Below are 57,671 nucleotides of genomic sequence, written 5' to 3'. Positions count from 1 at the left end.
CTGGAAGAGCCCGGCTACCGATGGTTGGAGCGATAAGGCGTATGATGTTACATTCTCTTTGAATACGCAGGGTGAATATACTCATAATTTAGTAATCAAATAAAAAGGAGGAATTATGAAAGCGATATTTATAAAACTGATGTTCATCACCTCTGCCGTATTGGCCTTCATGGGATGTAATGATAATATGGGTGACACGGATAACCGTTTGGCAAGTGTCAGTACATTACTTGAACCGGCGGATGGAAAATCCGTTGTTCTTGAACCGTCCGCATCATCCAGTGTTTATTTTGAATGGCAGACACCGAGTGTAGAGGAAACAGGTACTGCTCTTTACCAGATTGCTTTTGATAAGGTAGATGGTGATTTCTCAAAACCGGTGTATGTGATGTGTGCCAATAATAACGGATTTGGCAATTATGTATCCGTTACGCATAAACAGTTGAATCAGATTGCAGGTAAGGTCGGCATAAAACCGTCTGATACGGGTACATTCAAATGGACTATACTCTCTTCAAAAGGTCTGCAGAGCGTAAAAGCCGGCGTTGAAAATAAGATTACGGTAACCCGCCTGGCAGGTTTCGAAGATGTTCCGATCGATGTCTATGTGACCGGAGAGGCTTCTGAAGGTGGGGCTGACCTGGCAAAGGCACATAAAATGAAAGCTGTTGCCGGTGGTGAATTTGAAGTGTATACAAAACTGGCGGCAGGCAAACCATTCTATTTTACGGACGGAAAGACCGGTACTCCGAGAGAGTTCTATACAGCGGACGGCATGGTGAAAGAAAACGGAACGACAACGGTCGCTAAAGACGGTGTTTACCGTATTACATTAGACTTTAATACCGGAGCCTGTACCTATACGCTGGTAAACAAAATAACTTTCTATTTCTGTCCGGACGGAGAATCTCTGTTTGAACTACCTTATGTAGGTTATGGTGTATTCCAGGCGAAGGAAACGGTTACTTTCAAACAAGAGAGCTGGGGTAGGGATGAACGCTATAAGTTCAGAATGACTATCCGGGAAAATGGAGGTGCCGATGCAGAAAAGGAAGTCGAATGGGGAACATTGAACCAGACAGACTCCCGTCCGACGGCAAGCAGTCCGGAATCTTATTATTACCTGCAACTGTTTACCGAGGTATCCCAGTGGGATAATAAGTGGAAGCTGATGGGTGATTTTGATGGTGTTCCGGCTACTTATACCGTCTATCTGACGGCAGACCAGCCTTACACACATACAATCGTTAAATAGTTTATTACAAATATTTGGTAAGAAGGCCCCGGAATTGTATATTTCGAGAAAAATGGATCTTATTCCGGGTCCTTCTTTTTTAACAGCTAAAAATAATGTCATGAAGAATATACTCCTTTTCCTGTTTCTCCCTCTTTTCCTGGGGGCTTGTGGCGATGATGATAATACTCCGAACGGACCGGATGAAAATGATAATATTAATTGGTATGCCGCTGCCGACAGCAGTACGACAGCATTGGTAAATTCATTCTGGAATGCAGGAGGAAAATATTTTAATTATGATAGCAACGGAAATACGACGTTCCATTACTGGCCCCAGGCGCATGCGCTGGATGTTTTGACGGATGCTTATTTGCGTACGGAAGATGCAAAATATAAAACCTATTTCGACCAATGGTTTGAAGGCGTGAAGATCAAGAACGGCAATTCGTTCCGGAATGACTATTACGATGATATGGAATGGAATGCCCTCGCTATTCTTCGTGCTTACCAGGCAACCAAAGAACAGAAATATAAAGAGGCGGCATTGCAGATATGGGATTATATCAAAGTGGGTTGGAATGAGAATGCAGGTGGAGGTATCACCTGGGTAAAAGGGCAGGAGTATAGCAAAAATGCCTGTTCAAACGGTCCGGCTTGTATTCTGGCAGCCCGCCTGTATCGTGAGTTTGGAGATGAGACCTATAAAGAATGGGCACTCAAGATATATAACTGGGAGAAAAGTACATTATTCAATAGCAATAACGGAATGGTGTATGACAATATAAACAGTAATACCGGAGAAATACAGAAAGACTGGATATTTACCTACAATGAAGGAACATTTGTCGGATCGGCTGTTGAATTGTATAAGATATTGGGAGAAAAAGCCTATCTGAACGATGCCGTTTTGGCCGCTGATTATACCATCAGTACATTGGTCAACAATTCTATTCTGAAGGATGAAGGAACTGGAGACGGTGGATTATTCAAAGGTATTTTTATCCGTTATTTCACGGATCTGATCCAACAGGACCGCCTGGATGCAGGTGCTAAACGACGTTATGTGCAGTTCCTGAAAACCAATGCCGAGACATTATGGACGCAGGGAACCAATAAGTCGAATGTCTTATTCGGTACTTACTGGCGGAATGTCCCGGGAGCATCTACAGGACTGACCGAACAACTGAGCGGTTGCATGTTGATCGAAGCAGCTGCGTTGCTGGACGATTTGAATCTATTATAAGTTATACGTGTTTTTAATTTCAGACAGATATAGTTTTTAATTCTTGATCATTATCATATTCTAATAATTAATTTAGCATGAAAAACTCTTTTTTTGCAGGTTTGCTGTCATTAACCATAATGATAAGTTGCCAGCCGGATAAACAACTTACGAATTATGTGAATCCTCTTTTGGGGACAGCCACGCTATGGGAAACGAAAGATCTGGGTTATGAGCGTCATTTGAAGACAAGGACCTGGGGAGCAGAAGTCTTTCCCGGTTCTTCCGTCCCGAATGCGATGGTACAGCTGAGTCCGGTGACTCAGTTCCGGAGTGGGGCCGGTTATCAGTATGAAGATACGGTCATCTATGGTTTTTCGCATACCAACAAAGGACATTGGAATCTGCTGCATCTCCCTGTCCTTCCGGTGACAGGAAATGTTTCCTCCGGCGATTATGCTTCAACATATAGTCATTCGAACGAATCGGCCCGTCCGGGTTATTACCAGGTGTTTCTGGAAAGGTACGGGGTCAATGCCGAACTGACTTCCACGCTCCGCTGTGCTTATCATAAATATACTTTCCGGCCGGATGACGACAAGAAAGTATTAGTGGATATCACACGGACAAACAATGGAGTAAGAGACTGGAGTATTCAAAAAGTCGATGATTATACTTTTTCCGGTAATCAGGATGCGGAAGGAAATATCCGTTTCTATGCTGTTTCCAATTATAAGATTGAGGATATCAGACAGGTGAAAGATGGTGAACATGAAGTTTCGGTTGTCAGTTTTGCCGATAGCAAAGGAAGCAAACCACTGGAGTTAAAGATCGGTTTTTCTTTTGTAAGTATCGATAATGCAAAGATGAACCTGGAGCAGGAAATGAAGGATAAGAGTTTTGCGCAGGTTCGTAAGGAGGCTGATAAGACCTGGGAGAATTTGTTATCCAAAATAGAAGTAACCGGCGGAACGGAACGTGAAAAAGGTATTTTCTATTCCTGCCTGTACCGTTCGTTCTTATGGCCGGCGTTGCGTAGCGACGTGAACGGGGAATATACGGATGCCAAAGGCAATGTGGTAAATAATGGTTTCCGTTATTATACCGATCCGTCATTCTGGGACGATTATCGCAATAAGTTGATTTTATTGGGAATGATTTCTCCGGATGTAACGACCGATGTGATCAAGTCCATCACGGATAAAGGCGAAAAGCGAAATGGTTATATGCCAACCTTCTTCCATGGTGACCATGCCTCTGTATTTGTAGCCGGTAACTATTTACGCGGATTGAAGGACTTCGATCTGAACCGGGCTTATAAACTGTTGGTGAATAATGCCACTGTCCCGGGAAAAGGCGGCAGGCCATATCTGGATGAATATATCGAACAAGGATGGATTGCAGAAAAGGATACCACCAATGTCCCGACCTGGGATGAATACAAAGCCGCTGTAACAAAGACTGTGGAATATGCATACGATGATTATGCGACCGCCTTGTTGGCTAAGGAGTTGGGAGATGAAAGTATTTATAAAACATTGATGGAACGTTCCGGCAATTATAAGAATCTGTTTGACCCGGGTACGGGCTTTTGGCGCGGAAAGATTGCCGATGGCAGCTGGATCAAGGATTTCGATCCTTACTATCCTTATTATGCCTATATGTATCGTGAGGCTAATGCCTGGCAGTCATTGTTCTTTGCTCCCCATGATCCGGAAGGCATGATTGCCCTTTATCCCGGTGAAAAAGCGGTCGAACAGAAGTTGGATTCACTGTTCACTGAACCGTGGAGAAACTATGAAGCGCATAATATGACCGGTTTCATCGGAAATTATTGCCATGGTAATCAACCGGACCACAGTGTTCCCTATACTTATTATTTCATCGGTAAACAGGAGAAAACGCAATGTGTCCTGGATAGCATCATGAACCATTATTACGATATGGGTAAAGAGAAGCTCGCCTATTCGGGAATGGATGATGCCGGTGAAATGTCTGCCTGGTATGTATTCAATGCCATTGGTTTATATACCTATTCTCCGGCTGATCCGGAATATATTGTAACCGTTCCTTTGTTCGATCAGGTGAAATTCACTTTAGGCGATAATAATCAGTTCACGATCGTAAAGAACGGCAATGGGCGGAAGATTACGGATATCTTTTACGACGGTCAGAAAATCAATGGTTGGTTTATTTCACATGACCTGTTGAAACAAGGAAAACAACTGACGATTACTACTGAATAAATATATAAAACGTTTTTCTATTGGAATTAGGGGGTGTTTCAAAGCCCCCTAATATGTTTAGTACATGCCTATCGGATTGAAGGACTAAATAAGTCTCTTTATCTGATCGGAAGTCTGATCTTCTATGGTTGAATAGAGCCGTTTTTGAAGCATTTCGAACTGATCCTTGGAATAGCTGTGGTCGATTGTCCCGTGATCGATATGATGGATATAATCGCAACAGGAAGTCAGTGTCTCGAAAACATGTGAGGTGACCAGCACTGTTTTGCCCCCTTCCCGGAGTTGTTGCAGGATGAGGGTGAGGATATGGGCACTTTCCAGATCCAGGCCGTTGAACGGTTCATCCAGGACAACGATCGGTTTATCCAGCTTCAGAACGGCCAGCAGAGCGAGTTTCTTTCTCATCCCGGTTGAATAGTTCTCCGTTATATCGTCTAACGGAATATGGAAAAGTTGTTGCCAGTTGTCTGTTTTAAAGCCGTTTTTGCCGGCTGGGAAAAGATCCAGATATTCGCGCCCTGTCATATAAGGATAAAAGTAGTTCTCTGCTTCCAGATAGGCAATATCCAGCCTTTTCAGAGATCTGTCGTTATAGCTGACCGAGCCTGCGGATGGACGGATGAAGGAATACAGCGTATTCAGCAAAGTCGTTTTTCCGGCACCGTTCAGGCCGACCAGACCATGTATTTTCCCTGATTCCATCGATAAGTCGATCCCTTTCAGTACAGGAAATTCTTTTTTATATTCTACTTGTAGATTCCGGATTGTAAGCATATAAATAAGTTGTTAGATTCCGGCGGGCAGCCAGATAGTTTTTGACCAGGAAAAACAAGACTACCGGTAAAAGAACCGGAAAGAAAATGCTTATTACGGCTATTGTTATGGGGACCTGTCCTCCTGTTATTTTTGTATTCGGTAGATAATGGGCATATTTATTTATAATAAACAGTGTTATGTTCAGGGAAACCGCAGCCAGAAAGGTGAGGATGAACCACCAATGCTCCGGATATAAAAGTGTATATATCGCGAAAACAGGAGTTGTTGCACATAAGAATAACTTCAAATTTAAACGAAGCTTTCCGTGCAGGAACCTGTTGACCGGACGCTCCTGTGAGCAAAGTATCTGTACCGGTTCTGAAAATCTGAATATATCGGATACTATGACTGTGAAGAACCAGAGCGATGCCAAAGAAGCAAAAGGCAACAACAGGCCTATCCATGCACTCACATAAAGGATCAGTAATAAACCGCCGTATTGCCGTATCCCTGACCGCAGTTCAAAGGCTTCCGCCGGTATCCATTTAGGGGAGTTCATTCCTTTTTTTGTCCGGTGGAAAGGCTGTTTTATGAAACCAAGACTTATGCATCCGGCTATAATTGCCAGCGATACATACCAGTATGAATTTACCGATATGATGATAAGGACCGGTAGGGACAGTAAGAGATAATCCATACTGAATACTTTCCAGGCTTTCTCCTCTGCAAGATGGATAAAATGATAGTCTTTTCTCCGTAATTGAATCAATGAAAGGAAAACAAGCAGGATACCCGCTATAATCAGGCTCCCATGTAAATCTTTTGTAAACTGATACAGTGCAATCCCGGCTATCAGTAAAATACCTGTCAGTATAACCAGATAGATAACAGGTATTTCACGAATAAACTTTCCTGCCTGGCGGAGCCGGAAACGGAGGAATGCGCTGTTCATATTATACGTAATTTAGTGTTCTGGACAAATGTAGGTAATTTTATTTGTTCTGCTAAAAATAAAAGCGGATTCCAGCATCAAAACTCAGGCGGAAAATACCGCTTCTTTCGTCATCCGATTTCTGGTACCCGGCATTTTATTGTTTCTTTAAACGCCAAGTTCTGTTTTTTGTTGTATCCGACGGATATTATCCCTATCTTTCGGCTATCAAACCATACCTTTCATTATCAACGCTTATTCCATACTTCTCTTGCTGACATCCCATACATTTTAGCGGCCGATAATTGTGAGCCGCTTGGCTCATAATTATCAACCAAACGGCTCATAATTGTCGGCCAATCGGCTGATGGTTATCAACCGCTGATTTCCTGCCGGGGAAATTGGAGTTAGTACGTATGGTAATTATAAAAGGATAGGGAAGAAATAGAAGTTTGATCGGGAGCTAATTGTTAGTTTTCTATAAACATAAGTTTGTAACTATCTTTAAATTCATATTGGATATATAATCCCAGTGGTTTTAAGGTTATATTTAAACGCGAGATAGCCTGTTGAATTGTGTTCTCTTCTACTGTACATCCTTTCCAGACCAGATTGCATAAGTCATTTATTGAACAGGTATTTTCAGGTGCATTGCAAAACGCGACTAATAATTGTTGTTGCTGACGGGTTAGTTTTATAGTTTCTCCGTTGTACTTTAATGTCTTTGTGCTTTTTTCAAATAGCAGATGAGGAGAGAAGATATGGATATCAGGATCATTGCTCTGTTTTTCCAGTTGTTTGAGTATTTCTAGTTTCTCTTCCGTTTGGATCAACTCATTTTGCAGTGAATTTTCTCTTTCTGTAAAATCATTGATAAGGACCGGGATCTTTTTTTTTAGATTGTCCCAGGCATACCCCATAGACAATGTGAATAAAACCCAACCGACTAAGGCAACCCAATATGAGGTAGGCATACGGTATCCTAATGTAAATCCGGATATTTTTATATAAGCATTCAAAGTGATTCCCGTGGAACTAACTATATAAGGTTCCGTAAATAACGGGTCGAAAGAGGTTATATTAAAACGAGTACACTTTTGGCTCTTTTTATTGATCGTGTCGGTCATACATACAGCAGTAGTTATATGTATATTCTCTTTTTTCAATTTTTGTTGGAAAATCGTATCCAATTGATAAATGTTTATTGGATTTTTGAAAGATAATATAGATTGGAGGAAAGCGGTTAGTTTTTCGTCTAATGACTGATTAGATAAAGCAGGTACTTTTACCTCAATTGTTTCAGATTTGAAAATACAACTGTCGGGAGTGGTTATAGCTGACGGTACATCCATCAAAGATACTTTTTCTGTTAATCCCTGAGATCTGTTATGAAAATCTTCTTTGACCGATTCTTTAAACAGGGTGACAGACTTTTCCAGAATATGTCTTTTTTCTATTTGGAAGAATGATATCTCATAGATGGACAATTAGGAAAGGATACTATAGGGTTGAAACGATTTCAACTTTTTTCAAAAGGGAATATTGAGGCAGAATATAATCGTTTCCCTGTTTCGGAAACTGAAAAGAATCCGGTTTTTATAACAGCTTCAGTTTCAGTTTCTCCGGATAAAAGGAAAATGGCTGTGGGAACTTTATTTGGTGGTATATTGGAGTTTTTTCAATTATCTGATGATATAAATATATCTTCCACACGTTATTTTTATTCTCCTGAGGTTAATTTTAGTGGTGGTTCATTACTTCCTACAGATCAAACTGTATATGGTTTTTCTGCTTTGTGCGCAACAGATGCTTTATTATATAGTGTGTTGATTGCCGATAAAGATCCGAATCAGTTTAATAAGATTTGTTCTTTTGATTGGAAAGGTAATGAAATTGCTAAATATCAAACAGATTGCCTTGTTTTTAATCTTTGTGCATCTGATACCGACACAAATAGATTATATGCAATAGCTATTTCTCAGGAAAAAGGTTTTTATTTAGTCAGTTTTGATTTGGAATAACTAATTTGAAAATATAGTCAGCTATTTGAAAATCGGAAATAGCTGACGTAACAATTTTTGCTCTACTCTCATTTGGTCAGGAAAGATGTTTCTCTTATGTTATCAGAGGATAGGCTGTTGTGTCTTCGACTTGTTTGACTGCCCCTTTTCAAATATAGGAAAGGGGCTAATAATTAAGTCCGAATTGCCACAAAGGAATTACGTTCATATATCCCTGTTCAATGTTATCCTTTACAATAAAACCATTCTCAGAACCTTGTAATTGTTTTTGTTTTTTATTTTTGCCACCAACTTCAAAAATATAGTTAGCTATTTGAAAATCGGAAATAGCTGACGTGATAACTTTTTGTTCTACTCTCGTTTGGTTTAGAAAAAATGTTTCTCTTATGTTACCAATCTCTGAAGTATCCTGACCTAAACTATACATGAGAGTTGGATTATCTAAATAGACTTTATCCACTTTTCCAAGTCCTCTGATACCGCCTGTTCCGTCACGTAGTTGTGCTATTAACCCGGCTTCTTCCAGGTAAAGAAAATAGTCTGATAAATTGTTGCGACTTACTCCTAATATGGTAGCAATACTACTCATATTGGGTTTGAATGGTACACTTTGGGCTATGATTATAAGCAATTGTTTTAACTTTCGAGTTGTCGATATACTCATTTCTGCATATTGTGGAATGTCAACTTCCAGTGTTTTGTTTATCACTTGTTGCAAACGAATATTGAATTGATCTTCTTTAGAGAATGGATAATATCCTTGTTCTAAATAAGATTGAAAATAAGCGTAAGGGCGGAATTTATCAGGGAGTTCTGCACGATGTTGTATGATATCTGTCAATGAATAGGCGGGAATCTTTATATGATGAAACATCTCTAGATATTCACGGAATGAAAGTCCTTGCATGGAATAGACAATAGCGCGTCGGCTCAGATCTGTTGATCCTTTGTGGATATCAAGAATGGAAGAACCTGTAAAGAAAACTTTTAAGTCTGCATGATAGTCATATATTAGTTTTAATTCGCGTGCCCAGTCTTTGTATTTGTGGATTTCATCAATAATGAGATGTGTTCCGCCTCGCTTCACAAATTCATCGGCCAGATCAACGAGGTGATGCGCGGAAAAATATAAATCGTCAGCATTGACGAATAGTGTTGTATTTCGATTTAGTTTTTCTTTGGCATATTGTAACATCAATGTTGTTTTACCTATGCCACGTGGACCAACCAAGCCTAACAGACGATTATCCCAATTAATGCGGTTGAACATGTATCGATGAAACGTAGTGGATATACTACGTAACATTGCGTCAAAACTAGCTTGTAACTTTTCCATATGCTATGTGTTTTCTGCAAATATACTAATTTGCACTTCGGGAAGTGCAAATATGGCCTGTATTTGTGTTTTTTTTAGTGCAAATTGTGAATAAACTATCCGTAGATTGTTTCAGATAGCTCTTTCTGAGGATAGACCGCTACGTAAGTTATGAACGGGAGCCAGACGGTATAAAGCAAATATATTTACTATCTTTGCAAGTCAATGAGCAAAAATATGGAAGACGATTTTGATATAAGGGACACCCGTATGCCGGAAAGTGAACGAGAGTATGAGAATGCGCTCCGACCGCTTTCTTTTCATGATTTCAGCGGACAGGCCAAGGTGGTCGAGAACCTGAAAATATTCGTGATGGCTGCCCGTATGCGTAAAGAAGCATTGGATCATGTGTTGCTGCATGGCCCTCCCGGATTAGGTAAAACAACGTTGTCGAATATTATAGCCAATGAGCTGGGAGTTGGTTTTAAAGTAACTTCCGGGCCGGTTCTGGATAAGCCCGGTGATCTGGCGGGGGTACTTACTTCGCTGGAAAAGAATGATGTGCTTTTTATTGATGAAATCCATCGGTTGAGTCCGATCGTGGAAGAATATCTTTACTCGGCTATGGAAGATTACCGGATCGATATTATGATCGATAAAGGACCGAGCGCACGTTCCATTCAAATAGACCTGGCTCCTTTTACACTGGTTGGGGCGACAACCCGTAGTGGTTTGCTGACCAGTCCGCTGCGTGCCCGTTTCGGTATCAATATGCATCTGGAATATTACGAGATGGAGACATTGACGAAGATCGTGTTGCGTAGTGCCGATATTCTGAATGTAAAATGTGAACTGACAGCTGCCCGTGAGATCGCTTCCCGGAGCCGCGGTACGCCTCGTATTGCCAATGCGCTGTTGAGGCGTGTACGTGATTTTGCACAGGTAAAAGGTTCCGGTGAAATAGATAAGGCAATTTCCTGCTATGCGCTGGAGGCACTAAATATTGACCGATATGGCCTGGATCAGGTTGATAATAAGTTGCTGACTACAATTATAGATAAATTCGGCGGTGGTCCGGTCGGACTGACTACGATTGCTACGGCTTTGGGAGAAGACCCCGGAACGCTGGAAGAAGTGTATGAACCTTTCCTTATCAAAGAAGGATTTATCAAACGCACACCTCGGGGACGTGAGGTTACGGATCTGGCTTATACCCATCTGGGACGTAAAAGGGGCGAAGAACAAGGGTTTTTATTTGACTGAAAATAGTTATGGCTGGAGGAATGAAGCGGCTCGCAGGAGAGACTGCGATTTATGGTGTTAGTAGTATCGTAGGGAAGTTCCTGAACTGGATGTTGGTGCCGATGTATACGCGTGTGCTGGCGACGGAAAGCGATTATGGAATCGTGACCAATTTGTATGCCTGGACGGCATTGCTGATGGTTATTCTGACTTATGGGATGGAAACGGGATTTTTCCGTTTTATGAATAAGAAAGAAATTGCGCTTCCGATGCGGGTTTATGCTACTACATTATTTAGCATTGCTCTTACTTCTGTTCTGTTTGTGGTGTTGATATTCAGTGCGCTGACTCCAATTAGTAATTCTTTGGGGTATGGTTCGAATCCTGAGTTTGTCGGGATGATGTCGGGAATTGTGGCAGTCGATGCCTTTTGTTGTATACCGTTTGCATTTCTCCGGTATCAGGGGAAAGCGGTTCGTTTCGCTTCTATTAAGCTGTTTAATATTTTTCTGAATATTGTTTTAGTTCTTTTCTTCCTGATAGCTTGTCCATGGCTCTATGATCATACCCCAGTATTGGTCGATTGGTTTTATATTCCTGATTATCAGGTCGGATATATTTTTGTTGCGAATGTAATAACATCTCTTGTCACATTTGTGTTATTGTTTCCCGATATGATTCCGGGTTTACGGGAAAAAGCCAGTTTTGTTTTACTTAAACAGATGCTTGCTTATTCTTTTCCGATCCTGATTTTGGGGATTGCAGGTATTTTTAATCAGACAGCCGATAAAATACTATTTCCTTTCCTATTCGAAGATAAGGAAATGGCTAATACCCAATTGGGGATATATGGCGCTTGTTTTAAAATAGCAGTTGTGCTGGTAATGTTTACACAGGCATTTCGCTACGCTTACGAGCCATTTATTTTTGCAAAGAATAAGGATGATGACAGTAAAAAGTCATATTCGGAGGCGATGAAATATTTCATTATATTCGCTTTGCTTATTTTTCTGGCAGTGATGTTTTATATCGATATATTTAAACATATTGTCCCTGCTTCCTATTATCCGGGTTTGCGCGTTGTTCCTATTGTTATGTTGGGAGAATTGTTCTTCGGAATATATTTTAATCTCTCGTTTTGGTACAAACTGATTGATCAGACACAGTGGGGTGCTTATTTCTCGACGATAGGATGTGTTGCGACGATTCTGATCATTGTTTTATTTGCTCCGACATACGGATATATGGCTTGTGCCTGGGCTTCTTTTGTTAGTAACCTGGTTATGATGTTGTTATCCTATTTTATCGGACAAAAGAAATTTCCGATCCAATATGATCTTAAATCGGTGATCACTTATTCTGTATTGGCAACCGTATTTTATCTGGCCGGCATGTTGCCGACGATAGAGTCGGAAATCCTGCGTCTGGGTTACCGCACATTGCTGCTTTGCCTCTTTGTCGGTATCGTTGTAAAACGCGATCTGCCATTGGGAGAGTTACCTTATGTAGGGCGTTATTTCGTTAAAAAGAAATAATTTTATTCCGGTTTGATCGGGATGATCAGCGTAATGCGTAGTCCGGTTGTATAATCCGGGTCTACGTAGATCTGACCTTTCATACGTTCTGCGATCTGGCGGCAAAGATATAATCCCAATCCTGAACCGGGAACGAAATCATCCGCTTTGGTGAACCGTTCGAATATCCATTCACGTTTATCGGGCGAAATACCGCAACCGGTATCTGTGATGCTGACGATCATCCGGTTTTGTTCTTCTTCCGCTTTATAGGAAAGGACAATACTTCCCCGTTCGGTGAATTTGTTTGCATTGTTCAGCAAGTGGGCCAGGATCAGACTGAAATGGCTAGAGTTGGTAAAAGCAATATCCTTATTCCGGTCACCTTCTATTTGGTAATCGATCTCCGGTTTGCTGTTGAGTCTTTTGAGTTGTTCCATTTCACAGGAACAGAGCAGATGGATATTTACTGGTGATAAGGGCAAATCCTCCTTGTTGCTGTCCAGTTGGGCAATTTCGAGTACGCTGTTCATCATGGAAGTGATATGGTTGCAGTTCTCGAAAATGATCTTGCTGAATTCCTGCTTTTCTTCAGGCGTAATGTCTTCTGTCGTAATCAGGTCGGCAAACCCGTTGATCGCGTTCAGGGGTGTGCGGACTTCGTGACACATATTCTTAATGAAGGCATTCTTCATCTTTTCACTTTCCTGTGCTTTCTCGCTGGCGAGGATGACCAGGCGGTTCGAGTCCTGTAATTTCTTATACAATGAATTGATTTTCCATAAGCGGAACGCAACAAAGACTGCGAAATTGATAGCCAGGATAAACAAGGCCAGGAACATATATAGCTGGCTACGGCTTTTCTGTAAGTCCACTTCCAGTGCTTTCTTCTCAATAACCAGTTCGTCTACCCGTTTATTGATTTCCAGGTCTTCCAGTTTGTCTTTCATGTTTTTGAGTCGTGCCGAATCCACCAAAGCTGCGTATTCTTTGTGGGATTCATAAGCTTCCTTATATAGATGCAGGCTGTCGAGCATATCTATCTTTTCTTTGAGTGTCGAAACGACATGGTCTGATAAATCGATTTTAAAATCGGCATTGCGGAAATAATGAATAACGGAGTCGCAATATCGTATGGCCATCGGATAATCGTTGGTTGTACGGTAAAAATTCAGAGCTGTGAAGAAACGGTCATATTCGGCAGAGAAAGCAGCGTCTTCCGGATATTTCCTGTTCAGTTCCATAAAGTGCTGGAAATAAGAAGAGGCTAGGTCTTTTCCAAGCGTCTTTGCCGTAACGGCCAGAGAAGAATAGGCGTTCAGTAAATGCCGTTTGCTGATGTAAGGACGCTTTTTCATCTCTTTCGTTTCTGCATATTCTTTTTGCATTTCCAGATAGCGAAGCGCATAAGTCGCCTGGTCATTCATCGCGCCTGAATAATTCGATTCACCTGAATAGAGGGTCAGAATACTGAACGTATTTAAGCGGAATAAGTAAGAATATTGTAGCGGGATATTTTCCGACAAGTCGATGATCGCTTTAAAACGTGTGCATATACGCTTGTTCCATTCCTCTTCGTTACCCGGTTCGACCCGGTTGCCGTAAGCCATTCCGAGCACATAATTGATCGATATTTTTTCGAGGACCGAAAGATTTTTGTCTGTTTCCAGTTTAAGCCGGTATTGCTCGATCAGTTTCTTCCTGTCTTCTCCTTCGGTATAGAAAACCACGCGTACGTCGATGATTGTCTGCATATAAGTTACCAGAAAATCGCGTGCTTTGCCTTTCAGCTCGCGTTTTGCTTCTTCCATGTAAACGTTTGTGCTGTCTTTGATGTCGTTGTTGACATAAAAGCGGAGAATTTCGGTCAGGGCAGCTTCTTTATAATAATCGTTATCGTTGGCCAGTGCTTCCTTATACAGCTGTTTGGCATAGTCAACCTGTTCTTCCTGCCGGGAGATATCCATCAGGTTTGTCAATGTCTCCAGCTTTTCTTCCGGGGAGGATATTGATTTTAAAGCAACGCTTAAAGCCTCTTTGGTAGCCGTGTTGTCGGCAGCAGCAAAGAGTATATTGCCAAGCATGTATATCAGAATTAAGCAGCGTTTCATTATTTATATAAACATTTAGATGGACTCCTTTTCAAAATAATATTCTTCTTTGTGCAAAGTTAATTGAAAATCAATAAGACTTCGAATTTTATGCCGGTTATTCTTGTTCACACTTCTTATTTTTTATTTAGGGATACTATTTCTATCTTTGCACGATTAAGGTGTGGCTATTAGTCGGAGTATTTATCAATACAAGAGAGTGGGATGGAAAAAGGAGTGTTACACAAGCAAATAAGAGACTTCTTTGTTCGTAATTTTGACGTTCGCCAGGAGAAGGAAGATGAACTCGAAACGGTTGAGTCTATAAGAAAAGGTATTGAGTTTAAAGGTACTAATCTTTGGGTTTTGATCTTTGCAACATTTGTCGCTTCGTTGGGTTTGAATACAAACTCTACGGCGGTGATTATCGGTGCGATGTTAATCTCTCCGCTGATGGGACCTATCATGGGGTTCGGTCTCGGATTGGGCATCTATGATTATGACCTGATCAAGCGGTCTTTCCGTAATTTTGCGACGGCAACGGTGTTCAGTGTGATCACTTCAACCCTGTTCTTTTTGATCTCTCCGATCAGTGAGGCGCAAAGTGAATTGTTGGCGCGTACGCAACCGACCGTTTATGACGTCCTGATCGCTTTCTTCGGTGGATTGGCCGGTATTGTTGCCAGTTCAACCAAAAGTAAAGGAAATGTGATTCCGGGTGTGGCTATCGCTACGGCGTTGATGCCACCGCTCTGTACGGCCGGTTTCGGATTGGCAAGCGGGAATCTTTATTATTTCTTCGGTGCTTTTTATCTCTATTTTATCAATACGGTGTTTATCAGTCTGGCAACTTTCCTGGTGGTCCGTATACTGAAATATCCAAAGAAGATATTCCTGGATAAACAACGGGAAAAGGTGGTGACACGCTATGTCGGGGTGATTGTTTTTTTCACGATCGTACCGAGTCTTTTCCTGAGCTATAACCTGATCCGTACCAGTTATTTCAATGACCGGGTCGCTAATTTTGTGACGGAAGAACTGGCTTTTCCGAATACACAGATATTGAGTAAAACAGTGACGGATACGAGCGAGAAGAAAGAAGTGAAAGTCGTAATGATCGGTGAAAATGTGCCGGAACCCATGATCGAAATTGCCCGGACCCGGCTTCGCAAATATGGTTTGAAAGATGTCTCTCTGGTCGTCCAGCAAGGTTTCGGACAGGAAGCTACCGATATAAACGAACTGAAAAGCATGCTGATGCAGGATCTATATAAAAATAGTGAAGAAGTTCTTCGGGTACAATCCATACAGATCGATTCCTTGAAAAAGACGGTAGACCGGTATAAGAGTGCTTCGCGTATGACTTCGGAGTTGATCCCGGAGATGAAAGTTTTATTCCCGTCTGTTCTTGAAGCCTCTTGTTCGAATACCTATATTGTAAGTACTGACAGCATGAAACAGGACACAGTCATGTTGGTTTACCTAAAAAGCAAAGAGCGTATCAATGAAAAAGAACAGTTAAAGATCCGTGAGTGGCTCGGTGCACGCGTAGATGCGAAAAATATTAAATTACTAATAGAATAAAAAAGAATGAATTTTATGAAGAAGGTGTGGGCAGTTTTACTGCTTCTTGTTGCTGCAGGCCAGGTATATGCCGACGAGGGCATGTGGGTTCTGAAGGAACTTAACAAACAAAATCTGGCTCGAATCAAGGAATTGGGATTTGTCCCGTCCTATCAGCAACTTTACAGTGAAACCGACCCGTGTGTGGCCAATGCTGTTGTTATTTTCGGTGGCGGATGTACCGGTATTACCGTATCGGAAGAAGGATTGATCTTTACTAATCACCATTGTGGTTTCGGTTCTATCCAGCAGTTGAGTAGCGTTGAACATGATTATCTGAAAGACGGTTTCGTTTCTCAGAGTAAGGAAGAAGAGTTGCCCGTTCCGGGACTGAGCGTGCGCTACTTGCGTGAAACGGTTGACGTAAGCGACCGTATCAACGGTGAAATCGCCGGTATTGAAGAAGAATATCTGCGTTTGGCTGCTGCCGATTCTATCGGACAGGTCATCTGCGACTCGATCGGCAATACGGAATTCCAGGCTGCGGATGTAGTTCCTTTCTATAATAATAACAAGTATTTCCTGGTTGTTTACGATGTGTTCAACGACGTTCGTATGGTATTTGCTCCGCCCAGTTCAGTCGGAAAGTTCGGTGGTGACACGGATAACTGGATGTGGCCGCGTCATACAGGCGACTTTTCCGTATTTCGTGTGTATGCCGATGCTGATAACAAACCGGCGGAATACAGCAAAGACAACAAGCCTTACAGCCCTAAATATGTAGCAGAAGTTTCCCTTCAGGGATACCAGGATAAAGATTACGCGATGACAATTGGTTTCCCGGGCAGCACAGACCGTTATTTATCTTCCTGGGGTGTGAAACAGCGTATTGAAGACAGCAACAAGCCTCGTATCGAGGTACGCGGCATCAAACAAGCTATCTGGAAAGATGCTATGTCGGCAAGCGATGAAGTCCGTATCAAATATGCCTCCAAATATGCCGGTAGCTCTAACTACTGGAAGAATTCTATCGGTATGAACCGCGGTCTGGCTAATCTGAACGTGATAGAGCGTAAGAAGGAAGAGGAAGCTGCTTTTGCCGCCTGGGCCGGTCAGACACCTGAACGTAAAGCCAAATACGGCGAAGTGCTGAACCTGTTGGAAAAAGGATATACTTCGACGGATGAATACCGGAAAGTTTCCACTTATCTGTCAGAAGCATTTGTCAGCGGTACTGAAATTGTGCGCCTGGCGCGTATGGTACAGGGTGTGGATATAAACGGTTCTACTCCGGAAGAAATAGACATGGTCCTGAAAGACAAGATCCAGCCGTTCTTTAAAGATTACGATGCCTCCCTTGACCAAAAGGTATTGGCTGCCATGATGAAAGTGGTGAAAGAACGTGTTCCGGCTCAATATCTTCCGGATATCTATCAGAAAGTGGATAAGAAGTATAAAGGTGACTATGCAAAATATGCAGCAGACGTTTTTAAGAAGACTTCACTTTTGTCATACGACAAGATCGAGAAGATGCTGAAAGATCCGAAACTGTATGCAAAACTGAAAAAAGACCCGGCAGCCGAACTGAGTTTGTCCACGCTGATCTCTTTGTTCGAGTTGCAGCAGTTTATGGGCGATGCTCATTACGATATTGCCAAAGGCGAACGTCTGTATTTTGCCGGACTGAAGGAAATGTATCCGGAAAAGCCCCTTTCTTCGGATGCGAACTTCACGATGCGTTTAAGCTATGGTTCTATCGGAGGGTATCATCCGTATGATGCAGCCTGGTATGACTATTATTCAACGGAGAAAGGTATCTTGGAAAAAGAAAATCCGGAAGATGATGAGTTCTGGGTTCAACCGGAAATCCTGGACCTGATCCGTAGCAAGGACTTTGGTCAGTATGCCAATGAAAACGGACAGTTGCAGCTTTGCTTCCTGACAAATAATGATATTACCGGTGGTAACTCTGGTAGCCCTGTATTCGATAAGAACGCCCGTCTGATCGGTCTTGCTTTCGACGGAAACTGGGAAGCCATGAGCGGTGACATCGCTTTCGAACCCGACTTGCAGCGTTGTATTGCAGTGGATATCCGTTATGTACTTTATATGATCGACAAGTGGGGTAAATGTCCGCGACTGATCAAGGAATTGCAACTGGTCAGATAATATTGAAAGATCAACGTACTGAAAAAGCATGAAACTGTGCCAAAAGTCTTTGGCTGGTCTGTGATTGATAGGCCGGCTCCGGAAATAGACTTTTGGCACAGTTTTTTTTCTCTAATGCACTTCCAAAATGTTAAATAATGATTGTAATGACATAGTTTTTGAAGAACTATGGTATAAAATCGATGCAAATATAATGTAATTTTCTAATAAATTAATAATACACCCTTATTATTTTCACATATAGATTAAATTTTAACATAGAGATAGCCACTACCATAATGTCTGATTTACAATTACATACTATTAACAGAATACAATTAGATAACAAATGAAACAACCAAAAGTTTATTAACATTTATTTACCGTATTGAAAGTATAGAAATAAGCGACAACGCTATTCTCAAAAAATGCATATAATGTTGAAAACCAGTCGATTCAAAGCACCTTTCGCATTCAAATTCCCATCTGTTTTCGATGCTTGGAACGGAGTCAGAACGGACTCACAACGGAGTCAGAACGAAGGCAGAGTGGAGGGAAACCAGGGTCAAAACGGGTTCAGATAGGCTTTACACTGTTAAGGTATCAAAAAAAACAAGATCATCCATTGTTCATTTTATTTATGGTTATTTAGTATATATTCGCCGCAGAAGGGGATTGTTTAACACTTAGTTTGTATTTTATTCAAAAAGAAACATATGTAATCATTTCTGTCTTTTTGATAACTATTGTCACCATAGTTCTTCAAAGACAATGGTCTTTTTAATGAGTTTAAACAAACGAATGAAAAACCTACGAGTATTTCTCTATGCGATTAGCTGTGGTCGAAGTTGTTGATATTAAAAGAGCTTGCGCTCTTCTATATATTTTTAATATGAAAAAACAGAATTGTTTAACTTTTAAATTTATTTTATGTTGACAAATTCGAAACTGGTTAAAGCTTTGGTTCTGGCAACCGTATTCGGTATGGGCGGAACTATCCATGCAGCCGTAATCCCTTCCTCCGAAGGAACTATGATTACACAGCAGAAAAACAAAGTTACAGGTAGTGTTGTAGACGAAATGGGACCTGTAGCCGGTGCTTCCATTTCTGTGAAAGGTACTTCAAACGGTACGATTACCGACCAGGATGGTCGCTTTGTTTTAGATGGAGTACAAAAAGGAGCGGTATTGGTTATTTCGTTTGTCGGAATGGCTACACAGCAGATTACTTGGGATGGACATAGTGCCGTGAATGTAAAACTACTGAGCGATACGCAGGATTTGGACGAGGTGGTTGTCGTTGCCTATGGTACGGCAAAGAAATCGTCGTTTACCGGTTCTGCCTCAATAGTCAAATCCGACCAGTTGGAAAAGATTTCAGGGGCCGGTTTTGCGGAAGCTTTGCAAGGTATGTCGGCCGGTGTGAATGTCTCTAATAATGAGGGTAACCCGGGGGGCGAAACGCGTATTCAGATTCGCGGTATAGCTTCCATGTCCGGAAAGTCGACACCTTTGTATGTGGTAGACGGCATGCCTTATGATGGTAAGTTGACCTCTATTTCGCCTTCGGATATAGAGTCGATGACGGTATTGAAAGATGCCGCGGCAGCTTCGTTGTATGGTTCGCGTGCAGCGAATGGGGTAGTGGTAATTACGACAAAGAAAGGTAAATCGGGTAAGCCTGTTATCAATTTCAGAGGAGCGTGGGGTACTTCCGATAATGCGGTGGCTAACCCTAAAAAGGCAGATCCTTACCAGCAAATGACCAATTTGTGGCGTGCCTTATATAATGATAAGTATTACGTGGAAGGGATGAGTAAGCAGGATGCAGGCGATTATGCGTCGGCAAACTTGTTGTCGCGTGCTGTAAATCCACGTGTAAATTCAAAAGGCGAAACGGTTTATGTAACCCCGTTCAAATGGACCGGCGATGCTTCGAATTATGTATTGCATGATGGAAATGGCAACTGTTGGGCTAATCCTAATTTGGAAATGGTTTGGGATGAAAGCGATTATGACTGGTACGGGGCTGTTTTCTCACGTAAGTTGCGCCAGGATTACGGGCTGGATGTCAGTGGTTCGAGCGATAACGGGAAAACAAACTATTATACTTCTATTTCTTATTTGAACGATAAAGGGTATGCCAATAACCAGTATTACAAGCGTTACTCATTCCGTGCGAGTGTGACTTCGCAAGTGATGGATTGGCTGCAGATGGGAGGAAATTTGGCTTATAGCTATTCTCGCCAGAATGTTTCGGGGGCAAACCGTGCGTTGGTTTATTCAAACACGTTGAATTCGCCTTGGTTAAGAAATGAAGACAATACGGATTGGTATCGTTCGGAGAAGACCGGTATGCGTATGAACGATTACGGTGTGAACAGTCGTAATTTCTTCGGAATCCATGTCTTAAACGGGGCCGGCGATTATTGGAATAACCCCAATGATGATAATTTCAGCAATAAAGAGGGAGGTATGTTGACGGCCCATTATTTTGCCGAATTTTCTTTGCCGTTCGATATTAAGTTTAAGACGAATGTGAATCTTGACGATATCCAGGAGAATGGCTACGGGTATAGCTCGGCCGTGCATGGTTCGGGGCAACAGAAGCCTTTTGGCGTGACGGTTATGACCAATGGTGGAGATGCCACACGTGAAAACTGGAAAACAACTTCTGTTACATGGAATAACTTGCTGACTTGGAATCGGTCTTTCGGCGAACATAATTTGGATGTATTGTTGGGGCATGAGTTATATTCTTATAACCAGCAATATAATTATGGTTATGGTGAGGGCATCATGCAAATGGGACAGTATGAACTGGAATCAACGACTGCAAACTGGAGCGTAAGTTCTTACCGTAATCGTTATTCTTTGTTGTCTGTTTTTGGCAAGATAGACTATAATTTCCAAAACAAATATTATTTGTCCGGTTCTATTCGTCGCGACGGTTCTTCACGCTTCAGTAAAGACAGTCGTTGGGGTAACTTCTTCTCCGTAGGTGCTTCTTGGAGAATTTCGAAGGAGAATTTTATGGAAGATATCGATTGGGTTGATAATTTGGCGTTACGTGGTAGTTATGGTACTTCCGGTAACGATAAGCTGGTGCCTCGTAATACAAGTAGCGGTACTGCAGGAGATGAAATTTTATATGCTTATCAAGCCTATTATACTTCTGCTGATTTTTATGGTGCTGCCGGATATAAGCCGCGTACGATTGCTACACCTAATTTGAAGTGGGAACGCAACGAACAGTATAATATAGCGTTAGATTTCAGTGTCTTAAGTCGTTTGAGCGGAACGATTGAGTATTATTCCCGTAGTTCGAAAGATTTGTTGTATTACAGGAATTTGCCGTTATCCGCACAGGTAGGTGATGCTGCCGGTTATAACACCAATATGGGAAATGTGCGTAACAGTGGTTTGGAATTGACACTGAGTGCAGTAGCCGTCAAGACCAACGATTTTCAGTGGAACATTGATTTTAATATGTCTACCTTGAAGAACGAGGTGACATATCTGCCGGGTGGCTCTTATACGTATGCGAACCGTGGTGCAACATATAAATTGGAAGAAGGACGTTCTTTATATGAATTTTATATGCCGAAACATGCCGGGGTAAATCCGGATAATGGTAACAGAGTCTATCTGATTAAAGACGATAATGGTGGTTGGAAAACTACGGAAAATTATTCAGACGTCACGATGGACGATTATCAATGGTGCGGCTCTGCGATACCGAAGGCATTCGGTTCTTTGACCAATACGTTTACATATAAGGGATTTGATCTTTCTTTTATGTGGTATGCTTCTTTGGGGTCGAAAATGTACGATTATGTATGGTTGGAACGTACTGCCGGTTTGGATGGAGTAGGCATGATTATGGATCAGGTGGAAAGCAGATGGGAAAAGCCGGGTGATGTGGCAGAATTCCCTCGTTTGTCTTCTGCGAATGCCTCTTTGAACGTAAAAAGAACGGATTTCTTTATTCATAATAATGATTTCTTGCGTTTGAGAAACCTCAATTTAGGATATACCTTACCGAAGGCTTTGACCAAAAAAGTCGGGGTTTCAAATGCCCGCGTATATATTTCAGGCGATAACCTGTTGACGTTTGGTCCTGCCGCAAAACGTCATTCGGAACCGGAAACAGGTGTTATGGGTAACAACTATAATGGTAATACCGAAACAGACAACGGTATCCAGGGGTCAAGACGAGTTTATATGTGTGGTATTCAGGTTTCATTTTAATAAGAGTTTGATATGAAAAGAATATATAAAAATATGAAGTTTGTTGCTGTTGCTCTGTTGGCTTTTTCTTTGAGTAATTGCAATGATGAATTGACAACAAATTCATCGACTGATATAGATGAGAATACGATTTTGGGAAGCACTACGGGGCTGAACATGGCTTTGAATTCGGCTTATAAATATTTGTTGATGGGTGAACAAGGTGGAAGTAGCCAGAACGATGCTTGTTATGCTGGCGTAACCGGTCTGTGCATGTATTACGATTTGCCTGGTGCGGATATTATGAGTACGAAGAACTATGGCGGTTCGGTAGAGGATAGCTATCGCTTGACGGAAGGACGTACACAGGCCGCAGGAGATTATTCTAAACGTATTTGGACGAATATGTATAAGATTATCAACCAGGCGAATATTATTATCGATGCACTTCCGGAGGCTTCGGGTGATGAATCGGAAAAGCCGGTTATTAAAGGACAGTGTTTGGCCATGCGTGGAATTTCTTATTTTAACCTGTTGTTAAATTATCAGCAGACTTATGCGATAGCCAAGGATAAAAGAGGAGTTATCTTGCGGACTTCTTCCAGCGAGCCTGATTCCAAAGGGTTCTCGACTGTGGAAGAATGTTATAAGCAAGTGCTTGATGACTTGACGGCAGCCAAAAGCTTGCTTGCTTCATATGACCGGGAGGAACAATGGAAACTTAATGTGGATGTGGTTTCCGGTTATTTGGCTCGTGTTTATCAGGTAATGGGTGATTGGGATAAAGCTTTGGCTGAGGCTAAAAGTGTTTATGACAAGTATAATACGTTGATGAGCAAAGAGGAATGGTGCAGCGGATTCGATAATTTGTTATCGGATGGTTGTAAAGAAGTTATTTGGGGGCTGAATTTTACTAATTTGTCGAATATTAGTTCGAATACTGAATTCAATTACTGGTATAATCAGGATCCGAGTTATGGAGAAGGTATGACAGACGGTCCGATTTATAGTTTTATCAATTTGTTTGTAGACGATAAATTCGTTCAATTGTTTGATGAAACAGATTTTCGTGGTAGTAAATGTACAAAGACCGAAAGCGTAACGGACGATGATGTTAAGTCGGTAATGTTCTGGCACCGTACAGCTAATGGAGACAAAGAGATTGCTGCTAAATGGGCTTACAATAAATTTAAATATTATGGAGATGCCAATGGTGCTCCGCAGGGACATACTTATCCGGAGTTTTCATTAATGCGTTCTGCTGAAATGTTATTGATTATGGCAGAAGCGGAAGCGAATCTCAATAATACGGCAAATGCATTAACTTATTTGAATACACTGCAGAGTGCACGTAACGTTGCGAAGCCTACAACTACAACGGCTAAAACAGAGTTGTTGGAAAGTATATATGTAGAACGCCGTAAAGAATTGTTGGGCGAAGGGGTGACTGGTATGTATGATTTGTTGCGTTTACAAAAACCTTTGTATCGCTATGGTGCAACAGCTTCAAATCCGGCCGGGCATTTTTCTTTAGGTATGACTTATTTGGATAACTATAATGCAGCAGATGCTGAACCTTATGGATATCTGCCGTCAAATGATTATCGTTTTCTTTGTCAGATTCCTCAGTTAGAGTTTACTAATAATGACGCAATAGATGCTTCAAAGGATCAGAATCCTTTCCGTGGACAATAATAATGTTGGAGTATGTTTTAAAAAGGAAGATGGGATAAATTAAATAACGTTTTCTATAATGGGGCTGGTTTTCATTTGAGACAGCCCCGTTTTTGTTTTTCTTTCTTTGCATCCTGACATCTGACCTGCGAGTCCGAAATTACCCAAGAATACCAGATGTACATTTTCTGACGTAACATAAGATATTTTGATTGTGGATGGATACGCACGGCCATATGGCGATCGTCCTCCTCTGTCGTGATCAATTCCGGAACTATCGGGCGTAACCTGGATGATCTTGATTACGGAATCATTCGTTTGGTACGTACCGTCACGTTTCCTTTTAGACCGACGGCTTCGCCTGTCGTGCCGTTCAGCAGAACGCGCAGGTCACATCTCTCTTTTGCGGCAGGGAATTCAACGGTGAAGTCTTCTTGCTTATCTGTCGTTTTTGAACCGATCAGTTGACCGTTGAGCCAGATTTCGGCTTTTCCTGTCAGTTGTTTGAAGAGGATACTTCCGCCTTCTTCCCGATGAGCCTGGTAAGGATTGAATGTCGCACGTAAAATAACGAAATTGGCATTCTCCAGTTTGATCAGGTTGCCGCCTGAAACGGGTTGCCAACTGTTCATATCATTATCGGCTATCTGACGGGTGGCGTCGGGTTTCTCGGTGGAAAGGGGAGAAGCTACCCATCTATTCAGTAACATCGGTGGATTTTCTGCCGCAATGGAGGGGATAGGGGGTACCTGCTCAGCATTGATCGTGATCGTAGCCGGTTTTAATCCCGGAGTAGAGGCTGTCAGGGTGATTGGACCCGAACCTTCTTTGCTCTGTATGATGACCTGTGCCAGTCCGTAGAACAGACTACGTTTATTTCCCTTTTCCGGCTCGTGACAGTTCGGATTACCGTTTCCTACACCGATGATTTCGGCAGGGCCTGTCAGGGTGAATTCCATCATGTTATTGGCTGTCGGTACGTGACGACCTTTGGAGTCTACAACCTCCACGGTTATCGGCATAGCGTCCCGGCCATCACCTGCCAGGCTGTTACGGTCAGGCGTCAGGCGAACCTGGACGGGCTCTTTAGTTGTCTCTACTTTGGTACGTGAGACGATCTTTCCGTTCTTGTAGCCGATGGCTTCCAGCTTGCCAGGTTTATAAGGAACAGACCAAGTATTCATTTCGTACGGATCTACCACTTGTTCGGATATTACTTTGCCGTTCAGTAATAACTTTACTTTATCTGCGTTGCTCAATGCCATTACTTTGATAGGCTTTCCGATGGAGTCGGCAGGCCAGTTCCAGTGAGGCACCAGTTCCAAGACATCTTTATCCTTTACCCATTGTGCCTGATGCAGGTAATAAGCCATTTTGGGGAATCCGCATAAATCCATGATACCGAAGAAAGAGCTGACTGTAGGCCAGCGATGCGGAGTCGGTTCGCCATGATAATCGAATCCGGTCCAGTAGAAGCACCCTGCCATCCAGGGGCGTTCAGCCACGGCTTTCCAGGCTCTGCGGTGGGTAGCTCCCCAGTCCGCACATTGTGTATCGTATGAATCCATCAGGTTTTTCGACCTGTCTGTTACATATTCACCCCGGATCATAAAGGCGGAACCATCTTCTGAACTGGTCAGAGGCAGGTCCGGGTTTTCTTCGTGGAAACGGTCGTAACTTTCGATCTGATAATTGAATCCTCCGACATCTACCGCCTGCGATACATTATATTCAGAGAAGAATCCTCCGTTCATCGCAGCTGTTATAGGGCGTGTCGGGTCCATCTTCTTCACTACGTCGTACATGCGGCGAACCATTTCAACCCCGTTTTCCGTGCCCTGCATCGGTTCTTCGTTGAAAACGGACCAGAGGATTACGCTCGGACAGTTACGGTCGCGGCGTACTTGCCACTCCAGTTGACGAACATATTCGGGTGAAGTGTTGAACAATCTGTTTTCATCCAGTACCATGATACCTATGCTGTCGCAAGCAGCCATAAATTCTTTGGCAACCGGATTATGAGCAACACGATAGGCATTGACTCCCATCTCTTTTAGTTTGCGCAGGCGGAATTTCCACAAAGCATCCGGAACGGCGACACCCACACCGGCATGATCCTGATGGTTACAAACGCCTTTTATCTTGATATTCTCTCCGTTCAGCCAGAAACCGGTGTTATTATCGAAACGGATGGTCCGGAAACCACATTTGGTTTCGGCTTCGTCCGTTACAGTACCGTTTTGCTTTACAATGGTTTTGACTTTATAAAGTGCGGGACTGTCCGGTGACCAGAGTTGAGGGTCTGAAACTGTCATTGATAAGTTTGAGATCCCTTCTCCCAATGCTCCGACAGAGAGTTTCTGGGTTTGTGTCGTGATCGATTTGCCATCCGGGGCAAACAAAGAAACTTCTACTTCACTATTGGCAGGTAGTTTACCTGAGTTATATAAGGAAACCTCTACAGGTATTTCCCACTGGCTTTCGGTCTTCTTTACAGGATTGGCAAAGACACCATCTGTGATAATATGCAGCGGCGAGCGTTTTACCAGCCAGGTGTGGCGGTAAATTCCTGCTCCTTCATACCACCAGCCTTCTTGGGCTTCTGCATCTACGCGTACGGCAATGGTATTCACATCGTCACCATATGTTGCATACGGCGTGATGTCGATATACATGGATGTATAACCGCACCAGTTGCGATGCAGTACGGTTCCGTTAACCCAGATCGTGGCATGTGTGGCAATACCGTCGAACTGTAATTCCAGGTGCTTCCCTTTATCTTCGGGAGACAGTTTGAATTTACGGCGGTACCAGCCGAAACCGCGGTCGTAGTAACCCTGCGAAAGGTTGGCTTCCGGGTTTACCCGTCCTTCGATCGCCCAGTCATGGGGGATGTCTACGATACGCCAGGAGGAATCATCGTAGTTCGGGGAGGCGGCTCCACTCACGTATCCGGCTTTAGCGTTCCGGTAAGTCGCGTTATGTCCTTTAATAATCGGGTAGGGGATATCTCCCTTATGGAAACTCCATCCTTTGTCTAAAGACAGGACTTCGCGGGTGGTTACTTTTTCCTGTGCATAAGCCTGCAAAGAGAAGCCGATACACAAAAGAAGTAGAAAACTTTTGAGTGTTGTCATAGTTTTTGTTATAGAATTATTTGAATATTGTCTCTATCACCTCGCCTGTCCAGGATAAGGGTTGTTTTACTTTGAACAGGTGCAGGATGATGGCTGCTGTGTTTACTGTGTTATTAGCTTCCGTGATCTTGAATCCTCTCTTTATTCCCGGCCCGGTGATACCCCAGGGGACAATCATTTCGTCCGTATTTACTCCGCCATGCCCGTATTCGATACCGCCATGATCTGTCAGGAACATGAAATGGGTATCTTTGTATAATCCTTCCTGTTTCATCTTGTCGATGAATTTGCCGATTTCCACATCCGCCTCCTCGATGGATTGTATGTATTCCGGAGACATCCATTTATGTTTGTGCCCGGCATGGTCGGTATGTACGGAATAGAGGAATATCAGTGTCGGATTTTTCCGGTTCTCCATCAGAAAAGAAAGCGCTTTCTCGTAGTTCGGCACGTAGGCATCTTCTTCCAGGTAGCTGACTTCATCCAGATACTGTTTATTGTATGGGTAGAACAGGTTGATCCAGTTATAATAGAAAGCTGTTTTTGCCTGTGGAAGTGCCTCTTTTAATACTTTGAATACGGAAGGGTAATATCCTTTGCTATCTGTTTCAATCGCAGGTAATACGAATTTGGAGATTTCCCAGCTATTATCGACTACACCATGCTGTTCGGGGCCGCTTCCGCAAAGATGGCTGGTCCAGTTAGGCAATGTCACCGAAGGCATGACCACACGTGTATCCAGCGAGAGTGAACCTTCGGCCATCAAGGCATCCAGATTCGGAGTTTTTGCCTTCAGGTATCCGTCTACACAGATTCCGTCAAGTGATATTAAAACAATACGTTTTGCAGTAGGCGCATTTACTTTGGCAGTAACTGCCGATACAGGTTGGGTAATGGAGGCAGTGCCTAATGCGACAGCTCCCGCCAGTCCTTTTTTGAAGAAGTTTCTTCTTGAGTTTTTCATATTTTCCATGCTGTGTTTATAAGTATAAGTAAGAAGATCAGTCTTCAAAGGTAGTGGAAAATGTTATTTTGAAGACTGATTCTTTTCGTAAAAAGTACGCAAAGGTTTGCGCTTTCAATAACTATTTATTCCATTTCCAGATTACCCCTTTTTTCAAACCGTTTGCCTGCAAATAATTACCGTTATACCAGATACGGAATTTATTCCCCTGTAGCGATTTAACGGAAGCATCGACTATTTGTCCGTTTTCCCATTTCACCGCCACTTCAAATCCTCCCCGGGCTTTTAAGCCTGAGAATTCTCCTTTTTTCCAATCGGCAGGAAGGGAGGGAAGTAATTGAATGATATAACCTCCCTGATCGTACACATGACTCTGTAACAACATTTCGGCTATCCCTGCCGTTGTTCCGAAGTTAGCGTCGATCTGGAAAGGAGGACATATTGTGAAGAGGTTCGGGTTGATGCATTTCTTCATGACATCGTTCAGGTTCTCTTTCGCTTTTTCGGCCTGATGCAAGCGGGCATATTGGCTGATGGCCCATGCCGAACTCCAACCGACATAGCCTCTGCGATGCTGGATGCGGTAGTCCAGCGATTTGTTGGCAGCCTCGATCAGGTCGGGAGTTTGCAGCATATTGATCTGCGATCCCGGATGGATGGCGAACAGGTGGGAGATATGACGGTGACCAGGTTCAACTTCAGGGAACTCGTCGGCCCATTCCATGATGCGTCCGTCAGAACCAATTTTCGTATCGGCCAAACGATCTTTTGCATCAGCAACCTGGCGTGTAAAATCATCGTCGATGGATAATTCGCTGGATATCATGGCGAAGTCGTCAAACAGTTGCCAGATAGTTTGCTGGTCGTGTGCCGGTCCCATGCTGATCTGGCTATGGCTGCCATCGGGAGCGACAAACGTATTTTCCGGAGAAACAGCAGGACCGGAAACTAGTTCTTTTGTTTTCGGGTTCTCTGTCAGCCAATCCATATAAAACTCGATAGCTCCTTTCAGTACAGGATATGTTTTGCGTAAAAAGTCTTTATCGCCTGTAAACCGATAGTGTTCACCGATATGTTGGCAAATCCATGCCGGAGCACCGGTGTGCATACCCCAGGAAGCTGCTTCGCCCGGAGAGGTATATCCCCATACGTTCGTGATAGGGTGTACTACCCAGCCCTTCTTATTGTATTGGATTTGTGCGGTCTTGGTCCCTGGTTCAACTAGCGAAGCAATCAGGTCGAACATTGGCAGATGCATTTCTGACAGGTTGGTTACTTCCGCAGGCCAGTAGTTCATTTCGATATTGACGTCGGTATGATAATCGCCATTCCAGGCGGTCTGAAGCTTGTTTGCCCAGATACCTTGCAGGTTGGCGGGCATAGTACCCGGTCGCGACGACGAGATCAGGAGGTAACGGCCATATTGGAACATTTGTTCATATAGGTGAGGGTCTATCATGCCTTTTCGGGCATTCATAACCTTAATGTCGGTAGGGATCGTATCAGGCGTATTTGTCAGTTGCAGATTTGCTCTTTGGAAATAGTCGGTATATTCTTTTACATGTGTTTCATAAAGCTGATTGTAAGATTTGTTTATAGCTTTATTTAAAGATGCTTCGGTGATGCTGCTGAAATCCCGTCCTTTGTAGATGGGATATTCCAGCTTATAATCTGTCGATGCGGTTAAAAACAGAAGAACTTCATCCGCATCTTTCACTGTCAAGGTAGAATCAGAATACGTAACGGAACCATTCATCGGTACAGCTTTTAACCTTGTCATGTATTGAAGCCCATCTCCTCCTTTACCGTCTGAAAGTGCCCCGGCCATGATCAGTTGCTCGTTTTCCGTATAGGTAGAGTAGCGTTCCGGCCGGTTCATCCGGCAAGTAAAAGAGAGTTGCTGCTTTTTATCCGCAGATATTCTCATGACCATGGACTGATCCGGGTGGCTGATAAAGATTTCACGTTTGAAATTTACATCTCCTTGTTTGTAGGAAATCCTGGCTGTCGCATCATCCAGATTCAGTTCCCTGCGATAATCGGTGTAGGGCGATTTATTATCGAAGTCGATCCACAAGTCGCCCATCGTTTGATAACATCCGAAAGGGGCGTTGCTGCCTTGTCCGTGCCCGGAACCTTTTCCGGTACATATTTGTGTACGGTTTGTCAGGTCTGTGGCTTCTTTATATTTACCGTCAAACAATAGTTGTTTGATTTCTTCTATATGTTTGGCCGCTTCCAGATTGTCGCTATCCTGTATGCTTCCTGACCACATGGTCTCTTCATTTAGTTGGATACGTTCTTTGTGTACATCTCCAAAGACCATAGCACCGAGTGAACCGTTTCCTAAAGGTAAGGCTTTCAGCCACTCTGCATCATCGTCATATCCTTTATTTGGATTATCCGTGGCGGTTGCGTCGGCGGGAGTATTGTACCATAATGTTAATGGTACTTCTTTATGTTCCACGGAACAGGCGGTAAAACATAAAGAAAAGAGGCCTATAACAGAAACTATGCTTCTAATTTGTTTTTTCATGACTTATAAGTTCTTATAAATATAATCGGTGGAATTTCTTCACAGTCTTTAATATTACTTCTGTACGGAGAAAGTAAAATAAAGACTGTGTAAAATTAAGGAACAGACTTCTATTATAGTTGATAAAATGAGATGAATACTTTGCATAATTCGATATTATCAGGATAATGATAGTTGTTTTATTATTGTATAGAGTGCTAGTTGAAATTAAGCTGTATCCATCCGGCTACGTCTCCGTCTTCGGCGATATATGAATCCAGATATCTTGTCCTGTTGGAGTCGTAATTAAAGTAGAACTCATTACCTGCATCAGAATAATTGGCAACCAGGAAGGATATAGCATCGGGTAAAACCCAAGCTCTGAAATGTTGCTTTCCATTCGACTCGATTGTTACGACAACTTCGATTTTTGGGTTTTCTTTGGTGTATATTCAATGTTTTATCAAAATGGAACTTCTTCGAAATATTGTTGAAGATTTAGGAACAAAAGTAAAGAATTCTGTAAGTATCGCGAGATATGGTGGTACTTACAGAATTCTTTTTACTTTGTTCCTTACGGGAGAGCAGTTATAGATATCTATGATTTATTGATTATTTAGTTCGAATCGATACTCCTGTTTTACCAGTATATCGGAAATGGTCGGAACGACACAATCTGCCGGAACGACATTTTTCTCGAAATAAATAGGAACATCAGCCGATTTCAGCCCGTCGATGCGGATCACCATCGGATTAGTATCGATGGATTCTTTCAGGCGGCTTAAGCTGAGAATCCATTCTGTGCCGTCATAGAAGGAGTCGCCGATCAGATTTCCGTTCAGGTAAGCGTTGGCTACATCTCCTTTATAAGAAATATACATACGTGTTTCCTCGTTGCCACAAGTCGCAGCCGGAGCTTTTACTTCATAAAGGCCTATATATTCTTCAGGAGCAAAGGCGGAAGGCTTGTTCTTTCCGGTAGTTGTTGCAACAGGTTTGTTGTCTGCCGATAACCAGGTTGCATCTGTATTCCAGAGGATACGTTTACCATTCTTCAAAAGAACTTCTATTTCCGCTGTGATCTCTTTTCTATTAGAAAGATTAAATTCGATCGTATTGTTGCCGTTTTGAATGAAGTCGGTTACATTAGCATAGGAATAACTGCCCATAGATGTCGTTTTTGTTTCTTTTCCGTTGATCATACAACTGATTGGATCGGATGATACATAACGTAAATAGGCGCGTTCTACTTTTGAGAATGTGCTCAATGAGAACTGACGTTTTGCTATATTACCTTCTGTTGGACGTATCCACAGGCTTTTTTCCATCGGAGTGATCGGACGAAATTCTGCTTGCAGATTATGCGCGCTGCTTTGGAATGTTTGTTGCTTGAAATTACCGTCCTCATATGTCCATATCTCTGTTGACGGTTGATCGTCGATTAGAGTGATCTTATCGTTATCGTAGATCAACGATGAATTAGTAATAGCTACAAATTCTTTTCCTTTCAATGTCCCTTTCCATATATGATCTGATTCTTCCTCTGTGAGCGTAACAAAGCGTACTTTGGAACCATTCTCTTTCGTGATTTCAATGGAACACTCTTTTCCCGGGGTCAACCGGTCGATAAAATACCCGTTTTTTTCTTTCCGGGATGTACCGTTCTTTACTTCAACGCTCCGGATTCCTTTGTCTTCAATCAAATATTCGCCGGGTATAAAATCATCTTCAAAGAAGAAATAAGTATCAGTATTTCCTTCTTTCAGTGAACAGACGGGTTGTGTTGTCGAGTATTTCAGTAACACTTCGCTGAACTGCTGGTTGAACGGCCAAAGGAAATAAGTTCCGCCTTTAACGGTTACCTTTTTGCGTGGTATGTGGATGGTTTCGTCTTTGAGCTTTATAGAGAACTGAACATTTTTATAGTCCTTCCGGGTATGTTTATATAAGTAGTTGGAACAGAACAGATACCCTGCCGATTCGTTCAGGCGTACGGCCCATTGCAAATTGTCCCTGTCCTGATTGCTGGTAGGTAGGTAAGCTACAGCCGGAGCCAGCGCTGTTCCGAAATCATTCATGAAATAGTTATATTTCTTCGTTTCCTGCATGACTGTACCCAAAGTTCCGAATTCACGGATGGGGGCCTGGTAGTCGTAACTGATGCGAGGACCGGATGATTGGTATGTACTTATTTTCCCGACAGGATTAGTACCACCGGTGTACATATAATATCCCATCATATTGGCTCCGCACCCCAAGCGTAGATTGATGTTTTCTCCCGCCATTTCTTCCGGAACGACGGCACGGCGGTGGTAGAAAGCTGTGGTGCCTACGCCTATTTCACAGGTGAAGAAAGGGGAGTCATTATTTTCTCCGCTCAAAGATTCTACGTCTCCTTCAAGTTTGATAATATCGGTACCAATATTATCAGACAGACGGTTATAAGTGAAAAACTCAAAATTGGAAGTGGGTATTTCATTCTTTCCGGATGCGGTCCACGGAGCTTCGATATAGAATCCGGCGTAAGGAACGATTTCCCCTTTCGGATATTCACTGTCCATCCAGTGGGTCATACTGTAAAGCGGCAGATCAAAACCTATTTCAACTGCCATCTTTTTTAAGGTTAACAAATGCGGAATAATCATGCCTTTACGAACATATTCGTTTTCCAGTTGGAGCGCCATGACAGGACCTCCGTCTTTCCATAGTAATCCCTTTACTTGGTCGTATACGGCTTGATACCATCGACGGACATATTCGAGATACAAGGGATCGTTTGAACGTGTTACCAGGTTTTTGTTGCTGACAATCCAATCGGGTAGACCGCCGTTCTTGATTTCCGCATTACAATAAGGACCGAAGCGCAGGTGGACTTTCATATCGAGTTCCTTGCATAATTCTACAAAGCAGCGGAGATTCAGATGGCCTTCCCAGGAAAGTTCGCCTTCTACTTCCTCGTGTAATGACCAGATGCAGTAAGTTGCCACAATATTGATGCCTGAAGCTTTCATCTTGAGCAATGCATCGCGCCAATACCGATGGTCGGTTCTATTGTAATGGAATTCTCCCATGACGGGAAGTTGCGGAATGCCTTCTTCTTCCATGTACAGATTGTTGACACGGATCTCTTTTCCGGCAGGACCGGTATGACCCAATTCCAGGTAGTTTAGTGTGGGAGGTGTGATTTTACTTAAATTTATTTGGTACTGGGCGGATAAGCTTCCGGAAATACATAACGCCACAATGAATAGTACTTTTTTCTTCATGGTTGTTATTTATAGTTTAAATTATTTTATTTCAAAAAAAGGCTGCATCAAAAATCATGTGAAAGAAAAATGATGCAGCCTTGTATGAGTGTCAACTAGATGTTATTTGCTAAAATCTGAGATTATGATGGTCCAATTGGCTGTATCGCCATTGCCGGCAACAACCTTGTAGGTAAATTCTTTGGCAGAAAAATCGGCCGGAAAAGTACCCATTTGCGGAGCATTGCCTACGGGAGAAATACGAACTGCCGTAGATGCATCCACATTGATTGCCAATGTTTGTAGAGAAACCTGTTCTCTGATGTCTGCCGTAAAAGTAGTATTGGCAGCCGGTACATGGATAGAACAGTAGATTTCCTTTTTATCATTATCAATCGTTTTTTCTACCTCCATTTCTATTACCCGCATTCTTTTTTCTGTTTCGTCCCACCAACGATATTCGAAACGGACATTGGTAATGTCGTTTTGATCGAATGTTTCCAGTTCATCCAGCCCGGCTTTCAGACAGGAGGTATTGATGATCACTAATAACACCAGAATTAAATAGTTATATAACGTCTTCATTTCTATTCGTTTTTTATAGTTATTTGTTATTAATTACCAGCCTTCGTTCTGATCGAGTGACGGGTTGTTTATTCTTTCTCCTTCAGGCACGGGAAACAGATATCTTTTCTTTGTAAAGACACGTTCGTTGAAAGCTGTTTGATAAGGTAAGGCGATAATTTCAAAACTTTTTCCATCTTCGGAAATGCTGATAGAATGATGTACTTTCGTCAATTCATCGATTGTGCTTTTACCTTCAACCTTTCCCCATCGCAACAAGCTCCAATATCTGTCACCTTCGTGTACCAGGTCGATGCGGCGTTCGCGTTTGTAAACTTTCCAAGCTTCTTCAGCAGATAGATTCGTGGGTAATTCAGGCATGCCGCCGTGTATGGTACGGGTCTTGTTTATATATTCGATAGCCGTAGGGATGTTACCTTGGCGCAACATAACCTCTGCATAGTTTAGATAAGAACGTCCCAAACGCAAAACAATTTGATGATAAAAAGTCGGCTCCGTATTTAACAACGGTTTTGCCGTATATACCCCTTTACGCCATACATATCCTGTAAGTGCCATTCCCCAATCACCTCCGGCTTTACTGTCCCAATGTAAATTACCTTTATCACGCATAGTAACCAAGCTGTTAAAGTATGTACTGGAATCCTGTACGATTGTTGCATAGAAACGATTATCTCGATTCCGGTAAATCGCATCTGATACATATCCGCCGTTTTGTTGATAGTTTTTGTAAAAACTGCTTTGATTCCAGTCTTTGGCTGTTCCGTCAACATCTTTGACTTCGTATTCATTGACCAGGTCTACCGAAGGGAACATGCCGATCCAACCTTCAAAACTATCGTTTAACGGAGGATTTTTAGCAAATTCTTTCAATTTGTCGTTGTTTACATTCGGTACGAGGGTTTGCATCCAGGTATCTGCAAATTTAGTATTATTTTCGTGTCTGAATTGCGCCAAAATGATTTCTTTGGAACCTAACGCATAATCGAATTCATTGAACATTTTTTCGTAATCGGTATCCAATTCATATTGTCCGAGAGCGAAAAGATCTTCACTTGCCTTCTTGGCAATGTTGTAGTATTCCTCTTGTCCTGATTCGATATAAGCAGCACCGTGAAGGGCAACTTCTGCCATCAACGCATAGGCGGCACCTTGAGTTAGTGAACCGACTTCGGCGCTTGGGACAGAAACTGGTAAATCGATAACAGCTTCCTGCAAATCTTTCAAAATAAAGTCGTATGTATCTTTGATTGTTTCCGTTCTGGGAAATTCCATATTTTCTTCTGGATCAATGACACGGTCTACAATCATCAGTTTTCCGAACAAGCGGGCACGACTGAAATAGATCATGGCACGTTGCATTTTAGCCTGTGCGATCAAATGCTTTTTATCCTGTTCCAAAAAAGTGGTGTTTTCTTCCATCTTCTGAAGCATAAGATTACATTTGCGGATGTTTTCATAAATATCTCCAATTTTATTATCATTTCCATCCGGATTCCAACCGGCATCATAATAACGATCGATCTGTTCCTTATTCACATTGGAAGCTCCTCCGTCATCTTGAATCACATCATTGTCTGTCCATTTGTCACTCCAGATTAATCGTCCGGTAGCGTAATTTTGTGAGGGATACAAAAAGGCTTGCGCCAGTTCTGCACTTTCCCATACGTCATTTTCTGAGAACTTATCTAACGGACCTTTATCCAAGATGTCGCTACAAGCCGTACTCCCAATGAGTAGAGCCAGTGATATTGTTTTAATAGCTATATTTCTCATCTTTTTAATGTCTAAATATTATACTGTTTTAAAATCCTACTGTTACGCCTACGGAGTAAACACGTTGTACCGGGTAACCTCCGTTTGTACTTGTGGTTTCCGGATCGAAATATTCTGATACTCCGGAAATTGTAAACAGGTTACTTCCTGTCAGGCTGACTTTGCACATACTGAGCCAGTTGGCACTTTTCAATAATTTGTATTTGAAATCGTAAGCTAGTGACAAGTTTTTCAAACGTAAGAAAGATGCGTTCTTGAACCAAAAGCTTGATTTTTCCTGATTATTTTTTCCATTTATATTAGCAGATAAAGATCTTCTTGGGAACATGGCATCTGGATTATCTTCCCGCCAGTAATCCAGTTGATATTCATTTTTTATATAAAGTGATTCGTCTTTCTTTGTGTTGACTCCAAATTCCATGTGGCGTTTACCGGTCCCGTAGAACAGTCCGGATAAAGAGAAGCCTTTATAAGAAAGAGCAAAATCTACACCGTATGTGAAATGCGGAGCCTCCGGCATGCCGTAACGAATCTGATCTTCACCATCGATTTTACCATCGCCATTCAGATCCTGATAAGCGATATCTCCTAATTTAGTTTCAGAAGATGCTAATCTGCGGGGCACTCCCAGTATTTGTCCGACTGATTGGTATAGGCCGTTGTCAATAAGCATGACATCCCTGTAATCTGTTTGATGCACACTTCGTTTATACGGGTTTTTCAAAGTAGACAAAGCTTCTTCCTGTTTCACTACGGATAGATTGTTGTAGTACGTCATGTTCGTTCCGACTTCATATTGGAAATCTCCGACAGAGTCGCCCCATCTCATGGATAATTCGAAACCTTCGCGACGATGTTCGTTTTTCGATTTGATCTGTGGCAGTTTGGTTCCCAGCGGAGTGGTATAACGATCTGCCGGATTAACCAAACCTCCTTTGGTTACATAGAAGAAATAATCGATCGAACCTTTCAAACGATGGTTTAAGAAAGCAACGTCAATACCATAGTTTAATGAATTGCGGGTAAACCAGCTTAGCAATTCGGGAGAAGTTAATTCACCTTCATTGAATCCGGATAATAAATTTCCTCCGATGCAAATCGCGTTTTCTGCCATATTGTAAGTAGATAAATAGCCGAATCGGTTTACATTAGCTTCTGTTCCCATCTGTCCGTAAGAACCACGCAGTTTTAAAAGGTCTACATTTTTTAAGTCGAAGCTTTTGAAAAAAGGTTCTTCTGTGATGTCCCATCCCAAAGCAACAGATGGGAAGAATCCCCAACGGTGTCCCGGGGCAAAGTTGTCCGAGCCGTCATAGCGGAAACTACCTTCAATGTAGTAGCGGTTTGCAAAATCATATTTTAAACGGCCGACCAGCCCCATGCGTCCACCTTCTTTTGAGTTTCCTGCATTTTGCATGGTTGTGCTTGAACCGGCAAATAACTGGTCAACCGTACTTGAGAGATAATCTCTACGTGAAGCCCAGAAGTCATGGCCGGTGTTCTCTGCTGCCGTGAATACGGCTTTCGCGTCAATAGAATGTACATCGGCAAACGTACGCTGGAAAGAGGCGCTCAATTCAAACTGGTAAGATTCACCAAAGTAGGCCTCCTCTTTTAAAGAGGGCTTGGCAACTTCCAACTGTGACCCATCTATGCCATATTGGGGTGCGCGAGCGGAAAGTTTTTTCACGTGGCTGGAGTTGACACGGTAATAGAGCATAGTACCGAGCGACAATCCTTTCACCCAAGGTAAAGCCCAGTCTGCGACAAATTGCGTATTGAGGTACATTCCGTCGTTCTTGTCGTATCCTGAACGTTCATCCATTTCCATCAGCGGGTTATCGGATACAGTGCTTAAAGTGCCATCTTCATTGTAAGCCAAGTCCAGAGGTGATTTTGCATTTAAGTGATCCCAAATGGTATTGGCTGAATAGGATGGATATTTTTTCTTTTCCATTGCCGCATTGATGTTCAAAGCCACTTTTAGCCCGATTTCTTCAAAGGTTGTGTTCACATTGCTACGGAGATTGTATCTGGAATAATTCAGGGCATCTGATGTATATAAACTTCCCTGGTCGAATGCTGCTAGTGACAAATAATAGTTTACGTCTTTTTGATTACCTGTCATAGATAACGAATGTCTGTATTCCGGAGCGAAATTCTTTAACCCTAACGCATACCAATCCGTATTGGGGTATAAATAAGGATTAGACTGATTTTTTATAGTTTCCATCTCTTCTTGAGAGAATTGGTGGTATTCTCCATATCCGTCAGCCGTGGCTGCTTGGTTTTGAACACTTGCGAATGTATAAGCATCTATCTTTTTCGGCAAAACGGTCGGTTGGCTGTATTGAGCGTTCAAAGAATAAACGATGGATCTTTTTCCTTTTCGTCCTTCTTTTGTTTTTACTAGTACAATACCGTCAGCTGCACGTGAACCGTAAACGGCCAATGAAGCGGCATCTTTTAGAATGGAGATACTTTCGATATCTTCCGGGTTTAACGTTTTGAACTCCCAGCTATCTGTGGAAATGATACCGTCGATAACATAGACAGGATCTCCGCCGCCTCGAATGGATATCTTGGGTTCACTTCCAGGTTCTCCTCCTTGATTCTGTATGACAACACCGGCAGCTCTACCTTGTAAGGTGGATGCCACGTTCGGGAATGGCAGATCTTGCAATGTTTCACCTTTTACAGATGTAACAGCCGATACCATTTTTTTAGCAGAGGTTGTACCGTAACCAATCACAACCACTTCGTCCAATAATTTTGTATCTTCTTTTAATGAGATAGCAAATTCGCTTTTATTTCCTATTTTGATCTCTTGTGGAAGGAACCCGATATAGGAGACTACTAATGTTGCTTGTTCGGGTACTTCCAGCGTGAAACGTCCGTCCATATCGGTGACCGTACCGATGGTGCTCCCTTTTATCATGATGTTGGCACCGGCAACAGGTCCTAAGTTGTCAGAAACAATACCCGTAATCTTTTTTTTATTTTGTTGGACAGAGGCACTTTTCGTACGTAACGAAATATACCCCTCATTAAAATTATAGGCAATTTCACTATTACCGAATACCTCTTCCAGCACTTTGGATACAGGTTTATTCTTTGCATTTACATGTATCTCTTCCTGCAGGTCAATCTCTTTTTCGCTGTACATGAAAAGATAATCGGTCTGCCTTTCTATCTCATTGATAAATTCTTTGAGTGGCAGATTATTCCTGCTGATGCTCACTTTTGCATTTTGCGAATGCAAAGAGGTTGCACTAAGCTGGAAAATTGCAATTAACGTGAGAACTGTTGTTATTTTCATAATACGAATTGTATGCTTTAATTCAATATAATTGACACAATTGAACAATAGCAATAAGTTTTTTTTCATAACTTTGCTCATAGCTTTAAAAGTTAATACTGTTTTTGAATGTTTGTGGAATACATGAAAGAAGGAAGGTATTGACTTGGGGTGAGTGCTGGTAACACTTGCCCCTTTTTTATACCATTCCTGTGTAATGATCTGGCTTTACTTCATAGGCATTCTATTTTTAGGTGAATATGTTGTATTTAATATATTTCGATCTCTTCGTTATTGATTATCTTATACTGGAAATGATGCACCCCTTGTAACGCTTTCAGGATCCTTTCAATTTCATCACTCTGGCGGAACTTACCAGATACATACTGGTCGATCCGGGCAGATGATTTCACATCGAATTTTACGTTATACCATAACGTGAGATAATCCAGTATTTCCGAGAATTTCTTGTTGCTGAAATAGAATATTCCGCTTTTCAGATATTCTTCGTTGTTGAATGAAGCGGCTGTTTTTATCAGATTCCCATTCGACAAGGATACCATCTCGTTGGGTTTCAGTATAATGTTTTCCTCCGGCTTACTGTTATTTGTGACTTGTACACTCCCCTTTACCAGGTTTGTTTCAAATCGTTCGCTTTCCGAATAAGCAAATACATTGAAGCGGGTTCCGAGTACCTTTATATCATAACGTTGTGTTTTCACGATAAAAGGTCGTTTGGCATCTTTTGTTACCGAGAAAAATCCTTCACCATCCAGTTCTACCGAACGTTCATCCTTGCTGAATTCATTCGGTATTTTGATAACGGAGCGGGGGCTTAACCAGGCTTCTGTCCCGTCTTGTAGGGTCATAAAGATACGTTGACCTTTAGGGACTTCTATCTTTGTATAGAGCGGTGCTTTTTCTTCCGGAATGAATTTGTCGGTAAGCAGCCAGATGTTAATCAGTAAGATGGCTACGACAGCGGCATATTTTGCCAGATTGAGATAAAGCCGGCGGGCCTGTTTCCGGTTGATGCGACTTCCCAGTTCTTCCATTTTGAGTGAAGCCCATTTATCGTCTCCATTTTGTTCTCCCAGCTTTGAAATAGTTACCGTATTTTGCATACGGATAAATTCAGCTTTCTTTTCCGGACTGGATTCTATCTGGTCGAAGAGATCTTTCTTTTCTGTGTCTGAAAGTTCCCCAAGGAAATATTTATCTAGTTGTTCGTTCATGATACTTTATTACTCTTTCTATTAGTATGACGAAATACTTCCGACCATCTACTAGGCGGAAACAGAAAAAAAATAAATTTTTTTTGGAAAAGATTTTAGATAATGAAAATAAAGAGAGGGAGGTAGTCTTTCAATTCAACCTTTAATTTACGTATAGCGGTTACGATGTGATTTTGTACGGTATGGACAGAAATATTCAGTTGCGTGGCTATTTCCTCATGCTTTAATCCGTTCATTCTGCTCAGAATGAACACCTGCCGGCATTTCTCCGGCAGGTGTTCAATTGCCTGGGCTAATAAATTTTCTATTTCTTTTTCGGTAAAAATGTTTTCATCGAATTGCATCAAGGCTTCCATTTTCAGTTTCAGTTCTCTGTCCTGTAGACTGTCCAGTGATTCTTTTTTACTGTCTATTAATGTTTTATGGCGATAAAAGTCGATGCATCTGTTTTTAGCCAGTGTGAACAGGAAAGCGTTGAGGTTGGTCAGGGACTCCAGCATATCGCGGTGTTCCCACAAATACATGAAAATATCCTGTACGATGTTTTCGGCATCTTCGATGGATACAACATATTCGCGTGCGAACCGTACCAATTTAGGAAAATATATCAGATATATTTTCGAAAAGGCATGTTTCTCTGTCCCTGAAAAGTTATTCATATTTTTTCCTGTTTATTAATGGGCACATATAATACAGCCTTTCCATATCCCAGCTTTTTTATTCTGCCGTCTTCGATCAGCTCTTTCAGGTCGCGCACGGCTGTGGACCGGTTACATCCGTTTAACCGCATGTATTGTGCCGCAGTGAAAAACTCTTTTTCTTCCGATGCGATCAGCATACGGCCTTTCCGTTGTTCAGGAGAATAGCTTGTAGCACAGGCATCGGAGTCCCTTTCCAGGTCTATAGACTTCAAACGATTTTTTAATTTTTTACTCCCTTTGAAATGCACATTCCCGAAATTTACGGACCAGGAACGTATTTCTTTTTTATCCATCACCGGGCGACTTTTCAGGGAGATGGAAAATGAACCCAGGTCATCTAACTCGACAGTATATCCGTACCGCAGATTTTTCGAAATAACTTTGGCCAGCGCATCCAGCATTCCTTTGGTGGTGGCCGTGGAATAGCCGCAACTATCAGCTATCTCTTCTGCAATCTCCTGTGTATGGATCGTTCCTCTGGGTACAATCCGGGCATGTAAAGGTTGCTTCTTTCCGTCGCCTTTGGGGTTCGGATTCTCATATAACGCATATTTTGCTCCCATAATAGTCGTTGTAAAAAGGTAAATTTCAGTTTAGTATTGCATATCACAGTTGTCTTCCTTTCATATCACAGTTGGATTCCGTTTGTTTCACAGATGGATTTCTTTTGTTTCACAACTGTGATACGAAAAGAGGATTTGTACAAATGTATAATATATCTCGGGAAAATCACTCTGTCTGGCAGGTAATTTTTTATTCCCGGCGGGTAATTGGGATTATCTTCGGGGAACTTTCGACGAAATGAATTAATAAGATATACTGTCGGATTATAGAATTAATGCCTATATTTGATGAGATTCAAAACATGACTGTAAATCCGGTGTTATTATGAGAAACTTGATAATAGGTATTTTGATGTGGTTATCCTTTATAGGATGTTCTGATAAGGATGGTTTGTTAAGTCCGGCAGAGATGAAAGAGGATATCCGGTTCTATTTTCATATGATCAGGGATATTCATCCGGATCCCTATCAACGTTATGATTCGCTGACTTTTGTCAGGTTGGAGGCTGAGATGATAGAGTCTTGTTCTGAGCCTATGGCGAGAGAGGATTTTGGATTCAGGTTGATGAAGACCCGTAAATTCCTGGACGGGCATGTCGGGGTTTTCGATTTCTTTTCTCCTCCGGGGCGCTATCATTTTCCGTCTGTTGAATTTCAGGGAAATCTGATGTTGTTAGGGAATGATACTTTATTGGCTGTGAGAGATTCTTTCGCTTCTTATACAGCCCTGGATGTAGATTCTATGATTCCGTGGGACCAGCCTTCGAAAATCCGAAATGAGAATATGAATTTATTGTTGAATTTGTTATTGTCTCCTGCAAATAAGAGTACAACGACCTATACCGGCGTATTAAAGACTGCGAATGGAACTCGTGATACGCTTATTTGTGTGGATACCCGTAGGGCAAAGAAGAATCCTATTTATACCCAGCCTTACTCTTCAAAATTATATCCGGAAGATTCAATAGCAGTTCTTTATTATAATAGTTGTATGATTTATGGCGAAGAAGATGTGAAGCGTTATAAGGAATACGTGGATACCTTTTTTGACGAACTGAAAAGTAAGGGGATAAAAACGTTGTTTATAGATGTCACGCATAATGGAGGCGGATCGGATGGTAATAATTCTGTCATAATAAATCATTTAAAAGCAGATGCGTTTACTTCCAAAGTAAGAATGACGGGTAAGAGAGCAGGGATAGAGGAATACCTTAAATCGGATCTGGTCAAGAAGTTCTTCAATGAAAATGAAACAACCAAAAATTATTGGTTGGAGACTTTTGGAAATCCTATTATGGAAAAGGGGGTAGCTGTTTTAGAAGAGTCTGCACCGGCCAGGGAATCCGGTTACGAAGGGAACGTGTTTGTGATTATGGGAAATAGAACATATTCTGCCGGAGCTGATTTTTGTTTATCAATAAAAGCGTTTAAGGCAGCTACATTAGTTGGGGAAAAGGCTGGTCAATATTATCCTATTTGTGGAAATGCTATCAGGGGGACTTTACCTAATTCGAAGGTAATGTATCAGATTCCTTCGACGGAAGCTTTTTATGAACCGGAAACTTTATTTGAGGATGGGTATATCTGTCCGGATATTTCATATCCGCTGAAGGAAGAGATGGGGGTGGAGGATTATAAAGGAATCTTAGAGTTGGAAAATAGCAAGGGAATTTAAAATATTTGTGTAAATATACACGACTTGTCAGGTTAGAAGACTAGCATGATACAACCGATAGGTTTGTCTGTATCATGCATTTATTCTTATCGAAGCATTTTCTCTATTTTTAGTGGGGTCATTTATTTTTTTCATGCGTTTGTATTAAAAGGATCTGTGTAATGTTGGTCATTAAACGGACGTTATGCGGATTATTATATTTAATATGTATGAAAAAGCCTCCTAAAAATATATCTATTGTAATCCCTTGCTTTAATGAGGATGCATGTCTTAATGTGTTGTATGAGGAACTGTGTCCGGTAATGGATAAATTATCTTGCCCTTATGAATTAATCTTCGTGGATGATGGAAGTACAGATCATACCCTGGAAACAATATTGCTATTGTCCGAACAGGATTCTCATGTCCGCTGGTTGAGTTTTTCCCGGAATTTCGGGCATCAGAAAGCATTGAAAGCTGGATTGGATTATTCACAGGGTGAAGTCGTTATTACTATGGATGCAGATATGCAACATCCATCAGCGTTAATTTTTGATATGTTAGCTTGTTGGGCGGATGGATATGATATCGTGGATACAATCCGGATAGATAGTAAACAGTCTAATTGTTTCAAAACAGTTAGTTCTCGTCTTTTTTACCGTCTGATGAATTTTTTATCTGATGTAACGGTAACAGAAGGTTGTGCAGATTTCCGCCTGCTCGACAGGAAAGTAATTGAGGCATTGCGTGGTTGTCGCGAAGAATACCTGTTCTTACGTGGGATGGTTTCATGGGTCGGTTTTCACAGGATACAGATACCTTATCAGGCTCGGATGCGTTATGCGGGGACTACGAAGTATTCTTTAAAGAAAATGATTTTGTTTGCCGTTTGCGGGATCACCTCTTTCAGTATCCGCCCGCTACGATGGGCTATTCTTTTTGCTGCTTTTTTCGCTTTACTTTCCATCACGGAAATTATTTATATGCTGTTTTTATTTCGGGGCAGGCTGTGACAGGCTGGGCATCTCTGGCTATACTGATTTCTGTGTTGGGGGCAGTAATCTTATTAATGCTCGGTATTATAGGAGAGTATTTGGGTAAAATGTTTATGCAGTGCAAAAACCGTCCTGAATATATTGTACGGTCGGGAAATAGTTCGTCATCTTTTAATGTGTAACCGGCTAAATATAAATGCTATGAATATGCCAACAAGAATAAAAAGGTATTGCCCTCTGTTTTTTATACTGGTGATGACGTGTATCGTTTATCATCCTTTGTCAGAAAATGATTTTCTGTATTATTGGGATGATCAATGGTGTGTGATTAATCCGTATACTTCCGGGGGACTTACCTGGGAGAATCTGTACCGAATTTTCACAGAAACTCATGGTGGTCAGTATTCGCCCCTGAATGAAATAGGCTATGTACTTATTTATTCATTATTCGGGTACTCTCCGGTGATATTTCATTTGGCCGGTTTGGGAGTACATCTGTTGAATGTCGTGTTGCTTTATTTTTTTCTTTCCGGTCTATTGACTCAATCATCCCGGCTTACGACGATGTATAACAAACAAATCGTTTTTCTGGCTACTTTGTTATGGGCAATCCATCCGGTCAACGTAGAACCGGTTGCCTGGATAAGCGCATCCAAAGTTCTTGTTTATACATCATTTTATTTAACGGGACTTTTATGCTACTTAAAATTTATCCGTACGGAAAAGTTAAGTTATTATGTGGTAACTCTGGCTTTAGCTCTTTGTTCCTGTTTAGGGAAAGAACAGGCTGTGGTATTTCCATTATGTTTATTACTGGTCGATTTTGTAACAGACAGAGGACTGCTTCGTCTGAAGACATGGGAAGAGAAACTGCCATTTCTGCTGCTGTCTCTTTATATGGGAACCATCCCCATGCTAGCACAAGGGTTCCGGCGGGAAGAGCTGGATTATCCATTGATTGACCGGGTTGTCTTTGCGGCTTATTCCTTAATCGAATATTTGACAAAATGTTTGATACCCATTAAATTGTCTTATTTGTATCCTTTCCCGATCTTACCGGGATACGCTATGCCTTTCCATTATTGGTTTTATCCGGTAGTCGTTGTTTTTGTCGTTTGTTGCATTTATCTGTTACGACAAAAAAGGATCATTATTTTTACTTCGTTATTTTTCCTGATACATCTGTTATTTGTACTTCATATTATACCTATATCACGATTTGCGATTGTGGCTGATCGATACCTCTATTTGCCGGGTGTTGGCGTTTGTCTTCTTATGGCCTATTTGTTTGTGACGATCATACATTTAAAAGTGAAACGTATTCAGTTCATGATGATTGTAGGGTTGATTCTCTATTTGTGTTATTTGGGCTGTTACACGAATTATTATGTCAGGCAATGGAAAAATAGCGATAGTGTGAAAAAGGAACTTCGGGAGTTGATAAACGAGCGAGAGGATATAAAAAATATGCAGGAGTTACAGCAACTCATGCGTAATCAATAAGTAATAACAATTAAAGTTGGAGGTAAGCATGACAAAGAAAAGCTTTCTGAAAATCGGTGGAGCAATGCTCCTTTTGGCAATTGTGTTAAACATCCAATACGCCTGGAGTGGCTATGGTGTTAAGGATCATCCGCTTCATTTAGAAGTGTTGGGGCAGAGTAATGATACCGGAACGAGTGGTGATATTGAGACACATCCTCTTTGGTCACGGCTAGCATCATCATGTACAATGGATGTTGAAGGGGAACCTGGTTCTGAGGTTTCTGTTTTTGGAATAAAAGTTAAAATTAGAGCTGATGGGATTGCTCCTATAATTGTTAGTGATGCTTCAGTAAAATGTCAACGTGGAGGTAATGCACAATGTACTCCTTTCTTTTGTGCGGACTTTTGGAAACAAATGACTGAAATGTATGGTACACCTGCTACGCAGTAACTTAGGAAAGATACTGCTCTGAAAGCAAATCGGTTTTATAGAACTGATCATTTTAGAGCAGTATTTATTGGTATAAATGCTAAATAGTAAAAGTATGAAGAAAAATATATTGTATGTATTGTTGATTTTTATATTTATTGCGTGTGATTTAACAAAAGAAGATAAGAAAAATACTGTGAGAGGAGATATCGTTTCTATACCGATAACGGAAATGGAAACTGATTACGGTAAATTATCCGATTTTGCAGAGGATATAAAAATGATTCCTCTTGAATTTTCGGGTGATTGTATATTGGACAAAGTTGAAAAGATTGTGATGTCTGACAGTTGTATTTTCATAATGGAAAGATATAATCAAAAGGGTATTTACGTTTTCGATCATAGTGGAAAATATTTATATAGGGTTGGAAATTGTGGACAGGGACCTGACGAATTTGTTGATTTATCTGATTTTTCGTTGAATGAAGAGCAACAACTTATTTATTTGTATGACATAATGAGAAAGAAAGTTCTTATTTTTTCTTTTGAAGGAGATTTTATAAAGGATATACAGATGAATTATTACGCAGATAAGTTTGAGTATCAAGATAACTTATTTTACCTATATAGGGAAAGTCCGGTTATGGGTGATCCTGCTTATTCTTTGGTAATCAAAGATGATAAAGGAAAAACGATTAATAAGTATTATCCGCTTATTAATAAATCTCCATATATTCATGATTGCATTTTCCGAAAACTCGATAATGAAATTCTTTTTGCAGAATACATGCGTGATTCTGTTTTTAGTGTAAGAAGTGGAGAGTTAACTCCAAAATATTTTATTGATTATAAAGATAAATCAATGAGTAAGGTCGACCGTGAGAGTATTCTTAAAAGAACTCGTCTTCCTCTGACAGTTCTATTAGAGTGTAAGAAAATGGCAGGGATTAAGGATATATTTGAAATAAATGACAAGGTCTTTATTAAAAATAAGCATATAGTTATTCCCCAGTTTACGGTTTACGACAAAAAGACACAAAAAGTCAAAACCTTTAGCCATATATTGAATGATTTTTTGTTTATAGGTCTTTCTCATCTAATTGGCCAATATAAAGATTATTTGATATCGGTAGGTCCGCAAGAAAGGTTGCAGGCAGCTATTAATATAGGTTTTAAGGTTTGGCAGGAAGAAGGACTTCTGACTGCTAAAAGAGCAAAAGAATTAACAGCGATGATTGAGGAACGTTTTCCGGATCGGAATAATATCGGGGAAACTAATCCGATGATCTTTTTATTGAAAGTAAAGAAGTAACAACTATAAAATTGAATCTATATGAAAAGAATCTATTTGTATATTGCTATTCTGATTTCCGTGGTAGCGAATATATTTTTAAATTTTGCCATGAAAAAGAATGACAATAAAGTCGTTTCACAGAATGAAATAGTTTCCGATGAGTATTTGAATGAAGAGTTGGGGAAGGCCTATTCTTATTTAAAACTGAACGGGAAAAAGTTTGAGAATGTAACAGGGACATTGGGGTATCAGGATAAAATGATAGGACGCATGGGACTGGAAACATTGATAAGAGGCTATAATGTCGTTTTCTATTTTTCGGACTTATCATGCTCCTCTTGTATTATGGAACAGCTGAATTCATTGGAAAAACTGAAAAAAATAATCGGAGGGAGGATGCTGATCATATCGCATTTGCCACGAAAAGATGTGCAAAATGAACTGCTACGATTGAAATCGGAAATACCGGTATTTTATATGGATGACAAGTATGTATCTGTGTTGGAGGAGTTCAGCAAAAATCATCCGGCGGCGATAACATGGATGATTACAGATGATTTGTTTATAGTCAGCTCTTGTGTGACTGATAGCCATACCAAACATTTTAATTCGGAATTTTATGATGCGATCGTACGATTCTTTAAGTATAAGGTAATATACTGAAAAATAAGTGGTAAAGTCATATTTTGATGAAAAAGGTCATTGCTGTTATTTTATTCATACTTTTTTGTCTTTTTATCCGGATTGCAGTAGGAGAGTTATGTATAGTACCTTCCGGTAGTATGGAACCGACACTCCTTTGCGGTGACAGGGTTTGGATAGATAAGATTACGTATGGAGCACGTTTCCCTGCTAGATGGGCGGATATTCCGGTTATTAATGTTTTTACATGGATACGCCCGTTGCGGAAAATGGACAGGAACACTCATTGGAAGTACAGGCGACTTCCTGGAATAGGCTATCCGGAAGTGGGTGATATAGTGGTTTTCAACAGTCCGGAAAGTACGGACCAATTATTAGTAAAGCGAATCACTCGGATAAAGAAGAAGAATGATACTTTGCATGTCAGACGGGACAATTATTTGTTCCTGAGAAAATTAATTGCAGAGGAAGGATGTGATGTGAGGATGAGAAAACGTTCTGTCTATATAAATGGTATTTGCGATTCTATTTATAGGCTCAAACGTACTTATTATTATGTTGAGGGAGATAACTCAGCCGATTCAAGGGATAGCCGGTGTTTTGGATATATTCCGGAAACCTTAATTGTGGGTAAATTTAATTACGTACTGTTTTCTGTTAACAATCTGGGGAATAAAGGCAAAAAGATTAGGTTTGGACGCTTTTTTTATAAAATAACCAGATAGGTCCTGATTCTTTTATCTCACATTGTTCCTGCCAAAGAGTTTGTTTGTAATAATCAACGTAGTTCTTGTAGAACAAATGCATTTTTATTAGCAATTGACCAAAGATGTATGAGATATTATTGATTCGGGTAAAAAAATCAAGCCTAAGAGGTCACTTTTTTGTGCCAAATCTCTTTTTTCATACAATATCATTCCTTTATAAAGGGATATAATACTTTTTTACCCTATTTTTGTATTTATTATTCCATCGTTCTACAAGAACTATGGAATAATGGTCCATTGCATAATAAATTAGGAAAAATGTTGAAAACAAAACAATGTGACTATAAAAGACTATATGAAAAATATGTAGGTCAGATGTATTCATATGGTAAGGCACTCGGTGTTGATGATGATGCGTTGTATGATTTGATTCATGATGTATTCCTACATTTTTTTGAACATCAGAATGAGATTGTCGATAATGATAATGTAAAATATTATCTTTTCCGGTGTTTAAAAAATCGAATGATTTCTGAAAAGCGGAAGGAAGTTACTATGGAAGATATCGATGAATCAGATGATTATCTGTTTTCTATAACTGTGTCCGGACTGGATTATATAGAAGAAGAGGAGGAGCGAAAGGAAATTGCCGAACAAATTGAAAATATGTTATGCAGTCTTACGGGACGACAAAGAGAAGCCATTTATTTACGCTATATGCAAGAATTAGAGTATGATGAAATTGCTGTATTACTGAATCTTACGACTAAGGGGACACGCAAATTAATATATCGCGCAATCGAACGTATGCGTGAGCAATATGGTCCTGTTTTATTTTATTTTTTTCTTTCCGATCATTTTTTTTCATTTTAATGGGGTCATATTTCTTCTTTGTGCGTATTTATTTAAATGAATACTCATAAAAGTAAGGAATGAGCGATAAACAAATACCAGAAATAGTACATAGATTGTTGCATGACCACAGTTTTGTCATGTGGTGTATGGTGCCGACCCAAGAGTTGGATATTAAATGGCATGCTTGGATAAAAGAACATCCGGAAAACCAGCGGGCTATTGACGAAGCACGTTTAATATTAAGATCAGTACGGTTGAACGAGTATTCTATTCCGGATGAAAAATCAGAACAAATTTGGCTGAGGTTACAAAACGAAATGCAGCAAAAGCGTTTTAAAAAGCGTAATCTATTTATGAGATATGCAGCGGCTTGTGCTGTTTTTGTAACAGTTAGTTTGGCAGGATACTGGTTAATGGATAGAGGTCTATTTTCAGGAAATAATCTGATGACAGGTATCGGTATGGCTATTGACACGGTTCATACAGAGGTTACATTGATAACAAAGGATCACAAAGTCATAAATGTGGAGGACAATACCTTGATATCTTTCAACTCTGATGTAACGATGAAAAACTCTCAGGATGAAGAACTCATTGTAAAAAAAATTGAGACTGAAGGGATTGAAAAGAATATTGATGAGACAGTGATGAATACGTTGGTCGTACCTAAAGGGCGCCGTTCTTCATTATTACTGGCTGACGGTTCTAAAATTTGGATAAACTCAGGGAGCGTGTTGCGTTTCCCTTCCCGGTTTGAAGGTGACGATCGTACTATCGAAGCGGAGGGGGAGATTTATATTGAGGTCGTAAAAAGTGGCAAACCTTTTCATGTGAAAACGGCTAGTTTTACAGTCAATGTGTTGGGGACTAAATTCAATCTTTCCGCTTATGGTGACGAGCAGGCACAATCAGTTGTTTTAGTAGAAGGTAGCGTGATGGTTGACACAAAGGAAGAAGAAAATATACAATTAACTCCAAATCATAAGTTGACCCTTCAGCCTGATAAACACGAAATTAATGAGGTAGATGTTTTAGACTATATCTCCTGGAAAGATGGCGTACTTATTTTTAAAGGAGAAACAATGGAAAATATCCTGATGCGTTTAAGTCGTTATTATAATGTGCAAATTGAATGTGCTCCTGGTATTGCCCAGCGGACAAGTTCCGGTAAACTCGTCTTGTTTGATAACATAGAGCAGGTCATGGAAACTTTTTCAATGCTTTATAATGTTCATTATCGCTTTGAATCAAATACATTACTAATAGAATAATAACTTAAAAAGAATTGCCTATGGAATATAGAATATGAAAAACGCTTGAAATTAAAAGCCCGAACGATGGGCAAGATCGTTCGGACTTGTCAGAAATTTAAATTTTCCAATTAAAAATGAAAAACCTAAAGACATACAAATGTATGAAAAAAATCAGACATATTATTGTATTACTGCTGAGTATGGGTATAACCTGTGCTTATGCAAATAATGAGTCGTTTATTTCGATAGAACAAATACTGGAACAAAAACAGTCCACTATGCTGGACGTTCTTAAATTCATAGAAACCGAGACCGGTTATGTGTTTTTCTATTCCGATGAGATCAAAAGCGAGTTGAATAGAAATGCGCAAACTGGAGTAGTGAAAGGTTCTATACAAGAAATTCTTAATCCGCTGTTTGAGAAGACAGAACTAACTTATCAGATAAATGGTAACCAGGTGGTGGTAAAAAGAAAAGCGGTTTCCGGTCCTGTTTCTTTACCCGCTGTTTCGCAAAAGAAAAGTATAACGGTAACCGGGGTTGTCAGCGATGCGACCGGTGAACCTTTGATTGGGGCGAATATCTGGTTGAAGAACAGTTCTGTTGGGGCTGTTACTGATATTGATGGTAAATATTCAATTAAGATAGATGGTGTCGGCGGTGTTTTAACTTTTTCATATATGGGTATGAAAAGTGTGGATATTGCCGTAAATAACCAGACAACTATCAATGTCACATTGGCTACCGATGATGAAGTTTTGGATGAGGTGGTGGTGGTCGGCTACGGTCGTCAGAAGAAAGAAAGTGTGGTTGGTGCTATTTCTACCGTAGATGTAGCAAATTTAAAAATGCCTGGCTCATCTATTTCCAATGTGCTGGCCGGACAGTTGGCTGGTGTTGTAGCAATGACCCGTTCGGGAGAGCCTGGAAAAAATAGTGCTGCTGATTTTTATATTCGTGGTGTATCTTCGTTTAAAGGTAGTTCTACTCCATTAGTGCTGGTTGATGGTATCGAACGTGAACTGGACCTGGTAGATACCGATGATATCGCTTCTTTTTCTATCCTGAAAGATGCTTCGGCTTCAGCTGTGTATGGGGTACGTGGAGCAAACGGTGTTATTCTGATCACAACTAAAAAAGGTAATCTCGGAAAACCCGTTATTAATGTGCGTGCCGAAGCAGGTATAACCAGTCCTACTAAGATGCCAAAGATGGTTAATTCTGCACAATGGGCTGATTTGTATAATGATATCCAGCCGGGATATTACTCTCAGGATGCAATTGATAAATATCGTACCGGTGCTGATCCTGATCTGTATCCGAATGTGAACTGGATCGATGCACTCTATAACGACCTGGCATCTAACCAGCGTGTAAACCTGAGCATTACAGGTGGTACCGATATTGTGAAATACTATATTTCAGGCTCTTTTTATAATGAAAGCTCTATTTTTAAAAGTGCCGGTAATTTGTATGACTATAATTCGTCTGTTCATTATGATAAGTTCAATTTTCGTGCTAATGTAGATTTGGCTTTAACCAAAAGCACGACACTAAACCTGAATCTGGCAAATATCTATGAAAAATCGTTTGGTCCGGGTGATAGTGATAATGATAACCGAATATGGGAATATACCTATCTGGTATCACCCAACGCTTTCCCCATTGAATATTCGGATGGAACGATTGCTGCTCCGTCAACCGATTCCGGTTATAATCCCTGGAATATGCTTGTGCACTCCGGATATCGTGAACAATTCTGGAACTCTTCGCAATCATTGATAGGATTGACACAGGATTTTGGAGCTTTATGGGAACCCTTGGAAGGATTAACCGGTAATTTCAAGTTCTCATGGGATGCATGGAATACAACGATTCAACGCCGTAGTAAAGAACCGACCCAGTATCATGCAACCGGAAGAGATGAGAATGGGAACCTTATTTTCGGTTCTCCTGTCCGTACAGGTAGCGGAGAGTTGTCATATGCTATCGGTCGTGACGGAACAATGACTACTTATATGGAAGCTTCATTGAATTACGACCACTTATTCGCAGATAAACACCGTGTAGGAGCGTTGTTCCTTTATAATCATAAAATACATACACGTACGCAGGAAGGGGATAAATTTAAATCTTTACCTTATAAGAACCAAGGTATTGCCGGACGTGTGACCTATGCTTTCAATGATACGTACTTCGCTGAGGCTAATATGGGGTACAACGGTTCAGAGAATTTTGCCCGTGGACATCGCTTTGGCTTTTTCCCTGCTGGTGCTATCGGTTGGATGGTTTCGAATGAAAAATGGTTCAAGCCGCTGACAAAAGTGGTCGATATGCTGAAACTGAAGGGTTCGTATGGTATAGTCGGAAATGACGATATCGGAGGAGAACGCCGCTGGGTATATGAATCGACTATTCTGGTAGGTAATGATGCTGGAGCAGGCCAATGGAATTATGGTTCCGCCGGAGCTAATGGTGGCGGAGGTATTCGTGTTGGAGATGTGGAGAACTTATCTGCATCCTGGGAAGAAGCTACTAAGATGAATGTCGGAGTTGAATTGTCATTACTCGACAAAGTGAGGGTACAAGCCGATTATTTTCATGAAAAACGAACCGGTATCTTTCTTCAGCGTGCCGGCTTACCGGCTATTGTAGGTTTATCGGTTATTCCTTATACGAATATCGGGGAAACAATGAACCAGGGATTCGACGGTACGGTTGAATATACACAGAAGGTCGGAGAGGTATTTCTGACCGGACGTGCCAACTTTACTTACAACCGGAATAAATTGCTGAATAACGACGAACCGGATTGGGAATATAAATATCAGAACAAAATCGGCAAACCGTTTGGTTCGGGTGGCAATTTGCAGCCTTTTGGATTAGTTGCCCTGGGACTTTTCGAAAGCCAGGAAGAAATTGACAATAGTCCCAAGCAATCCTTTGGTGAGTATAGGGTCGGCGATATCAAATATCAGGATATAAACGGTGATGGTCAGATCGATTCACAAGATAAAATCGCTATGGGATTTACAAACCTGCCGGAAATTGTATACGGTTTCGGGGCTACCGCACAATGGAAGAATTGGGATGTGAATGTCTTTTTCCAGGGTGTTAGCCATGTAAATTTCTTTTTAAGCGGGTCTACCATTAAAACACCATTTGGTTCCGGAAATATGGAACGTGCTGCCATCAATGAAGATGTGTATGATAAAGTATGGCGTCCGGGTAATACGGCTGAACAAAATGCTGGTTCGATTTATCCCCGGTTGAGCTGGAGTGGTGCTGTCGGATCATCTAATAATTCACAGACATCCGATTGGTGGATGCGTGACGGTAGTTTTCTGCGCCTGAAAAATTTTGAAGTGGGATATACGATGTCAAAAGGGTTAATGAACAAAACGTTTATCAAATCGTTGCGTTTTTATCTTTCGGGTAATAACTTGTTGACATTTAGTAAATTCAAACTTTGGGACCCGGAAAAAGGGAATGGTGACGGCTCCGGTTATCCTCCTAACAGGGTGATTACCGTAGGTTTAAATGCTAATTTCTAATTCATTAAAAAAGATATATATGAAAGTCTCGATAAAAACTTCTTTTCAAATCATTTGTTTTGCTGTGGGGGTAATATTCTTTTCTTCTTGTAATGATTTTTTGGACAGGCAGGAAGATGAAAAACTGACCTTCGATAAAATATGGGAAACTCGTAATGATACAAGGAGTTATTGGCTCAACTCGATGAGTTTTCTTCCTGATGATGCCGGTGACTTTACGAATTTACCCTGGCTGGGAGCCTCTGATGAAGGAACTGTTACTTATGCCCGCGAACTTCGCTGGATCAATTTCGGATCCTGGAATGCAAGTAATGTCCCTAATTATCAGATGGATCGCTTTTATAAGGGAATTCGTGAATGTAATATTTTTATGCAGAATGTAGATAGATGCTCTGATCCTATTGTCACAAAAGAAGAATTAGCCCAGTATAAAGTGCAGAGTCGTTTTGCCCGTTCTTATTATTACTTTCTGATGATGCGTATTTATGGTCCGGTCTTCTTGTTAGGTGACGAACTGTTGGATTTTACAGCGTCTACGGAGGCTCTTTATCGTCCGCGCAATACATGGGAGGAATGTGTGGATTATGTTGTAAGTGAAATGGAAGCTTGCATTAACGATCCGGCTATGGCTGAAAGTTATTCGGATGCGGAGAAAGGATTGGCTACTAAAGGTACTTGCCAGGCTGTTATTGCTCGTTTGAAACTTTATTCGGCACGTGACTTATTCAATGGTAACAAACTTTATAGTTCTGTAAAGAATCCGGTTACTGATCTGTTTCCCGAATTGTCGGGTGTGAATCTTTTTCCGCAAAATTATGATGCTAATAAATGGTTGGAAGCAGCCAAAGCAGCTAAAGTGTTAATTGATAATCCGTTGTATAAATTGTATCGTGCCGGTGACGGTTCTGACCCATATGCTAATTACTATGGTATCACACAGGAATATTGGAATTCAGAGCTTATCTGGTCTACAGGGTATAAAGGACGTTATCAGTTAGGAGTACATACAGTACCGACCGGTATTTCCGGAACTGCTTATGGCGGTGTTGGACCGACACAGCAGCAGGTTGATGCGTATGCTATGAGTAACGGACGTTATCCTATTACTGGATATAACGGAAAAGAACCGATTGTTGACAGAAGTTCGGGATATAGTGTTGATGAGTTCGAAAAGACGACATGGAAATATCCGGCTTGGGGAGGTGCGGGAGAATATGATTTGACGGCTCCTAATATGTATAAAGATCGTGAACCCCGCTTCTATGTGTCTGTATTTTTCGGGGATAACTGGTGGCATCACGGCAGTGGAATGACAAAGATTTCTTTTGCGAAAGGTGCTAACAGTAATAAATCGCATGACTATCCTAAATCCGGATATCTGGTTAATCGTTTTTATGACCATACGCTTAATTCAGCGAGTGGACAATGGGGAAATATTGTATTTCCGACTTTTCGTCTGGCTGAAATGTATCTTAATTTCATTGAAGCGGTACTTGAATGTAAGCGACACAATGTTGCTATGCCCGGAGGTTATGAGGCGCAGGCAATGGAAGTGTGGGCTGATTTGCGTGATCGTGCTGGGTTGGCTCCTATTACTGAAGTTTACCCCAACGCTTCAACAGAAAAGTTGATCGAACTTTGTCGTAACGAGCGCCGGATTGAACTTGCTTTCGAGAATCATCGCTATTTCGATACGCGTACATGGATGATAGCCAAAGATGTTGATGGTGGCCCGATGTACGGAATGAATGCACAATTTCCTGGTAGTGGGGATGTGACTCCTGACGGTTTCTGGGAGAGAACGGTTTTCGAAACACGTGTGTTTGAAGACAATCATTATTTGTATCCTTTCATACAAAGCGAATTGGATAGAAATAAATTGTTAACCCAGAATTATGGTTGGTAATAGAAACCATTCTTACGAATCTAAAAAGAATTATTTATGAAAAAGATTTTAATGATATCGCTTTTGTTCTCTTTAACTGTCGGTTTTGTGGCATGTGATGACAATAAAGATGAATATCTGAGCGACTATAGCACAATTGTCTATTTTAGAAACAGCGGGGAAATACCGTTGACACTCTATAAGACTGGGGAAGATACGGAGTATCAACTAACTGTTAATAAATCAGGCTCAGACCTGGCAAGTGTGACAGATGTAGAAGTGGCAGTATTGGACGATGCGGCTCTGGATGCTTACAATGCACAAAACGGGACTTCTTACGTCAAGCTGCCGGAGAATTGTTACCAACTTGCAGATAACCGGTTGGTGTTCGGTTCGGACAATTTATATAAAATGGCGAACATTGTTTTTAAGACGGATCTTATTTACAACTTGCCGGCTGGTACGAAGTATGTGTTACCCGTTTCTTTGGTAAATTCAGCCGATTCTATCAATTCGGAAAAAGATAAGACTATTTTGATACCATCCGTAGAAATACCTTTCGTTTATTTCGAGCAAACTGGTTTTGTTTCGAATACATTCACCGACGGAGGGGATACGCAGGCTAAGTTTACATTACCGGTCTCTATACCGATGGTTAGTAAATGGACGTTCGATTGCACGGTAGGAGTAGACGAATCTTTACTGGAGG

Annotated in this window: 38 protein-coding genes (2 of these 38 cut by a window edge); 23 read left to right on the top strand and 15 right to left on the bottom strand. The window is 41.2% G+C overall.

The window, feature by feature from the left end; genetic code table 11:
* The 4 genes from K6V26_RS22190 to K6V26_RS22175 all read left to right on the top strand — a co-directional run.
* Positions 1 to 103: the final stretch of a SusE domain-containing protein gene (locus K6V26_RS22190; RefSeq protein ID WP_224263889.1), read on the top strand. Its footprint begins 1,025 nt before the window's first position; only the last 103 of its 1,128 coding nucleotides appear in the window; its start codon lies beyond the left edge, outside the window; it ends in the stop codon at positions 101 to 103.
* Between the two features lie 12 nt (positions 104 to 115).
* The gene (locus K6V26_RS22185; protein WP_046145808.1) at positions 116 to 1,255 is read left to right on the top strand and encodes a SusE domain-containing protein; all 1,140 of its coding nucleotides are present in this window, start codon (positions 116 to 118) and stop codon (positions 1,253 to 1,255) included.
* 100 nt (positions 1,256 to 1,355) lie between these two features.
* Positions 1,356 to 2,480 (top strand): glycoside hydrolase family 76 protein, encoded by a 1,125-nt coding sequence (locus K6V26_RS22180; protein ID WP_046146467.1) that lies wholly within the window; start codon positions 1,356 to 1,358, stop codon positions 2,478 to 2,480.
* A 77-nt stretch (positions 2,481 to 2,557) separates the two neighbouring features.
* Entirely contained in the window at positions 2,558 to 4,705 is a 2,148-nt protein-coding gene (locus tag K6V26_RS22175; RefSeq protein WP_224263888.1) for a GH92 family glycosyl hydrolase, read from the top strand.
* A gap of 84 nt (positions 4,706 to 4,789) precedes the next feature.
* Here the strand turns inward: K6V26_RS22175 and K6V26_RS22170 are convergent, their stop codons facing one another.
* The 3 genes from K6V26_RS22170 to K6V26_RS22160 form a co-directional block, all read right to left on the bottom strand.
* A complete protein-coding gene (locus K6V26_RS22170; RefSeq protein WP_224263887.1) occupies positions 4,790 to 5,479 on the bottom strand; it encodes an ATP-binding cassette domain-containing protein in 690 nt (229 codons plus the stop codon).
* On the bottom strand, positions 5,445 to 6,413 hold the full coding sequence (locus K6V26_RS22165; RefSeq protein WP_009860552.1) for a hypothetical protein: 969 nt from the start codon (positions 6,411 to 6,413) through the stop codon (positions 5,445 to 5,447). Before K6V26_RS22165 ends, K6V26_RS22170 begins: the two co-directional genes overlap by 35 nt.
* Positions 6,414 to 6,862: 449 nt before the next feature.
* On the bottom strand, positions 6,863 to 7,744 hold the full coding sequence (locus K6V26_RS22160; RefSeq protein ID WP_009860553.1) for a winged helix-turn-helix domain-containing protein: 882 nt from the start codon (positions 7,742 to 7,744) through the stop codon (positions 6,863 to 6,865).
* 156 nt (positions 7,745 to 7,900) lie between these two features.
* Between K6V26_RS22160 and K6V26_RS22155 the strand changes: the two genes are divergently transcribed.
* Positions 7,901 to 8,413, top strand: coding sequence for a hypothetical protein (locus K6V26_RS22155; protein WP_224263886.1), 513 nt, complete (start codon positions 7,901 to 7,903; stop codon positions 8,411 to 8,413).
* A gap of 166 nt (positions 8,414 to 8,579) precedes the next feature.
* Here K6V26_RS22155 and K6V26_RS22150 read toward each other — a convergent pair whose 3' ends face one another.
* A complete protein-coding gene (locus tag K6V26_RS22150) occupies positions 8,580 to 9,749 on the bottom strand; it encodes an ATP-binding protein (protein ID WP_009860555.1) in 1,170 nt (389 codons plus the stop codon).
* 216 nt (positions 9,750 to 9,965) lie between these two features.
* Between K6V26_RS22150 and ruvB the strand changes: the two genes are divergently transcribed.
* Together ruvB and K6V26_RS22140 are read left to right on the top strand one after the other, a co-directional pair.
* Positions 9,966 to 10,991, top strand: a complete 1,026-nt coding sequence (gene ruvB / locus K6V26_RS22145; RefSeq protein WP_044215110.1) for a Holliday junction branch migration DNA helicase RuvB — start codon at positions 9,966 to 9,968, stop codon at positions 10,989 to 10,991.
* 8 nt (positions 10,992 to 10,999) lie between these two features.
* On the top strand, positions 11,000 to 12,505 hold the full coding sequence (locus K6V26_RS22140) for a lipopolysaccharide biosynthesis protein (protein WP_009860557.1): 1,506 nt from the start codon (positions 11,000 to 11,002) through the stop codon (positions 12,503 to 12,505).
* A gap of 2 nt (positions 12,506 to 12,507) precedes the next feature.
* On the opposite strand, the gene K6V26_RS22135 is transcribed toward K6V26_RS22140, so the two are convergent.
* On the bottom strand, positions 12,508 to 14,568 hold the full coding sequence (locus K6V26_RS22135; RefSeq protein WP_009860558.1) for a sensor histidine kinase: 2,061 nt from the start codon (positions 14,566 to 14,568) through the stop codon (positions 12,508 to 12,510).
* A gap of 231 nt (positions 14,569 to 14,799) precedes the next feature.
* On the opposite strand from K6V26_RS22135, the gene K6V26_RS22130 reads away from it, so the two are divergent.
* The 4 genes from K6V26_RS22130 to K6V26_RS22115 all read left to right on the top strand — a co-directional run bounded on the left by K6V26_RS22130 (position 14,800) and on the right by K6V26_RS22115 (position 24,210).
* Positions 14,800 to 16,158, top strand: a complete 1,359-nt coding sequence (locus K6V26_RS22130) for a TIGR00341 family protein (RefSeq protein ID WP_009860559.1) — start codon at positions 14,800 to 14,802, stop codon at positions 16,156 to 16,158.
* A gap of 15 nt (positions 16,159 to 16,173) precedes the next feature.
* Positions 16,174 to 18,306, top strand: coding sequence for a S46 family peptidase (locus tag K6V26_RS22125; RefSeq protein ID WP_370449547.1), 2,133 nt, complete (start codon positions 16,174 to 16,176; stop codon positions 18,304 to 18,306).
* A 909-nt stretch (positions 18,307 to 19,215) separates the two neighbouring features.
* Positions 19,216 to 22,536 (top strand): SusC/RagA family TonB-linked outer membrane protein, encoded by a 3,321-nt coding sequence (locus K6V26_RS22120; RefSeq protein WP_010801259.1) that lies wholly within the window; start codon positions 19,216 to 19,218, stop codon positions 22,534 to 22,536.
* A gap of 12 nt (positions 22,537 to 22,548) precedes the next feature.
* Positions 22,549 to 24,210, top strand: coding sequence for a RagB/SusD family nutrient uptake outer membrane protein (locus K6V26_RS22115; RefSeq protein ID WP_010801260.1), 1,662 nt, complete (start codon positions 22,549 to 22,551; stop codon positions 24,208 to 24,210).
* A gap of 281 nt (positions 24,211 to 24,491) precedes the next feature.
* Here the strand turns inward: K6V26_RS22115 and galA are convergent, their stop codons facing one another.
* The 10 genes from galA to K6V26_RS22065 all read right to left on the bottom strand — a co-directional run bounded on the left by galA (position 24,492) and on the right by K6V26_RS22065 (position 42,208).
* The gene (gene galA / locus K6V26_RS22110) at positions 24,492 to 27,326 is read right to left on the bottom strand and encodes a beta-galactosidase GalA (protein WP_224263885.1); all 2,835 of its coding nucleotides are present in this window, start codon (positions 27,324 to 27,326) and stop codon (positions 24,492 to 24,494) included.
* Positions 27,327 to 27,342: 16 nt separating this feature from the next.
* Positions 27,343 to 28,290, bottom strand: coding sequence for an alkaline phosphatase family protein (locus K6V26_RS22105; protein WP_224263884.1), 948 nt, complete (start codon positions 28,288 to 28,290; stop codon positions 27,343 to 27,345).
* A gap of 121 nt (positions 28,291 to 28,411) precedes the next feature.
* Complete coding sequence (locus K6V26_RS22100) at positions 28,412 to 30,826, bottom strand: glycoside hydrolase family 95 protein (RefSeq protein ID WP_224263883.1); 2,415 nt, start codon at positions 30,824 to 30,826, stop codon at positions 28,412 to 28,414.
* 584 nt (positions 30,827 to 31,410) lie between these two features.
* Positions 31,411 to 34,071 carry a beta-galactosidase gene (locus K6V26_RS22095; RefSeq protein WP_224263882.1) on the bottom strand — a complete coding sequence of 887 codons (2,661 nt, stop codon included), beginning with the start codon at positions 34,069 to 34,071 and terminating at the stop codon, positions 31,411 to 31,413.
* A gap of 102 nt (positions 34,072 to 34,173) precedes the next feature.
* The gene (locus K6V26_RS22090) at positions 34,174 to 34,635 is read right to left on the bottom strand and encodes a DUF5018-related domain-containing protein (RefSeq protein WP_224263881.1); all 462 of its coding nucleotides are present in this window, start codon (positions 34,633 to 34,635) and stop codon (positions 34,174 to 34,176) included.
* Between the two features lie 33 nt (positions 34,636 to 34,668).
* Positions 34,669 to 36,411, bottom strand: a complete 1,743-nt coding sequence (locus K6V26_RS22085; protein WP_224263880.1) for a RagB/SusD family nutrient uptake outer membrane protein — start codon at positions 36,409 to 36,411, stop codon at positions 34,669 to 34,671.
* A gap of 28 nt (positions 36,412 to 36,439) precedes the next feature.
* A complete protein-coding gene (locus tag K6V26_RS22080) occupies positions 36,440 to 39,811 on the bottom strand; it encodes a SusC/RagA family TonB-linked outer membrane protein (protein ID WP_224263879.1) in 3,372 nt (1,123 codons plus the stop codon).
* 167 nt (positions 39,812 to 39,978) lie between these two features.
* A complete protein-coding gene (locus tag K6V26_RS22075) occupies positions 39,979 to 40,944 on the bottom strand; it encodes a FecR family protein (protein WP_224263878.1) in 966 nt (321 codons plus the stop codon).
* A 95-nt stretch (positions 40,945 to 41,039) separates the two neighbouring features.
* On the bottom strand, positions 41,040 to 41,603 hold the full coding sequence (locus K6V26_RS22070) for an RNA polymerase sigma-70 factor (protein ID WP_046145791.1): 564 nt from the start codon (positions 41,601 to 41,603) through the stop codon (positions 41,040 to 41,042).
* Positions 41,600 to 42,208, bottom strand: coding sequence for an HU family DNA-binding protein (locus K6V26_RS22065; RefSeq protein WP_009860572.1), 609 nt, complete (start codon positions 42,206 to 42,208; stop codon positions 41,600 to 41,602). The genes K6V26_RS22070 and K6V26_RS22065 overlap by 4 nt, the downstream gene beginning before the upstream one ends.
* 325 nt (positions 42,209 to 42,533) lie before the next feature.
* Here K6V26_RS22065 and K6V26_RS22060 point away from each other — a divergent pair, with 325 nt between their 5' ends.
* The 12 genes from K6V26_RS22060 to K6V26_RS22005 form a co-directional block, all read left to right on the top strand.
* Positions 42,534 to 43,883 (top strand): S41 family peptidase, encoded by a 1,350-nt coding sequence (locus K6V26_RS22060; protein ID WP_224263877.1) that lies wholly within the window; start codon positions 42,534 to 42,536, stop codon positions 43,881 to 43,883.
* A 209-nt stretch (positions 43,884 to 44,092) separates the two neighbouring features.
* Positions 44,093 to 44,875: a glycosyltransferase family 2 protein gene (locus K6V26_RS22055; RefSeq protein WP_224263876.1), complete on the top strand. Its 783-nt coding sequence runs from the start codon at positions 44,093 to 44,095 to the stop codon at positions 44,873 to 44,875.
* A 189-nt stretch (positions 44,876 to 45,064) separates the two neighbouring features.
* Positions 45,065 to 46,360: a hypothetical protein gene (locus K6V26_RS22050; RefSeq protein WP_224263875.1), complete on the top strand. Its 1,296-nt coding sequence runs from the start codon at positions 45,065 to 45,067 to the stop codon at positions 46,358 to 46,360.
* A gap of 28 nt (positions 46,361 to 46,388) precedes the next feature.
* Positions 46,389 to 46,793 (top strand): hypothetical protein, encoded by a 405-nt coding sequence (locus K6V26_RS22045; protein WP_010801275.1) that lies wholly within the window; start codon positions 46,389 to 46,391, stop codon positions 46,791 to 46,793.
* Between the two features lie 94 nt (positions 46,794 to 46,887).
* The gene (locus tag K6V26_RS22040; RefSeq protein WP_224263874.1) at positions 46,888 to 48,084 is read left to right on the top strand and encodes a 6-bladed beta-propeller; all 1,197 of its coding nucleotides are present in this window, start codon (positions 46,888 to 46,890) and stop codon (positions 48,082 to 48,084) included.
* 21 nt (positions 48,085 to 48,105) lie between these two features.
* A complete protein-coding gene (locus K6V26_RS22035; protein ID WP_009860586.1) occupies positions 48,106 to 48,729 on the top strand; it encodes a hypothetical protein in 624 nt (207 codons plus the stop codon).
* Between the two features lie 26 nt (positions 48,730 to 48,755).
* Positions 48,756 to 49,433 (top strand): signal peptidase I, encoded by a 678-nt coding sequence (lepB, locus tag K6V26_RS22030; RefSeq protein ID WP_010801277.1) that lies wholly within the window; start codon positions 48,756 to 48,758, stop codon positions 49,431 to 49,433.
* A 300-nt stretch (positions 49,434 to 49,733) separates the two neighbouring features.
* The gene (locus K6V26_RS22025) at positions 49,734 to 50,288 is read left to right on the top strand and encodes an RNA polymerase sigma factor (RefSeq protein ID WP_009860588.1); all 555 of its coding nucleotides are present in this window, start codon (positions 49,734 to 49,736) and stop codon (positions 50,286 to 50,288) included.
* Positions 50,289 to 50,347: 59 nt separating this feature from the next.
* Positions 50,348 to 51,541 carry a FecR family protein gene (locus tag K6V26_RS22020; RefSeq protein ID WP_224263873.1) on the top strand — a complete coding sequence of 398 codons (1,194 nt, stop codon included), beginning with the start codon at positions 50,348 to 50,350 and terminating at the stop codon, positions 51,539 to 51,541.
* 143 nt (positions 51,542 to 51,684) lie between these two features.
* On the top strand, positions 51,685 to 55,077 hold the full coding sequence (locus K6V26_RS22015; protein WP_224263872.1) for a SusC/RagA family TonB-linked outer membrane protein: 3,393 nt from the start codon (positions 51,685 to 51,687) through the stop codon (positions 55,075 to 55,077).
* A gap of 19 nt (positions 55,078 to 55,096) precedes the next feature.
* A complete protein-coding gene (locus tag K6V26_RS22010) occupies positions 55,097 to 56,983 on the top strand; it encodes a RagB/SusD family nutrient uptake outer membrane protein (protein ID WP_009860591.1) in 1,887 nt (628 codons plus the stop codon).
* 36 nt (positions 56,984 to 57,019) lie between these two features.
* Positions 57,020 to 57,671, top strand: the start of a protein-coding gene (locus K6V26_RS22005; protein ID WP_224263871.1) for a BT_3987 domain-containing protein. It continues 692 nt past the right edge of the window; only the first 652 of its 1,344 coding nucleotides appear in the window; its start codon is at positions 57,020 to 57,022; its stop codon lies beyond the right edge, outside the window.

This window comes from Parabacteroides goldsteinii, assembly GCF_020091425.1.
Classification (GTDB): domain Bacteria; phylum Bacteroidota; class Bacteroidia; order Bacteroidales; family Tannerellaceae; genus Parabacteroides; species Parabacteroides goldsteinii.
The sequence above is the reverse complement of the archived record's forward strand: the minus strand, read 5'-3'. Positions and strand labels throughout refer to the sequence as shown.

Excerpts from the sequence above, each read along its gene's own strand:
- K6V26_RS22185 (WP_046145808.1), top strand. The coding sequence starts at position 116 with ATGAAAGCGATATTTATAAAACTGATGTTCATCACCTCTGCCGTATTG.
- K6V26_RS22180 (WP_046146467.1), top strand. The coding sequence starts at position 1,356 with ATGAAGAATATACTCCTTTTCCTGTTTCTCCCTCTTTTCCTGGGGGCT.
- K6V26_RS22175 (WP_224263888.1), top strand. The coding sequence starts at position 2,558 with ATGAAAAACTCTTTTTTTGCAGGTTTGCTGTCATTAACCATAATGATA.
- K6V26_RS22170 (WP_224263887.1), bottom strand. The coding sequence starts at position 5,479 with ATGCTTACAATCCGGAATCTACAAGTAGAATATAAAAAAGAATTTCCT.
- K6V26_RS22165 (WP_009860552.1), bottom strand. The coding sequence starts at position 6,413 with ATGAACAGCGCATTCCTCCGTTTCCGGCTCCGCCAGGCAGGAAAGTTT.
- K6V26_RS22160 (WP_009860553.1), bottom strand. The coding sequence starts at position 7,744 with ATGGATGTACCGTCAGCTATAACCACTCCCGACAGTTGTATTTTCAAA.
- K6V26_RS22150 (WP_009860555.1), bottom strand. The coding sequence starts at position 9,749 with ATGGAAAAGTTACAAGCTAGTTTTGACGCAATGTTACGTAGTATATCC.
- ruvB (WP_044215110.1), top strand. The coding sequence starts at position 9,966 with ATGGAAGACGATTTTGATATAAGGGACACCCGTATGCCGGAAAGTGAA.
- K6V26_RS22140 (WP_009860557.1), top strand. The coding sequence starts at position 11,000 with ATGGCTGGAGGAATGAAGCGGCTCGCAGGAGAGACTGCGATTTATGGT.
- K6V26_RS22135 (WP_009860558.1), bottom strand. The coding sequence starts at position 14,568 with ATGCTTGGCAATATACTCTTTGCTGCTGCCGACAACACGGCTACCAAA.
- K6V26_RS22130 (WP_009860559.1), top strand. The coding sequence starts at position 14,800 with ATGGAAAAAGGAGTGTTACACAAGCAAATAAGAGACTTCTTTGTTCGT.
- K6V26_RS22125 (WP_370449547.1), top strand. The coding sequence starts at position 16,174 with ATGAAGAAGGTGTGGGCAGTTTTACTGCTTCTTGTTGCTGCAGGCCAG.
- K6V26_RS22120 (WP_010801259.1), top strand. The coding sequence starts at position 19,216 with ATGTTGACAAATTCGAAACTGGTTAAAGCTTTGGTTCTGGCAACCGTA.
- K6V26_RS22115 (WP_010801260.1), top strand. The coding sequence starts at position 22,549 with ATGAAAAGAATATATAAAAATATGAAGTTTGTTGCTGTTGCTCTGTTG.
- galA (WP_224263885.1), bottom strand. The coding sequence starts at position 27,326 with ATGACAACACTCAAAAGTTTTCTACTTCTTTTGTGTATCGGCTTCTCT.
- K6V26_RS22105 (WP_224263884.1), bottom strand. The coding sequence starts at position 28,290 with ATGAAAAACTCAAGAAGAAACTTCTTCAAAAAAGGACTGGCGGGAGCT.
- K6V26_RS22100 (WP_224263883.1), bottom strand. The coding sequence starts at position 30,826 with ATGAAAAAACAAATTAGAAGCATAGTTTCTGTTATAGGCCTCTTTTCT.
- K6V26_RS22095 (WP_224263882.1), bottom strand. The coding sequence starts at position 34,071 with ATGAAGAAAAAAGTACTATTCATTGTGGCGTTATGTATTTCCGGAAGC.
- K6V26_RS22090 (WP_224263881.1), bottom strand. The coding sequence starts at position 34,635 with ATGAAGACGTTATATAACTATTTAATTCTGGTGTTATTAGTGATCATC.
- K6V26_RS22085 (WP_224263880.1), bottom strand. The coding sequence starts at position 36,411 with ATGAGAAATATAGCTATTAAAACAATATCACTGGCTCTACTCATTGGG.
- K6V26_RS22080 (WP_224263879.1), bottom strand. The coding sequence starts at position 39,811 with ATGAGCAAAGTTATGAAAAAAAACTTATTGCTATTGTTCAATTGTGTC.
- K6V26_RS22075 (WP_224263878.1), bottom strand. The coding sequence starts at position 40,944 with ATGAACGAACAACTAGATAAATATTTCCTTGGGGAACTTTCAGACACA.
- K6V26_RS22070 (WP_046145791.1), bottom strand. The coding sequence starts at position 41,603 with ATGAATAACTTTTCAGGGACAGAGAAACATGCCTTTTCGAAAATATAT.
- K6V26_RS22065 (WP_009860572.1), bottom strand. The coding sequence starts at position 42,208 with ATGGGAGCAAAATATGCGTTATATGAGAATCCGAACCCCAAAGGCGAC.
- K6V26_RS22060 (WP_224263877.1), top strand. The coding sequence starts at position 42,534 with ATGAGAAACTTGATAATAGGTATTTTGATGTGGTTATCCTTTATAGGA.
- K6V26_RS22055 (WP_224263876.1), top strand. The coding sequence starts at position 44,093 with ATGAAAAAGCCTCCTAAAAATATATCTATTGTAATCCCTTGCTTTAAT.
- K6V26_RS22050 (WP_224263875.1), top strand. The coding sequence starts at position 45,065 with ATGCCAACAAGAATAAAAAGGTATTGCCCTCTGTTTTTTATACTGGTG.
- K6V26_RS22045 (WP_010801275.1), top strand. The coding sequence starts at position 46,389 with ATGACAAAGAAAAGCTTTCTGAAAATCGGTGGAGCAATGCTCCTTTTG.
- K6V26_RS22040 (WP_224263874.1), top strand. The coding sequence starts at position 46,888 with ATGAAGAAAAATATATTGTATGTATTGTTGATTTTTATATTTATTGCG.
- K6V26_RS22035 (WP_009860586.1), top strand. The coding sequence starts at position 48,106 with ATGAAAAGAATCTATTTGTATATTGCTATTCTGATTTCCGTGGTAGCG.
- lepB (WP_010801277.1), top strand. The coding sequence starts at position 48,756 with ATGAAAAAGGTCATTGCTGTTATTTTATTCATACTTTTTTGTCTTTTT.
- K6V26_RS22025 (WP_009860588.1), top strand. The coding sequence starts at position 49,734 with ATGTTGAAAACAAAACAATGTGACTATAAAAGACTATATGAAAAATAT.
- K6V26_RS22020 (WP_224263873.1), top strand. The coding sequence starts at position 50,348 with ATGAGCGATAAACAAATACCAGAAATAGTACATAGATTGTTGCATGAC.
- K6V26_RS22015 (WP_224263872.1), top strand. The coding sequence starts at position 51,685 with ATGAAAAAAATCAGACATATTATTGTATTACTGCTGAGTATGGGTATA.
- K6V26_RS22010 (WP_009860591.1), top strand. The coding sequence starts at position 55,097 with ATGAAAGTCTCGATAAAAACTTCTTTTCAAATCATTTGTTTTGCTGTG.